The organism is Vibrio sp. YYF0003, assembly GCF_036350715.1.
GTDB lineage: Bacteria > Pseudomonadota > Gammaproteobacteria > Enterobacterales > Vibrionaceae > Vibrio > Vibrio natriegens.
In genome coordinates this window covers 1-57204 of record NZ_JAZDWA010000002.1, presented here as the reverse complement: position 1 = coordinate 57204, position 57204 = coordinate 1, and the positions used below count along the sequence as shown (strand labels likewise).

Below are 57204 nucleotides of genomic sequence, written 5' to 3'. Positions count from 1 at the left end.
AGATGAGGCGATCGAAGCGAGTAAAGCCAAAAGCAGTTTTCTGGCTAATATGTCACACGAAATAAGAACGCCGTTAAATGGTGTCATTGGCATCTCCGAAGTCTTGTCAGATACGCCTCTGACCGCGGTACAACGCGACTACGTCGATACGATAGAAACCTCATCACAACTGTTGCTGGGCCTTATCAATGACGTACTGGATTTTTCTAAAATTGAATCCGGTATGCTTTTAATTAGTCCACATTCAACGTGCATTCGCGAGTCAATCTACGACATCGCCTCCATCATATGCCCTAAAGCGAAAGAGAAAGGCATTGATGTAAAAGTCAATATCAGCCGAAATACGCCATACCATGTGATGGTTGACGATCACCGCTTGCGCCAGGTCATCATGAACTTTATGTCCAACGCCGTAAAGTTTACGGAACAAGGTTATGTACGGCTTTCTGTTACCATTAAAGCGCTCACCGACTCTTGCGCCACCATTGAGTTTGCCGTTGAAGACTCTGGCATTGGGATTGATGAGCAACAGCAACAAATTATTTTTGCTCCCTTCGCTCAAGAAGATAACTCCACAACACGACAATTTGGAGGCACAGGTCTAGGACTCGCCATCAGTACTCAACTTGTCGACTTAATGGGAGGAACGATACAACTGGAATCAGCGAAGGGACGTGGAAGCCGCTTTTTCTTTGAAGTGACCGCCTCGGTGGCTCAGCAACATTTTACGCCTCACCATACGTTAAACCAAAGTCAGATTTGGCTTGTGTGTGATGACGCCGAAATGGAAATGAAACTCCGTGATGAGTTGAGCGTCTATCAGATCGACATTCATCAGTCGGTCAATAAACTCAGCGCCTTACCAACCTGGATTAACGATAACGAAAATATCATCATTGTTTACGCTGAGGGCGCACCCAATGTGGCGATCACAACATCCGATTATATGCGTAGGCTTGAAAATCAAAACATTCGCATCTGTTTAATTAAACATTTGCATAGTGACCAATTTGATTTTGGCAAAGTGGTCAGCGTCATTATCACTCAGCCACTACTCGGCCAACGCCTTCTCGCAGCACTTGAAAGATGTGAAGCAAGTTTCTCAGAACCTAACTCACTTCATTCTGCTCCCCTTCACGTCCCCACACTGCCGAACGTCTTGATTGTGGACGACAACACCGTTAATCAAAAGATAGCAGGCCTGCACCTGACTAAAGCGGGGTTTAACTTTGATATTGCCGAGAATGGTGTGGAAGCCGTCGATATGTTCAGAAAGCACCAATACAGCTTGATACTGATGGATTGTATGATGCCAGTAATGGATGGTTTTGAAGCCACCGAACACATTCGTCAAATTGAAGCCAGTGAACAACGACCTTTTCGTATCCCGATCATCGCGCTCACCGCGAGCGTGGTCGATGATGATATTCAAAAATGCTTAGCTGTTGGAATGGACGACTACATTCCAAAACCCTTTAAAGCCGACATGTTAAAGGAGAAGTTGGATAAAGCATTTGGTCTTCGCTTTAAGAAACCTTTGAGCGCCGAGCATATACCAGAAGTAAAAGACGTAACCGAAACCTCACCTTTGCCTGCTCAACGTGTGGGTGAGCCAACGATTAATGCTTTGTCACTGAAAACAGAACGAGTTTTGCTGGTAGAAGACAACCGAGTCAATCAAAAAGTGGCGTCGTTACTGTTGGATAAGGCAGGCTATCAATATGAAATTGCAGAAAATGGCCAGGTAGCGGTGGAAAAATTCCAGCAAGATTCCGACTTCGCCGTCATATTGATGGACTGCATGATGCCAGTGATGGACGGTTTCGAAGCAACAAGGCAAATTCGTGCTTTTGAAAAGGAAAACGGGCTTAAAAAAACGCCCATCATCGCGTTAACCGCCAGTGTCGTAGATGATGATATCCAGCGTTGCTTTGACTCAGGGATGGATGCCTATGTGCCAAAACCAGTGAGAAAAGAAAAGCTACTGCATCAAATCGAAACGATGATTTAGGTTAACGGCTTATGGTGAGTCTCGGTCCTCGTTATCGCCCTTCCTCTTGGTCGCTTGCGACAAGCACGTTGATACTGGTTTATCTTCTGATCCTGAGTGAGCCCTTGTACGCCGCTGATAACTACGCCATTTTTTCATTTAACTCAAAGTTTGATGCGCTAACAATAAACAAGGCAAGAAAACTCTACAGAGGTAAAACAAGCCTGTTACAAGGAGAGCGAGTTGAGCTTTCTGACTGGCCAGAAACGTCAACCGAACGGACAGAGTTTTACCGCTACCTTCTTAATAAAAACCTTGCCCAAATGAACGCACATTGGGCGAGTTTGTCGTTCTCAGGTAAAGCCCGCCCGCCCAAAGTCATCGAACAGCCAAGTATCGATGCTCTATTGGCATGGATGCAAGAACAACCCAATCGAATTGGCTACGCACCTGTAAACAGTCTGCCATCTAACGTCCACATTCTATATGTTGTAAGCTCGGAGAATTGATATGAAAAAATATCTGACCACAATACTACTTACCAGCATCGCTTTTCCGAGCTTAGCAACCATTGAAATAACAGATAACCTCTCATTGAGTGGGTTTGGTTCAGCCTCTTGGGCGAGATCAGATAACCACACGCCATTACTGATCAACCGATTCATCAAAGACGAAAGCTGCTTTGATTGTGATACAACGTTTGGTGTGCAGCTAGATTATTTCTCCGGTGCATTGCGGTCGTCAGTACAAGTGGTAAAAAGGCCACAAGATCACTGGAGTGACCCGCAGCTCGAATGGGCGTATCTTGCCTATACGTACAAAAACTACGATATTTACGCAGGCCGATTAAGGCTGCCCTTATTTTTAGCGTCCGAGTATTATTACGTCGGGCATGCGCTCACGCCCGCTCGTGCTCCCACAGAAGTGTATGACAGTTTACTCGGTATCACGGCCTATAATGGATTTTCAGTTCGTTGGCTTTATGACCTCAATGACAAAGCGATGATTACTGCTATGCCATTTGTAGGCTTCAAAGACGATAGCAATATCACCATCAATGACAATACAAAACTTAAAGTGGATGTGAATGATGTCGTTGGCATCAATGTGACGCTAAGTGGTGACCGCTATCGCTGGAACTTTGTTTATTTAAACGGAGACTATGACCAAACCACCATTCTTTCGAACGCCGAACAAGACGTTCCAGGCCTTGGCACTATTGTGGTCGACCGTTTAACGCTTACAGAAAATGACTCAAAGATAGACCTGTATTCGTTGGGGGCTAAGTATGAAATAGATCGATTCACTCTAGCGGCAGAAGCCCAAACCAGTGATATCTCAACCACTTGGTACGCCACCGCCAGTTATAATAGGAACAAATTCACACCGTACACTGTCTACGGGCAAATCTTCGATGAACATGAAAATAAAACCGGAGATAGCTACCTGTTGGGATTAAGATATGACATTACATACAACGTATCTCTTAATGCAGAATGGCAATATTTTAAGGCGTTTGGTGATGGGTTAGGTACCTTCTCATCAATGCCGGAAGACGATAATGCCAACATGTATACGTTAATGCTCAACTTTGTTTTCTAGTTTTGCTTCTGTTGATTGGCACTTTTCTGCTTCATTTTGAGTTGCTTATCTTTTCGCCTTAACGCTCTAAAAAATTTCGACTCTTCGTGATACCAACCTAATACGCTAATAGGGAATCCCACCAGCATCATGATAAACAAATCCGCTGGCAACTGTTCAATGATATCCATAAAGGAGTGCAAGTCGCCAAAAATGAATAAACCAATTACTTTACCGACCAGCAACGCACAACAAATCATAAAAAACGACTTTAAGATGTAGTGCCATTTGCCTTTTTTACGTTCCTCTTTCCAGTAACTATATTTGTGCTCGCGGTTATACATCTCCCCTCCATACGTGACATTGTCACTCAGCACATAACCACTTGGTTTCAGTGCGCCACATCACTTTAAGCATAGTGTGAATAACAAGGCATTGCTGTCCAAACCAGCCGATCAGCCTAAATATTTTGGACAGCGTTATGGAGAGCATGAAGCGATGCAGGCTAGTGGCAAAACAAGATATAACCCAAGCCTTTGCTCATGCAGGGTTAACCAGATGAGATGTGATTATTGCTTTCTAAACACCCAGACAGGGCCAATGAGAAGAAATTGTAAGTCTTCGTAAAATGAAGGCTTGGTTCCTTCTATTTTGTGCCCGATGAATTGCAGCATCCAGAGAACACCAAAAATAAGTAAAGAGATATACAGGACCGGAAGTTGGAGCACTTCCAATGACCAGATTAAGCCAATACACGCCAATGTATAGCCCAGCATCATCATGAAGACACTGAGAGACAACCGGTAATAAAATATCCAAACGGGAATCACGGCTAACCATACCCAATTTATTTGATAACCGAGGATAGACAATTGAGGAATCGACCAAATTAACCCAACGACAGAAAGATAAATGCCGGGCACGGCAATCGCGTGAATTTTTCGATTGATTGGGTTTTGATGACTTTCCCCATAGGCTTTAAGCCAGTCAGATAGTGCTCGCATAGCATTTCCCTCTTTGCCCTTATACTTTTTATATAGCCTGTACTTAATAAAGGCGCGAGTTTTTCTGAAACACGAGCTAATAATTCAATTCGGTCATGGTGATAAGAGCTAGATATCCGTCACGTTCTCCTGCCAATACTCTGATTTATCTGTGCTCTAACTACGCGAAACCTAACGAAGCTCGCTGTGCTTTCGTCAACTTAGCAATGACAAGCTCGTATGAACGTTCACATAAATCCTGGATAAGTCCATCCTCGACATCTCCATTGAAATACACCGTGACCCAGTGTTTTTTATTCAAATGGTAACCGGGGGTGATATCAGTGAACTGAGAAGTCAGCACTTCACCATCCTCGGGTTTTACTTTTACACTGACGTAGTCTCGACCCTCTCTTTGGGCAAGTATTGCGAACATTTTCCCTTTGATCTTAAAGACTAAAGCTTCAGGTCCAAACGGAAAGTCGCTTTCCGCGCACATAAACGTATTAAGGTACGTTTCTAACGCTTTGATTTGCATCCCACACCCCGCAATTGATTTTATTCAAACTGTGGCAACAAGTTCTTTAACGCCTCATTAAGCTTTAACTTTTCTTCATCAGACAAGCCATGCATAAAGCCTCGTTGAACCTCAACATGTTCAACAATCAACTTATCGATAAGCATCAAACCCTTAGCCGTCAATTCAACCGTAACACTGCGTCTATCTTCCTTACTATGTTCTCTGACAATTAAACCTTTCGTTTCCAACTTATCTAATCGGTTAGTCATCGCGCCGGAAGTAAGCATCATTGACTCGATCAAGGCTGATGGCGTCAAACAGTATGGCGCTCCTGCTCGACGCAACGTCGCCAGTACATCAAATTCACCCATTTTAAGGTCATACTGCTTATGAAGATCTGCGACTCGAGTCTCCATGTGTTTGGCAATTCTCATTAATCGCCCCATGATGGCCATCGGCTGTGTGTCGAGCTCAGGCTTTTCTTTAGACCACTGCTCTACCAGTCTATCAATTGCGTCCATTTCTTACTTCTCTCCAAAGCAACGCGGCTTGTCTAATTACTTTAACATGAAGATACTTTACAAAAAGTAACCTAAGGCGTATCTTTGCACTTAATTATCTTAACGTAAAGATATTTGACATGAACATTTTACTCGCCATGATCCCGGCGTTTTTCTGGGGCACGACTTACGCGGTTACGCAGTATACGGTGCCAGATTGGCCTCCTATTCTGCTGGGTGTCCTGCGCGCGCTGCCAGCGGGCTTACTGCTGCTCGCGATAAAGCCGACATTGCCGAAAAAGCACGAGTGGAGAGCCCTGCTTGTATTAGGCACGATCAACATCGCGCTGTTCTTCTGCCTTGTCTTTGTCATGGCACTCACACTGCCTGCGGCGATTTCAGGCGTGGGTATGGTTTCATTACCCGTATTTGCGATGCTGTACAGTTGGGTGGTCTATAAACGCCGACCTAACGCGTTACAGGTATGCCGAGGCCTTGCTTTGGTTGCCCTCGCGTGGCTGCTATTTAACCCGGCAAGCATCACACTGAATCCGGTTGGATTGATTGCCATGCTTTCTGCCATTATGTGTATTGTGATCGGCAGCAGCGTTACTAAAGCACTCGGTACAAGAATGCATTGGTGGACGGTCCTGACTTGGCAGTTGATCATTGGTGGCGTAATTCTGACAATTGTTTCCGCCGTGATGGCTAGCCTCGATCCGGAGCCATACTTAAGTGCGGTACGAAATACATCGCTTACTAACATCCTGGGGCTGCTCTGGGTGATTATTCTTAATACCGCATTAAGCTACACCATGTATGTCTGGCTTCTGCAAAGAATGTCTGTGGTTGACTTTACCTTTGGCAACATCATTAATCCGATTGCCGGTATTTTATCTGGCTTGTTACTGCTTGGAGAAAGCTTTACGCCAGTTCAATATAGCTTGATGTTGGGTATGATTCTGGTATCGCTACTACCGCAACTGGTGATGAAATTTTTCAAGTAGGCATGACCAACCTTATTTAGGACGGTACAGATTGATCAAAAAGAGGAAGTCAGCTGACTTCCTCTTTGAATTAAGGCTCGATTTGTTTACTGGGCACTACGCCAGCTCAAGAATGATTTTTTCCAGTTTGTCTAAACCTTCGTTCAGTACTTCTGACTCGATAGTTAGCGGTGGAAGCAGACGAATAACGTTCGCTTTTACCCCACAAGAAAGCAGAATGAGACCGTTCTCTTGCGCTTTAGCAATGACCGCTTTAGTCATATCTTGCAGAGGCTTACCCGTTTCTGGATCAGTAAATTCAATCGCCATCATGGCACCAGTGGTACGGATTTCACCAATCGCAGGTACTGATTTTTGCAGCTCAGTCATACGTGCATTAACCACTTCGCCAATGCCCATCGCTTTCGCACACAAGTCTTCTTCTTCGATGATTTTCAGGACTTCCAGACCAGCAACACAACCTAGTGGAGAGCCAGCATACGTGCCGCCTAAGCCACCTGGAAGTGCAGAGTCCATGACATCTGCTTTACCAACCACAGCTGAGATTGGGAAGCCACCCGCAATGCCTTTCGCCATCGTCATTAGATCTGGTTCAATACCCAGGTATTCGGTCGCAAACATCTTACCCGTACGGGCGAAGCCTGTTTGAATTTCATCGGCAATCAGCATGATACCGTGCTTGTCACACAACTCACGCAAGCCTTGTGCAAACGCTTCAGGTGCTTTGTAGAAACCACCCTCGCCTTGTACAGGTTCAAAAATGATCGCTGCAACGCGTGAAGGCTCGATATCACAAGCAAACAGATCATCGATCGCTTGTAGGCTTTGCTCAACACTGATGCCGTGGAACGCATTCGGGTATGGTGCGTGGTAGATTTCATTTGGGAAAGGACCAAAGCCTGCTTTGTATGGCGCGACTTTACCCGTTAGACCCATTGTCATGTTAGTACGACCGTGGAAGCCACCTTTAAACGCAATCACGCCGCTACGGCCAGTGTGAGCACGTGCTACTTTCACGGCGTTTTCTACCGCTTCTGCACCTGTTGTCAGGAAGATGGCTTTCTTCTTAGTCTCACCCGGAGCAAGTTCAGTTAATTTTTCCGCCAGCTCGACGAATGATGCGTAAGGCGTCACCATTGCACAAGTGTGTGAGAAGTTATCGAGCTGAGCTTTTACCGCTTCGCTGATGCGCTTATGAGAATGACCAGTATTAGTCACCGCAATACCCGCCGCGAAATCGATGTACTTGTTACCTTCAATATCCCAAACATGCGCGTTCTCTGCTTTCTCTACGTAAAGCGGGTATAACGCACCCATGCCTTGAGCAATTACCTGGTTTCTTCTTTCGTGTAGTTGTTGGTTAGTCATTGTTTTTATCCTTAGTTACCGCCAAAGCAGAGATATTTCACGTCCATGTATTCATCGATACCCTGTTTTGCTCCTTCACGTCCGATGCCGGACTGTTTAACACCACCGAAAGGAGCCACTTCAGTAGAGATCATGCCTTCGTTAATACCCACCATGCCGTATTCAAGCGCTTCTGCGATCTTCCAAACACGGTGAATGTTCTGGCTATAGAAGTACGATGCTAAGCCGTAAATCGTATCGTTTGCCATTTCGATAAGCTGTTCATCAGTATCAAAGCGAATCACTGGCGCGACAGGGCCGAAGATTTCTTCAGAGACAATCTTCATGTCGTGAGTCACGTCTTTTAGCACCACTGGCTGCATGAACAAGCCATCAAGCTCTTTAAGCTCAGTGACTGGCTTCGCACCTTGCTCGATAGCACCATCAATTAACGCTTGGATGCCCTGCTTCGCTGACTCGCTGATCACCGGGCCGATATTCACGCCCTCTTCCAGGCCATTGCCAACTTTAAGCTGCTGAACGGCGGCATCAAACTTAGCGACAAACTCGTCATACACTTTGCTGTGTACGTAGAAACGGTTCGCACAAACACACGTTTGGCCAGCATTGCGGAATTTAGACGCCATAGCACCAGTTACTGCGGCATCGATATCTGCATCATCAAATACGATGAATGGTGCATTGCCACCCAGCTCCATGGACGTGCGTTTTACGTCACCCGCACATTGCTGCATCAGCACACTGCCGACTTGAGTAGAACCGGTAAACGAAAGCTTGCGGATCAGTGGGTGTGACGTGAAAATTGCACCAATCTGACGAGAGCTTTCCCCAAGAACAACTTGAAGTACGTCTCTTGGAATACCCGCTTTATAAGCGAGTTCAGCCACTGCAAATGCAGAAAATGGCGTGGCTTCTGACGGTTTCACGATAAAAGTACAACCTGCCGCTAATGCCGGACCCGCTTTACGGGTGATCATTGCGATTGGGAAGTTCCACGGCGTAATGGCACACGCTACACCAATTGGCTGCTTGATGGTCACCAAACGCTTGTCTGCGCTTGGTGCTGGAATCGTGTCACCGTAAGTACGTTTCGCTTCTTCTGCAAACCATTCGATAAAGCTTGCACCGTAAAGAACTTCGCCTTGAGCTTCAGCTAACGGCTTGCCTTGCTCTAGAGTCATCAGTCGGCCAAGATCTTCTTTATTTTCTAGCAGAAGTTGGTACCAACGATGAAGTAAGCCAGAGCGAGTTTTCGCTGGCAGCGCCGCCCATTCTTTTTGTGCAACGCTAGCGCGTTCAATACCGTCCAGAATGTCGGTTTCAGTCGTCACTGGCGCGTAGCCAAGCACTTCGCCCGTGGCTGGGTTGGTTACCGCTGTACCTTGCACCTCACTCGCCACCATGAACGAAAGAAGGCTTTTGTTTTTAATCTGTTCCATGGTTATTCCTTTTAACCGCTTTTCAACAGCGCCACACTAACGAAGCAAGTCGTGGCGATGTATTTCGCTTTTTAAGCTGGGATCTGCTGTGTAATGCAGTGAATATTTCCACCGCCAAGCAGCACTTCTCTTGACGGTATAGCAATGATTTGATGCTCTGGCATCGCGTTTTGCAAAATTTCGATTGCGATCGCATCCGTTTCTTCGTCGAGCATCGGCAAAAATACATGGTCGTTCACAATGAGGAAGTTCGCGTATGACGCACTGAGGCGCTCACCGGCTTGTCGGCTCATTCCTGCACTCGCATCAATGCCATTGGCTTCAGCTTCACTGTAGTGCAGTGGCCCTGGTATTGGTAGACGGACAATCTCGATATCGCGTCCCTTTGCGTCTTGCTGCGACTTCAGCGCTTTTTCAGCTTGTCTGGAAAGCTCGTACTGCGGATCGCTAGGATCGTCAGTCCAACTCAACACGACTTTACCCGGTGCAATCACATGTAACAGGTTATCCACGTGACCATCAGTTTCGTCATTGAATAAACCATTTGGAACCCAAATGACTTTTTCGATGCCTAGGTAAACTTTTAACTGCTCTTCAATTTCCGTTTGGCTCAAGTGAGGGTTACGACCCGGACTAAGCAGGCACTCTTCTGTCGTGTAAAGCGTCCCTTCTCCATCGGTATGAATCGAGCCACCTTCAAGTACAAACGGGGCACGATAGTAATCAATACCGATGATGTCGCACACTGAGCCTGCAACTAAATCATCTTGCTGCCAGTTTTCATACAGGCCGTTGTATTCTCCGCCCCAAGCATTGAACTTCCAGCTAATACCACGGCGATCACCCGTTTGATTCACAACAACCGTTGGGCCAATATCTCGCATCCACGCATCGTTAAATGGAATTTCTACCAAACGAACGTCGGGATGAAGCAACTTTCGCGCGCGGTCAAAGTTGTGAGAACAAACTGCAACACTGACTTTGGTCACGTCGACAATTGCGTTTGCGATTCTGGCAAACGTCTCCTGAGCAGGAACCGCACCGTCACGCCAGTTATCACGTCTTTCGGGCCATGCTAGCCAGACTTCACTTACCGGCTGAAATTCAGCCGGAAAATAGAAGCCATCTTGTGCTGGTGTTGTAGATAACTTCATAGTAACGCCTCTTTAAACAGCCAACTTTCCAACGCTTGTGTATAGCTCTGGACGACGGTCGCGGAACAGACCCCAAGCGTGACGAGCTTTTGCTGTTGCTTCTAGATCGATCTCTGCGTAAATGATCGTCTCGCCTTCACGTGGCGCTTCCGCAATTTTTGCACCCGTGTGGTCAGTAATGAAAGAAGATCCGTAGAACGTGGTTTCAATGCCGTCATCCACTTCTGTACCGACTCGGTTTGAAGCGATTACCGGCACTAAGTTTGCCGCAGAGTGACCTTGCATCGTACGCTGCCAGTGGTCACGAGAATCCAGTGTTGGATCTTGTGGCTCAGAGCCGATTGCCGTTGGGTAGAAAATCGCTTCTGCACCATGCAAAGCCAGACTACGTGCTAGCTCTGGGAACCATTGATCCCAGCAAATGCCCGCACCAAATTTACCAAACTTGGTTTGCCATACTTTGAAGCCAGTGTCACCAGGGCTAAAGTAGTACTTTTCGCTGTAGCCAGGGCCGTCAGGGATGTGAGATTTACGGTAGTTTTCCAGTACCGTGCCGTCAGCATCGATCATCACTAGCGAGTTAAAAAAGGTATTACCCGCTTTTTCAAAATAGCTAACAGGAATAACCACACCCAGCTCTTTAGCCAAAGCACTCATCTCTTTGATAAGACGACAATTCTCTGTTTCTTCCGCTAATTCAAAGTATTTCGCTTCTTGTTTTTTGCAGAAGTAAGGCGCTGCGAATAGTTCCTGAGGAAGAATCACATTCGCACCATTTTGTGCCGCTTCACGAATCGCCTTTTTTGCTTTTTCTAGGTTATCTTCCAGATCCCAGCTCTTAGTCAGTTGAAGAGCTGCAAATTTAACTACTTTGCTCATTGGATATTCCTTATCTCTTAAATCGCTAGTTTGTCACGTAAGTTGTAGTAAGCCGCACCCATTGCTGTAAATGGAATTTGGAAGTGACGGCCACCCGGGAAGGAGTAGTGTTTTAGTGCTGCAAACGCATCAAAGCGTTCCGCGTGTCCGGTTAAAGCTTCAGCTAGAAGCTTACCTGCAAGGTGTGTACACGTAACGCCGTGGCCACTGTAGCCTTGTAGGTAGTAAATGTTGTCTGCAAATGAGCCGAACTGAGGCATACGTGAATAAGTCAGCAAGAAGTTACCTGTCCACGCATAATCAATCTTAATGCCCTTCAACTGTGGGAAGACTTTTTCTAGTTTTGGACGAATCAACGACTCTACGTTTTCTGGGTCACGCGCACCGTAAACTACGCCGCCTCCGAAAAGCATTCGCTTGTCTGCCGTTAAGCGGAAGTAATCCAGCAGGTAGTTACAGTCTTCAACACAGTAGTCACTGGTTAATACTTGCTTTAGCTGCTCTTCATTCAGTGGTTCCGTAGCAATAACCTGTGTTCCACAAGGAATTGCTTTATTACTGATATTCGGTGCCAGGCCACCCAGGTACGCGTTACCTGCAAGCACAACGTATTTGCTCTTAACGCTGCCTTGCGCCGTTTTCACTACTGGATTAATACCTTTATCAATCGATAGCACAGCAGACTGTTCAAAAATTTGGCCTCCCAGAGAAACAAATGCCGCCGCTTCGCCTAACGCCAGTTTAAGCGGGTGGATGTGGCCACCACGCATGTCCAGCAGACCGCCAGTATAAACTTTCGTGCCTACGGCCTTTTCAACTTCACCTGCGTCCAGCAAAGTGAGCTGATCGTTGCCGTAGCGTTCCCAGTTTTTCTTATGCTCTTCAAGACCTTTAAGCTGTTTCTTATTCAGCGCCGTGAACAAGCCACCTTGTTTTAAATCACATTCAATGTCGTATTTATCAACCAGACCACGGATGATGTCGCCACCTTCAAAGATCATGTCGCACAATGCTTTTGCCTGGCGTTGGTCGTAACGGCTTTCAATGACGTCAACATCTCGGCTGTAACTGTTGACGATCTGGCCACCGTTACGACCAGTTGCTCCAAAACCTACTTTTGCACTTTCCAGCACAACTACTTTGAAACCTTTTTCTGCTAGATGCAGTGCAGAAGAAAGACCAGAGAAGCCTGCGCCAACCACACACACATCACACTCAATATTGTCTTGAAGTTGTGGGTAGTCCGGCATGTTTGGCACAGAGTGCGCGTAGAACGAATCCGTATGCTTGTTCATAGTGATATTCCTTTATTAATCGTCAGCTGGGTTAGAACGTGTGCCTTTTTAGGCGTGAAGGCGAATCCAAGTGGTCTTGGTTTCCGTGAATTTCTCAATGGCGTGCAGCGATTTATCTCGCCCATTTCCGCTCATTTTGAATCCACCGAATGGAACCGTCATGTCGCCTTCGTTGTAGTTGTTCACCCATACCGAGCCGGCTTGTAGTCGTTTAGCGACTCGGTGAACACGGTTGATGTTGCTGCTCCAAAGTGCCGCGCCCAGGCCGTACTTAGAGTCGTTGGCAATTTCGATAGCTTGTGCTTCATCCTTGAATGGAATCACACAGAGTACTGGTCCGAAGATTTCCTCTTGAGCAACGCGGTATTGATTATCCACGTTATCCAAAATAGTTGGCTCGACGAACGCACCTTGACCTTCAACATTGCCACCACAGCGCAACACTGCGCCTTCAGACTGGCCTAATGTAATGTATTCCAACACTTTTGATTTGTGGTCTTGGTCGATAAGCGCACCCATAGAAGAACTAGGATCCATTGGATCTTTTGGTGCAAAAGCTTTAGCCGCTTCGATCACTTTTTCAATGAACTGCTCTTTAATGCTTTCATGAATCAGCAGACGCGTTGCTGCCACACACACTTCACCCTGGTTATAGAAGCACCCCGCTGCCGTTTCAGCCGCTGCGCGGTCTAAATCGTCACAATCTTCGAATACGATGTTGGCATTCTTACCACCCGCTTCTGCAAAGACACGTTTCAGGTTGCTTTCGCCAGAACGAACCATCAGCTGGCCAGCGATGCGCGTAGAACCAGTGAAAGCGATACAATCCACGTCTTCGTGTGTTGCCAGCGCGTCACCCGCTTCATGACCAAAACCTGTGATGACCTGGAACACACCCTTTGGCAAACCAGCTTGTTCTGCAAGTTGACCTAAGAAGATAGCAGTGAGTGAGGACTTTTCTGACGGCTTCAGGATCACGCTGTTGCCTGCCGCAAGAGCTGGACCAAGCTTCCAGCAAGCTAGCCAAAGTGGGAAGTTCCATGGAACAACTGCCGCGACAACACCAATCGCTTGGTGAGAAATAAACGCGTGAACATCTTTTTCTGTTGGCGCGACTTCGCCATAGACTTTATCGATCGCTTCTGCGTACCAGCGTAATGATGAAGCTGCGCCAGGGATATCTGTAGAGAAGCTGTGAGAAATAGGTTTACCGGTATCCAGAGTTTCAAGCAGAGCCAACTCTTCACGGTTTTGGTCTATCAGATCAGCGAACTGTTTTAGAATCGCTTTACGATGTGCAGGGCTGCTTTCACTCCACTGACCTGATTGAAATGCTTTACGAGCGTATGACACCGCAAGATCGACATCTTCACTTTCACAACGAGCAATTTCGGTAAATATTTCGTCTGTTGCTGGATTAACGACAGGGATCGTTTTTCCACTTAATGCTGCGCTGTATTCACCGTTGATGTACGCCCTGTTTTCGATGTTTAGATTGTTCTTAAGTTCAATCCATTGTTCTTGAGTTTTCATACGCTCTCCTTGTTATCACACAAGGCAAGCACCACTTAGAATGTGGTTGGCGTATGCGCGCTTATCATTCGACAAGCCTTGTCTGTGTGATTCGTAAATCTGTGTGGCTGGGTCGTATCAATAACGTACGACTCGCCTTCTTTGATGACGAACGAACGGCCTTTGTATTCCAGAGTGATTTCACCCTCTAGTACCGTGCCAATTTCTTCGCCTTCGTGTTTTATTTCAGCTGAACCTGTTGTTCCGTGTGGTGCATATTCTTCGATCAGGAATCCAATCACCTGCTCTTTTGTGCCGTTAGTCACCAGTTTCATCGAAACGGTTTCACTGCCCATTTCGACCAGCTCTTCTGGCGTAACGACAACTTTCACTTCATCATTCTGAGTTTGTTCAAAAATGAAAAACTCCGACAGAGATAAAGAAAATACGTTCACTATTTTTTGCAACGAGCTAACCGAAGGGCTCACTTTGCCATTTTCAATCGATGAAATAGCACTGTGAGTAATGCCCGCTCGCTCGGCTAATTCTCGTTGTGACAATCCATGTTTTTTTCTTAACTGAACAATATTTCTACCAATCTCTTGATTGTCCATTCATGTGGCTCCAAAAATTAAAGAGAAGCCGCCATAATAAATTCTTTGAATAAAATTTGTGAGAAATGATTGGTTTTTGCTTTCCATTCTGGGTGCCACTGCACGCCAACGAAATATTTTTGCCCAGCCAGGCTAAAAGCTTCTATCAAACCATCGGGTGCTTTCGCTTCAACTTTAAGCTGTGGCGCTAGCTGATCAACACCTTGATTGTGCAGCGTATTGACTTCAAAGAAAGTCGTATTTTCCCAATGATTTTCAACTAACCATTGTTCAAATAAGCTCTCCTTTTGAACTAATACTGCATGAGCAGGTGCGTATTTCTGTTCGAAATCATCAACAGGTGCTTCGCGGTGATCATTAAAACCAGAATCGTGAACCGCAGGGTTAAGAGTGCCACCTAATGCAACGTTCATCTCCTGGAAACCGCGACAAATACCAAGACAAGGAATGTCTTTATCTACCGCGTGTCGAATCAGGTTCAGTGCCAATTCATCGCGCGCTTCATCTTTCTTATTCTCAGTATGGCTAGCGTTGTAGCGATGTGGCGCAACATTTGAGTGGCTGCCCGGGAACAAGAAACCGTCACAAAGCTCCAGGATTGAGTCGACTTCATCACTCGACATATCCGGCGCTAACATAACAGGTAGACCACCAAAGTCTTTCACTGCGCGTAGGTAAAAATCATTGACTGCCTGAATTTGGTAACCACCTAACTCCTTGGTGCAGCTAACAACGCCAATGATGGGTTTGCGTGTCGTTGTCATAACATATCCGTGTTCAATTTATTTAACATCAACACTACAAACCGTGTACAAAATTATCAACATCGACGTTCGATATTATCGCCACAATGTGACACAGAGCACTTTTTAGGCCATTAAATTGAATATTTATGCTCATTATATTGAACAAAACAAAAACGACTGTTACAAAATAGTTAACAACAAAGCACAAAAATAACCCATTAAAAAGTCAGAACACAAGATAAGTGGTTGTTTAAATTAAATATAACTGAATTAACACGCACATTAATTAACGCTTTGTAATTTAATTGTTAATTTAGCTATCTCTAATTTCTACTCATCTGGCTATTGGAGAAAAAAATGGAATCGTATCTACAGGAAGTTCAAAATTTTAAACAACAGTGGCCCAACATCGAGTTCGTCGACCTCATCTTTACCGACATCAATGCAACACCAAGAGGCAAACGTATCCCGGTAGAGGCTCTGGAAAAGCTTAACAAAGGTGTCGCATTACCTCTTTCAACCATTACGCTCGATACGAAAGGTAATGTGGTAGAAACGGCAGGACTAGGCGAAGACTTGGGCGAACCGGACAATCTTTGTTTCCCAATCAGCGGTACATTGATGCCAACCGCGAAAGAACAAGTTGGCCAATTGCTACTGAGCATGATGGATGATTCAGGAAAACGACCAAATCCTTTGTTCATTCGCAATATCCTCGCTTCGATGCTTGAGAAGTTAAAAGCTAAAGATCAGTACCCTTGTGTTGCTCTAGAACTGGAATTTTACTTAATTGATAAACAGCGCGGTGAGAATGGCACACCTTTAACCGCCATCAACCCTACTAAGAAAACACGTGAGAAAGATACCGAGGTGTACGACTTAGATGGGCTTGATGACTATGCAGACTTTTTATCTGATCTCAACAAAATCGCATTGGAACAGGGCTTAAATACCTCAGGCGCTCTTTCCGAATCTGCTCCAGGCCAGTTTGAAATCAACTTTAACCATTCAAAAGATGTCCTTCGTGCGTGTGACGAAATCATCATCGCTAAGCGCCTGATCCGTCAGGTGGCCCACCAGCACGGGTTCGACGCAACCTTTATGGCTAAGCCTTTCGGCGAACAAGCTGGTAATGGTATGCACATCCACTTAAGTTTGATGGATAGCGCTGGCAACAACCACTTTAGCCAACAAGATGGCGAAGCGAGTCCCCTCTTTTATCAAACTATGGCGGCGATGCTGGAACAAACATCAGATGCCATGGGATTAATTTGTCCTAATGTTAACTCTTTCCGCCGCTTTGTTCCTGGAGCTTACGTTCCGACAAAAGCGGACTGGGGCGAAAACCATCGTGGTGTCGCATTACGTGTTCCTATCAGCGATAGTAAAAACCGTCGCATCGAACATCGTATCGCGGGAGCTGACGTTAACCCTTACATCCTCGCTGCAGTAGTACTTTCCGCGGTATTAGCGAGCGAAAACTATACCAAAGACCAATGTCCATCAACCTTAAGCGACGACGCGATTGACTTACCTGTGCGTATGTCAGAAGCTCTAGAGCAGTTGGAACACAGTGAGCTGGCTCAATACATTTCAAGGGACTTTATCGATATGTATTTAGCTTGCAAGCGCAGTGAACTCGCTGAATTTGAGCGCGCTATCACGCCACTGGAAATTGACTGGATGTTGCACTCGGCATAAACAAAGGAAATGTAATTTATGACTACGCAAACAAAGGCGATGGATGCGCCGTTAAAATTCAACATGCAACATATGATTATCTCGTTAATTTGTGTTGCGACATTCGTACTATTTACGACGATCGGATTAAATCACGAAGAGGGGCAAACCTACGGATGGATGAGCCTTCTTCCAACCGCATTGGTTTTAGTCTTCGCGTTAACGACGCACCGAACTGTAGAAGCGCTGTTTAGCGGCGCAATTGCCGGGGTTCTATTACTTAACCCAACTGAAGCGGTAGAACAAATCGTTGATATCTCAATGACGGTGATGATGGACGAAACCATTGCTTGGATCATCCTGGTATGTGGCTTGATGGGCGGCCTGATAGCTATCCTTGAGAAAGGTGGCAGCATCCTGAGCTTCTCAGACATGTTGGTGACAAAGGTTAAGAGCCGTAAACAGTCGATGGTAATGACGTTTTTGCTTGGTATTGTCATCTTTATCGACGATTACTTAAACGCGATTGCTATCTCTTCATCAATGAAGAAGGTAACCGACGGCTACCAAATCTCTCGAGAAAAGCTATCGTACCTGGTGGACTCAACTGCAGCACCAATCTGTATTCTTGTACCAATCTCGACTTGGGCTATCTTCTTTAGCTCTCTTCTTGAGTCAAATGGCGTTGCTGAGACAGGTAAAGGTATTCAAACCTATATTGAAGCGATCCCATACATGGCTTATGGCTGGGTAACGTTAGCAATCGTTCTGTTGGTTGCGATGGAAAAGATTCCAGATCTAGGCGCAATGAAAGCAGCAGAACAACGAGCTAAGAATGGTCAAGTTCGTCCTGATGGCGCGACCGATGTAGATTTTGGCTCTGATATTGCGGCTCATACGAATCCAACAATGGGTCTGATTAACTTCCTACTGCCTATGGTTGTTCTGGTTGCAGCAAGCTGGTACTTCGGTATTGACCTATTGGCTGGTGTATTCGTAGCAATTATCTTCACTGTATGCTTCTACGGTCTACAACGACTCATCTCGATGAACGACATGTTTGAAGCTGTTTATGATGGCATTAAAGTCATGTTACTACCGCTTGCGACAGTAATCGGCGGCTTTATGCTGAAAAATGTCAACGACTCGTTAGGTGTAACACAATACGTGATCGAGACAGTTAGCCCATACCTGAGCGCTTCTTACTTCCCTGCAATCATCTTCCTGATTACCGGTGGCCTAGTATTCGCGACAGCATCTTCTTGGGGCACATTCGCAGTAGCAATGCCTATCGTTCTGCCATTGGGTGAGCAACTTGGCGTACCACTGCATCTAACAGTTGCGGCTCTACTTTCTGCATCTGCTGCGGGTAGCCATTCATGTTTCTTCAGTGACTCAACCGTACTTTCTGCACAAGGTTCTGGCTGTACTTCAATGCAACACGCAACAACACAGTTCCCTTATGCATTGATCGGTATTATCGCAACAGCAATTTTCTTCCTTGTTATTGGATAATCACTGACCTTTAATACCAAAAGCCCCGCTGAAAAATAGCGGGGCTTTGTTTTTTCTCCCCACCCCACTAGCCCATCACACAACGGCTAAACAGTATTGAGTTCAGCCACCGCCCTTATGCTCCTGTCAGAGTTCTACCCACTTCAATTATTGGCAATTTGAGCACGTGTTCCCACCACATAGACTCAAACTTGCATGCCTCTGCCTAACGTAGAAAGAGAATTTAGTTTTTGCACAAGCAGTGACAAAATGGGTCAAATCGTTGTAGTTTTATGTTTAGGAAGAATCGTATTAGTGTTACGAGTTGGACAATAGCTCGCCGCAGGGTAAAAGCGAAATCGAGATGTCTTACTAAATCAGTAGCACAGGGACGTAATAGGAGTGCATCATGCAATATAAACTTAAAGTGAGTTCTTTAATTAAACCTATTGTGTTAATTGCTTGCATGTTACTTAGCGCCTGCACTCAGGGTGACTGGCGCACTGCCAGCCGCGAGCCTGCAGGCATTGCTCCTAACCCTACTGATGTTAAACAAGCGGTGATCGAATTCTATGCTGCGGATGCTTTTGGATGGCGTGGCTGGTTTGCAGTACACACCTGGCTAGCGATTAAGCCAGAGAATGCGAATGAATATACCGTCTATGAAGTGGTTGGGTGGCGTGTCGGCCGCGGACAACCCGCACTTTATACCTATCAAACAGCTACACCTGATCGTTACTGGTATGGCGCTCGTCCCGAAAAAGTGCTCTCGATTCAAGGTGAAAAGGCCCGTAATCTCATTCCTAAAATTCAGCGCGTTGTAGAGCACTACCCTTACGCGAACGAATACACGCTATTTCCGGGTCCAAACAGTAATACTTTCCCTGCGTGGGTCGGTCAGCAAGTTCCCGAGCTTGATTTAGACATGCCGTTTCGTGCTATTGGTAGTGGTTACATTAACTGATTGTTCAGTAGTAAAAGCAGACACGGCTGAAGTATGAAAAACATACAAAGAAGGTCAACTCGTCTACACTCAATGAACGATTAGACAAAAAAGAACTCAACGAGTTCTTAATCAAAACGGCGCTAGCTATCTGCGCCGTTTTTCTTTTATCACACCACAAATACAGAACTCACCAAGCATCACTGGATGACTAGTCAACGAAAAATTGAGTGCCGTAAGCAACATGAGTGAGGTCGCACCTCAAATCATGTTCTTAACTTACAAAAATGAATTTTAAATTAAAACACAATCCATACTTGATCACATTAAAAAACCAAACTACGTTTTAATCATACCAAATGGTAATTTAATTACATTGAAGGGAATTATTATGTTGTCAGCTATCAAGGAAATGTTGGTTCATCCCAAAGATTACTCTGGTCACGATGTAGATACGGTGATCTCACAACTCGCCGCTCAAACAAGTACAGAGCCTTATGTCTGGTCTTATATCGAAGAACAATCCGTTTACGAAAACACCTCAAATGGAATGCGCGTCTACCCGCACGAACTTCGACGATATATTTACTAAACCCTTACCAGCTCCACAACATGTGCCCTACGGTGTACTTCGGTTGTAGGGCACATTCTCTTTTTCAAAAGGACTGGCATTAAGAAATGAAGCGTTACGCGGATAACTCACACAACGCTTCAATTGCAGCATCAGCTTTTGATGATTGGACAAAGATATGATCGTGGTAATAGGCCGCGATGACATTAGCACTGATGCCTTTTGAAGCGAGTTTCGTTGCCACCGCAGCGGTTAGTCCGACGGCTTCGAGGCTTGAATGAACCGTCAGTGTAATTTGCTTAAACGAGCCTTCATACGATAAACCAGCTTGCAGCGCAACCGATTTTTCGATCACCAAAGTGAGCCCTTCAGCTTCGGTAAAGGTCGCAACAGGGTTAAGTGACAAATAGGTTTTAAGCTCACCTGAAACGGTACAAAACACAAACTCAGAGTCGACGAGCTTAGGGCGCGGTGATTTAAGCAACTCATCTAATTCGGTTATCCCTGCCATTCAGATATTCTCCATAACGCTTAATAAATGATGAAACTCAAGCTTTCTTGACAAATTTCGCGGTGACCATCATTTCACCAGCGCCATCTACTTTGCAATCCAGTTGATGATCTTTACCTTCGACGATGCGTCTAATCACGGCTTTAGTGCCAATCTTTAAAACAAGAGAACTGCCTTTAACCTTGAGATCTTTCGCCAACGTGACTTTGTCCCCTTCTGCTAGCAATGTGCCATTCGCATCATTGACGCTAAAAGCTTCTTCAACTTCAGACGGATTCCATTCATAAGCACACTCAGGACAAATGAGATGGTTTTGGTCTTGGTAAACGTATTCGGATTGACAGTTTGGACAAGGAGGGAAAGCCATAGTTATCTCTTTTCTATTAAAATCTGGAAGCTATGTTAATACGTCACGCTAAAAATGCACGCAATACCTAGGTGTCTTCCCTCACTAACGTTATCTCTACCCGCTCCTTTCCTTTGCCAACGTTTTTACGCTTTAAAGCGATTTTACCCACTTCCGACGTTCGTTTCAGATGCGTACCACCACAAGGAACTTGAGCGAAACCTTCTACCTTCCAATAACGCCTTTCTTTTGTTTGGTCAGAAAATTCACTTGTAATGATCGAGTCAGAATCAATTAAAGCTTGGGCTTTGGACTGAAGTGCGGGCAAAAGCGGAGCGATGTTTTCCGGCCATTCAAAATCGATGCGACTTTTGTCTTCTGAAATATGCGCGCCAATCTTAGTTATCGAGTTAAAGTTTTGCGTAAACAGCTCAAGCACAACCTCTGCCGCAAAATGTAACTTCATAAGCGCATAGCGTCGAGGCCAATCAATCTCAGTCACAACCTCATCGCCAACGGCAAAAGTTGGTCTGGTTTCAAGAGTATAAATAATACGCGAGCCTGATTTTTCAGCCTTAACCACAGGAATACCAGCGATGGTTCCTTCATCGCTTTCCTGCCCGCCCGACTCTGCGTAAAAAATGGTATGAGAGAGTTCAACGTTATTACCTGTAATTTGCGTAACGACGGAAATAATCACGGTTTGATATGGATTGTTCCAAAACACCTTTTCTGTCATTTGCCTTCCTTTGCGTATCAAGTAAATTTACTCGCTAGCCATACTAAACCTGCACTGATATTAGTCAGCGTAGCTAATCTTATAGGAAAACTGCTAGTAACATCCTAATCGCCAATAAGGTGAGTAACGTTTTGATTATCAGAATGACTTTCTTATTGCCCGCGCTAAATCTCGCCTTTGTACCAATAAACGAGCCGAGAATCGATCCCACTACCATATAAACAATAACATTTAAGTTTGAAACTAGGTCACTTGTAACCGCAGCGTATACTGGGATCTTAGCCAAATGACTGATGGTCAAAAACATAGAGCTTGTTGCGATAACAGCGTCATTCGATTTCAACTGTTTGGTCAGTACGGCGAGTGACAAAGGGCCCACAGCACCAACAATAAGCCCCAATCCCGTTTGTAGAAAACCAATCAAATAGTAGCTTTCGTACCGACGTATAAAGTGCGCAAATCGCTTACTCCAAAGATTCAATAAGATATACGAACCGATTGCGACAGGGACATACTCGAAAGAGAGTTTCGATAGAAAAAAACCAAATACCAGCATACCGATTAAAGAGCCAGCCAAAAACTTGGGAAGTAACGACCACTTTACATGAGCGAGCGAGAAGAACATGCGCGATGAGTTGCTGGCGAGCTGTGTCACCCCATGGATTGGTATGATTAAGCTCGGGCTGAGAAAACTGGGAAGAACGGCGATCAATAGCATCCCTCCACCAAACCCAATAAACCCAGCAATCGCCGAGGTTACCATCGCAATGAACCCTAAAATAAACTCTACAGGCACAATGTTTCCTTCGTGTTAGCGCTCACTGCTTTTTAAGAATCAACGTTTAGTTCACCCAATGCCGCCAACCACTGATTGGGCTCTGCAATAACAAACTCGTAGGCACGTTGATCAGATAACGTAATGCGAATTGCTTCACTGGTAACGGGCATGATACCAGCCCCTTTTCCTATGCACTTTTCTACTGAAACAATTTCATCACGCTTTAAAATGTAGGGGCCAAATGCAAGTTTCTGACTATAGGGTTTAAAAATGACCTCGGTGTCTGTCAAAGACAACTTTCCATCTGCTCTTGCTACACCAACCTGTATCGTAGCAGTAGACGATTTAATAATTTCTCCAGCCATGATATCTCCTTATATTCTGACCGATTTAACTAATGCCTTGTTAAACACTCTCATCTTTATGACTAATCTGATTAGTGGTTTAAAGACAATTCGTCACCAAAATCATCATTAAACGCATTAACTATAGAGTATCAAGAGGTTGCCCGGGACATGTAGTAGAATCTGTCGTCTTCTTTTTCCACCTGAAAACCGCTCCTCTGGTACAAGTGGTAAGCCGGACTAATTTTGAAAACTTTGAGCCGAATAAGAACTCGTTTTGCTTCGTTCGCCAATCTTGCAGTTTCAGCCAGCGCTGCGGCGCCAATTCCCTTGTTTTGAAATGAAGATCGGACTTGAAGGTCACGTAAGTAGCAGTGCCCATCATCATATTCCAGGCGGATTGCGCCAACGACCTCACCATCAAACAAGATATCCCAACTTTCTAGTTTGGCGATGTGTTCCAATATCTGCTGTTGATCCCAGTCAACCGAATAATGCTCATAATAAGAACGCATATTATTAAAAGTGATCTCAGCTGACTCAGAAAAATCAGCCGTTGACCGAAATGAAATGTTCATCATTCTCCTTTCTCCAGCTAAACACTAAAGGTAAAACACGGCTTCGACATTATTGCCATCAGGATCTAACAAAAAGGCGGCATAATAGTTAGGTGCGTACTTTTTTCTCAACCCTGGCTTCCCATTACAACTTGCTCCATGAGTTAAGCCTGCTTGATGAAACTCGATAACTTGTTCTTTATTAAGAGCAGAAAAAGCGATGTGGCTTTTCGCGTTGTTATCACCCTTTTCAATTAGAAACCTGACGTTTGGTTCTGTGGTTAAGCCAAAGCCTGCAGCAAAGTCATCTGCCCACTTTAACTCAATACCAAGTGGAGACAGTACATGTTGGTAGAAGTCGCGGCAATTTTCAAAATCAACGACTTTAATTTCAAAATGATCGATCACTCTAATCCCTTGTGATGTGGTTTTTACGTTTCCTTGTGAATTCTATTAGGCATTAACTCTCTGTGAATTAAAACTTTAGCCCAAGTGATTTCAAGTCTGCCTCACATTGCCCGGCGTTTTCAAACTGAATCGCCGCCATGCCAACCGTTTTAGCGCCTCCGACATTATATGGCATATCATCAATAAACACGGTTTCTGACGCCTTCAATGCGTACTGAGTTAGCAAAGACTGATAAATTTCTGGTTGCGGTTTTAATAACCCTAGCTCAGCCGAGACTGCGGCCCCTTCAAAGAGATTCCAAAACGCATAAGTCTCTTTCAAGTACGAGACAATTTCATGCACATTATCCGTGAGTGCAAACACGCAATAGCCAGCCGCTTTAACTCGCCTGATCAGCTCGACCGAGCCATAAATTAGAATCTGGGTTTGCTTCACGTAATAAAACAATCGCTCGCAATCAAGTTCGGAGAAACCAAGAAGTTGTTGATATTGAAGTTTTGCTTCACTTTCAGAAATAATGCCTTTGTTCAGATCTAACCAAGTGTCTGACTGAAAGATACTTTTCACCTTTTCTTCTGCGGAGTCGATGTTTCCAAACGTTAACCTGACGATTTCTAGCGGCGCCCAGCGAACAACCACATTTCCGATGTCAAAAACGACATTTTTAATAGTGTTCGATTCCATTTTGTACTCCTCTCTTACTGTCTATTTCAGAAGCGGATACACGATGTAACGCTCTTCAAAACGAAATAAGCACCACCATAAAAAACGGAAGTGCCACGAGTGACGAATCTCCATCAATAATCTGTCAAAATTTATCTCTTGGCCATTGGATGGTCAGGGTTCAACTGAAGAAGATCCCAGAGGTTTCCGTACAAATCTTCAAATACGGCAACGGTGCCATAATCTTGTTCTTTAGGTTCACGGACAAAGTTGATTCCTATGGATTTCATTCGTTCGTAATCACGCCAAAAATCGTCAGTATTTAAGAAAAGGAATACTCGCCCACCCGCTTGATTGCCAATAAAATCGAGCTGTTCTGGTTTTGAAGCTCTTGCCAGTAGTAATGCCACGCCATGTGAATTAGGTGGAGCTACGACGACCCAGCGTTTATCTTCTTCCGGCTGGTATGTGTCTTCGAGAAGCTCGAATTGAAGCTTGTTTACGTAAAAATTGATGGCTTCGTCGTAGTCTTTCACTACTAACGCTATATGGACAATATTTTGCTTCATTTCGATTCCTAATGGTCTGATTCGTTACCACACCAAGTGATAGTTTATTGAATGCTTACCGTCTAGCTGCCGCATACCGAATGAACAAAAATGTATTCTTCATGTGAGCATCTAATAATTAGAGCAATGCGAGACGTACAACTCTTACTCAAAAAAACTGCAGCACCAAACAAGTCACAAATGCTGGTAAGCCCGCGATAAACAACACTAGCCCTGATTGATAATTAAGTCGACGTTGTTCCTGCTGTTCTTTGTCAAAATCATGGCCTTTGACCATTTTGTAGACTTTATCAGTTCTGGGATTGGCGAGTCTGAATGCTTTACTGTCTACACCCGGCTCCCACATAAGCTTCGCCAAGATCCAAATCACGATGACCACAAAAAATAAAAAATCGACGAGCTGTGTTGCTGCAAAGAATGGTACAAACTTCGACAGAACAAACACAGTTAATGCGGCAACCATGTTAATGAGCAGTACCTTTTTAATTAAATCAAGCAACCCTTCCTCCTAGCGTTAAATCCGTTTTTAAGTGACATTGAGCTCACGACTAATAACCGTTCCATTAAAAGTATTTAACGACACATCGCTCACTGTTCGATTCCACACCAAGTATCTTTCGAGATTTTGTACAGGCAATGTCTTTCCAGTGGAGACCCTTTTTCAACCTTAGGATGATTGAAGTTTTGCTTTGTATCAACCATACCAATCTTCAGCATAACGCGCCTCGAAGGCTCATTTTGTAAAGCCGTAAACGCATAAACAGAAGGCGCATCCAGTTCTTTGAAAGCAAATTCTAAAGCTTTATTAGCGGCTTCAGGCGCGTAGCCTTGTCCCCAAAACTCAGATGACAACCGCCAACCGATTTCAATAAACGGCGCATTGGGAAAACCACTGTTCTCATCTTGCTGATGCAGCCCAACAAAGCCTATAAACTGGCCTGTTGATTTGAGTTCAACCGCCCAAAATCCCCAGCCATTGTCAGCAATAAGGTTTTGAATTTTTTCCGCTTGTTCAAAGCTTTCCTGCTGGGAAAGTGTTGAGAGAAAATACCTCATCACATGGGGGTCTGAACATAGTTCAGCATAAGGCTGGAAATCTTCACTTTTCCACTGACGCAGAATCAATCTGCTGGTTTCCATCTTCATTTGTTTTTCTCTTAATGGACTTTACGCTTCGATGCACCAAAACTAGTGACACCGTCACTTACAAGCCACCCAATATCTGGCCAAAAGATTGGGAAACACCTTACCCATTACTACATTCTCAAGTTGACCACCGTTGGCTTCGATAACTTTTCGTGACGCGAAATTGTCGTCATCTGCAGTAATTAACGCTTGCTCAATACCCAGCTCTTTGGCTTTACGCAAAGCCAGCCTTAACATGTACTTTCCATGGCCTTGAGACCGATAGGAAGGCGCAATGTCGTAGCCAATATGGCCTGCTTCTAATGTCAGAAAATCGTTGTTGATATTATGACGGACACGAATCGCACCAATAATGGCTTTGTCTGAATTGACGAGCCAAAAATGACTACAGGGTACGTATCCTTCTCTCAGGTTAACCCCATTCGCTTCATCAGTCAGTCGTTGAACGTAATGAACGAAATTGGATTTACCCTCTTGGTAGTACTCTGAGTTTTCAACATCATGTTGAGCAAAGTCATCGTAAAAATGCGCAAAGGAAGACTCTAATTCTACTGATGGTACAACTAACTCCATGAAAAAATCCTTTTAAATGAGAGCTCCTTAAACAGAAGCTCAGACACAAAACGCGCCGCACGTAGCGATTCAACCTTCAATCGTTATGCATTCGTTTTGATGTGATACTGCATTTCGATGAGCTGATGTTCACCAACAATTTCAACTTCTCGAATAAACTCAAAACCAAATTTCTCATAGTAATTGCGTAAATAACCATGAGCGTGAATTTCGATAGAACTTACCCCATCATTTCGAGCGTAATCCATTAGCGCTTGGACAACTTTAGACGCAATTCCCATTCCTCGATAAGGCTCTGTGACCGCAACTCTGGCCATAACGGAAGAGCCGCCCTCTTTTATCGTTAATCGTGCCGTTGCAACTAGAGCGTCCTTGTCCTCTACCAATGCATGAATGGAACCTTCATCTAATCCATCTAGGTCTAACTCTCTCGGTATCTGCTGCTCAACAGTAAACACCTGATAACGAATAGCTTGTGCTTTTTGAATGATCTATGAGCTGTTCCCAGTAATGATTTCCATGCCAACTTCCTTTAAGCATATAACGAGGTATTTAGAGAAACAGGCTAACACGCTAACGGATTCTTAGCCCGCTTCTGGATGTTTACTTTTTACGCTTCAGGGACAGGTATCAAATTGAATGTAGCATCAAAGATTGCTTTATCCTCTTCAGATAGCAGCCCTTGAAATGCAAGCGCTCGTTCATAGCATTCCAGCGCATTGGTTTGTTCACCCGCAATCTGAAATGCATGACTTAAGACGGCATTGGTAAACGCCTGAATCCAATCAGCACCTGTTCCATCAAAATAGTCAAAAGCAATTTTTGCGAACTGAAGGCTTAACTTCGATTCATTCACGCACAGTGCTCGCGCAACGGCTAAATGAGCGAGGTGTTTATTCTCATCGGTGCCTACTTCTGACCAATGATATAGTGATGAAAACGCAACGGTTACTAGTCTCTGTTTCTCTTCTGCATTTGCTGAACTCTCAGACAGAGACCAAAATTCATTGTTACTCTCAATAGCAAAGTATCGGTGTAAACGTGAGATATCTTCATTACTTGGTAGAGCCATAAATTATCCTTATTTTTTAATTACCTAATGCCCATTCAACGCCATGCGCTGCATGAATTTCCGTGGTGTCATACAAAGGGACCGTCGTGTCACTTTGCTTCACTAATAATGCAATTTCAGTACATCCCAGAATCACCGCTTCGGCGCCCTGAGCGTGTAAATTGGCAATGATTTTCAAGTAACGGTCTCGCGACTCGGTTTTTATTTCACCCAGGCAAAGCTCTTGATAAATAATATCGTGAACGACGGTTTGCTCATCGGCAGTAGGGACAACCACGTCTATGCCAAATTTCTCTGAGATTCTGCCCTTGTAGAAATCTTGCTCCATTGTAAAACGCGTTCCCAACAGACCAACTTTGGTAACACCGTCTTGAACCAGGCTTTCTGCGGTCGCATCAGCAATATGTAAAATTGGAATAGATATCTTCGACTCAATTTCTGGTACAACTTTATGCATTGTATTCGTGCATATCATTAAAAAATCTGCGCCACCACGTTCTACTGACTTGGCTGCTTCGGCAAGGATCAAAGCGGTTTCTGACCATTTCCCTTGATGCTGGAGTTTTTCAATTTCGTCAAAGTCGACACTGTATAAGCAAATTTTTGCTGAGTGCAAGCCACCTAACCTTGACTTCACGCCTTCATTCAGTGCTTTGTAATAACTGGCGGTGGATTCCCAACTCATTCCACCTAACATGCCTACTGTCTTCATTTTTCTTCCCTTACTTGAACCATCAATCGCTCAATTATGATCGTTCCTGCCACGTATACTCCATTTGACGCGCGACCAAATCGGCCAGCTCACGACTATGTAGCTGTGAAACCAGATATAAGCTCATATCGATACCGGCAGAGATACCTCCAGAAGTGGTGTATTTTCCTGATGTGACCCAGCGTTGATCGTCAATCACCATTAGGTCTGGAAAGCGACGCGATAAATCAGGTAAGTCTTCCCAGTGTGTTGTAACCGTTAAACCGTTGAGCAGACCAGCGCTGGCTAATAAAAACGCACCGGTACAAACCGACACCACCCGACTTGCACCTTGATCAACCGATTTGATCCAGTTCAATACGGGTAACTTCGTCATTTCCTCAGTGTGTACACCGCCCACTACAACCAACAAATCAATATCGGGATGATCATGAATAGAATAGTCAGGTAAGACGTTGAAGCCACCTCTTGCGGCAACGGTGTTTTTAGTTTCTGCGACGAGAAACACATTCCAATCACTTGTCTCTAATCGCTTTGCTGTACTAAATACTTCGAAAGGCCCGGAAAAATCCAGCACCTCTGCCCCGTCATAGATGTATATTCCTATATTCATAGTGCCTCCATGCACATAAGCTATTGTTAGCACTTTAGCTTTTTACCCATTGCCTGAGCAACCCTTGCATACTCTTTCCGACTAACACAATAAGAACGGCTCCAAGTAAAACAGGAGTAATAAGGAAAGCCCATCCCTGCCCTGACAGCATAATCAACAACGGATTTGCCCCTGCTGGCGGATGCGTGGTTTTCGTCACTAGCATCAGACTCACTGCAATCCCAGTAGCCAGTGCCAGAGTCAGAGGTGAAACACCAATATATTGAGTAAAAAACACCCCTACAAATGCAGTAATTAAATGCCCAAAGATGACATTTTTAGGCTGCGCCAACGGACTCTCGGGTACGCCAAAAACCAGTACAGCCGTCGCTCCAAAAGGTGCCATGAGCAGCGCTACATCGCTCATTGTGGAATCAAAAAATGAAAGCAACCCTATTGCCAGAAATGCCCCAATGCCTGCGATAACAGATAAACCAAAATTCGTCATACTATTCTCCTAATAAAAGTAGACCGAATTGTCTACTAAACTAAAATAGACAAATCGGTCTACTTTTGTCAAACTACTTTTACAGGAGGAGCCTTATGAGTAAAAAACGTCAGTTATTGGTGGATACCGCGTTATCACTTTTTTATGCCAATGGAATTAACACTATTGGCATCAATGAAATTTTGAGTGTCTCTGGCGTGGCTAAGCGCACACTTTACACTCACTTCTCAAGTAAAGAAGCGCTGGTACTGGCCGCTTTGCAGCAAAGGCACGACACGTTTTCTAACTGGCTAGATCAAAAACTAGCAGGATCGAAGTCAGATAAAGAATTGATAAATAGACTATTTTCAGCATTAGCAAGCTGGTTCAACAATCAGGAACAAGATTTAGGGAATTTCAGAGGCTGCTTTTTTATCAACACTTCGGCAGAATTCAGTGATTTGAATAGTGAGATCGCACGTTTCTGTGGGCATCACAAAGAAGAAGTCCGACAAATCATCGCCAGTCATCTAAAAAGTACGGAGAGTACGTTACTAAATGCCATTTGCATTTTAAAAGAAGGCGCAATTGTCACTGCGCATGTAAGTGGAAATAGCCAAGATGTTACCCATCAATGTATTCAAATTCTGAACAAAATGATTGACGATTAACAGCAGTTGGAGAGAGTAAATAAAGTACGCGAGCTTATTGAGTTGTGACGATTCGAACGATGCCCCATCGCAAAAACACGGCATCATCAAGGAGTAACTAACCTATAGAAACTTTACTCTCTCATCAATACACTCATAAGACCCCATTTCGAACTCGCGACATATCCAGGGCCGGTTTTCATATATTGAGCACATGTACGTTTCTCTGTCTAAAGCCGCACACCAACCATCATCCAGTCTCATCATGGTTTCACCACCATACTGGTCGCGGGAAATGAATTGTTCTGGAACACCTGTATCTGAAATGATCATGACTTCGAGGCGGCAGCAACACGCTTTGCAGTTTGAGCAAGACGGTGCTTCTGGAGAGGTATTTTTAATCGGTATATTCATGGGTAACTACAATTTCGTCAATTGTGCATGATACCTTAAATCTAATATGACTTTCGGAACTTTATAAGAAATATTTACGCTAGCATTGATTAAGGATGGCTAATTTATAAATAAACTGCACAGCAAACACGCTTTTAGGCTCGCTCTACCTTAGTGACAACAATTCTTTACTTGGTTTGTCAGAACTTACCTGAGACAATGGTCACAACTTACTACAGGCGAAACAATATGAAACTTTTAGTCCGCAATCTTGCGCGAACCACGACCGAACATGAAATTCGTGTTCTTTTTTCAGCCTACGGCACCGTCACTGAGTGCAACCTAGTATTAGACCAAGAAACTGGGCAATCTAAAGGCTTCGCATTCGTTGAAATGCCAGATAAAGATGAAGCGAAAAATGCACTTGAAAACCTTCATCACACTAGCGTAGCCAAGAGCAAAATCCGAGTTAAATTCGCTCAAAACTAAGCAGCCTTCGGAGCCTGGTTAACCACGCGTTATACAGGTTCCTTTGTTTAACTTCACCAGCGTTAACCCTTGTTCCCTGTCTGATATCTTCGCCAGACAAAAAAAACGCAACGTACACCTAAACGCTACACGTTGCGAATATCAATTTAAGTACTAACTTTTACGTGATATTACCTAAGCCATGATATGGGTAGCGCAAAGCTTATTACCCGCAGGATCACGTAGATAGGCAAGGTACATTTCGCGTGGACCAACCGCTCTTACACCTGGTGGATCTTCACAGTCAACACCACCACTCTCCAAGCCGGCTTTATGCCACAACTCGACTAATTCTGGGCTTTCCACTTTGAAGCCAATAGTCATACCATTTCCTGAAGTTGCAGCTTCACCATTGATTGGCGCGGTGATAGCAAAAGTCCCCTCAGGATGAAAATAGAAACAGCGTCCATGTGGATCCAAGACACCTTCTTGGTAGCCCAGAACGGCTAAGATGGCGTCATAAAATTGCTTGGATTTATCGATATCATTCGAGCCAACCATAACGTGACTAAACATTTATATGTCCTTTTTAGAGTGTTGTTGAACTAACCTACTCTGCTATATCAACTTTCTTATGTCTATTGATGCTTTGTTAAGGTGTGAAGCACGTAATATGGTATTTTATATTTTGCTAATATAACCAAAATTCAAAGGGTGAATGCGGAGCAAGCACCGAATCGGCTTCCTCCGATTGAGTGTCGTATTAACCACCGATGTGGCAGGCAAATCCCATGGATTCAACTTTGCGTTTTAATTGCTCGATTTTTTCATCCGGGTTTGATGCCGTATTTTCCATTGGTTAGATACGCCCCATAAGCAATCACACACTATGTTGGTATCTTAAGTTTACACTTCGTCTGACCATGTAAAGATAGCGTATTAATACATATTCAAAACTTACATGCCTGAACCCATCAGCTTTTCTGGGTAAAATGAATAAGACAAAGATGCGTTCCAAAAAGCATGAAGTAAAATAGTAACCAATGTGGCCCAACAATGTCCATATTTAACTCGAAAGTATTCGTAAGTCACTGCAAACGCCACTCCCAGACCTAACGCATTTACCGCGTTTGCAATATTATTAGTCAGGTGAGTTAGAGAAAATAAAAAGCTCGCAATGAGTACAGATAAAAATATACTGCGTGTAATTTTACGAAAAACATTTTGAATAATGACCTGAAAAATAATTGTCTCAATAACAGGAGCTAATACAACCAATGAAAAATAATCAATGCCACCCCACACTTCGGCGTATGAATAAATAGAACTTAAATCGATATCAAAATAATGGTCGATTGCAGTAGAAATAGATAGCAGCGTATTATGCGTCAAACTAGACCAAGTACACATTAGCGCGTATACAATAAAGATAAACTTAGCATTGGAGAAGTCATAAATTTTCATCAACTTCTCATCATAAAACAGAAAGTACTTCATAACTCTCCAGATAAAGTATCAATATACCAATTAAAAACATAAACTTGAGTTAACATCAACTACGACTCACTTTTTGTTTTTTCTTTTTCATATCGTGCCTCTTGAATGCCCCATGAGCACCAAAATGAAAAGGGTAAAACTAAAAGAATGACTACCATCTCGAGTGATTGTTCGAAAATAAAGTCTATCATTGACACTTCATCGCTATTTATAGAATGCACGATAAAACGAATAGCGAAGACGACGAATAAAATAGAGATGCTATTAAATAATACATATTGGAGGAACCCTTTGGTCCGCGTTCTTGACCAATGCTCAAACTGTGATTTATTCATTTCTAACCATCTTTAGCAACCTGAAATCACATGCTAGTAAGTTGTTAGAAAATCACTACTACAAAATTCCAAATATTCGACCGGATTAAAAAAGTGATAGCTCCAAACAACAACAGATGATTTAAATCATAAAACCAAATGTTTATTTTTAATTACTTAATCACTTAGTAATTGGAAACATTTGAAGTCCGTCGCATTCCCCACTGCCTGTGATAAATCATCCATAAAGGACGGACTTTTTGACATTCCCACCACCTTGATCACCTTAGTCTTATATTCCGGTGAGCACGTATGTGCTGATAACATCGACTGAACATTTGTTGTATCAGGCGATGGAATTTAAAAGGATGCGATCAGGTTATGGGTCGCTAAGAAACTATGCTCTTGTTTGCCCTTACTTTTTATATGACCATACAAGCATATTGTTTATCAATATCTAAAGAATGGTATAGAGCAAGCGGATGGTTTTTGAACGCGCGAATAGTGACTCCGATTTGGTGGTTTTTAAATAATAAGGTTATACGACGTTTAAGGTATTCCACATGAATGTAAATATTAGTGCCGTTGCGACTGCAATTTCACTGTCTCTTTTGGCAGGTAATGCTTATTCTTCAGAACAAAATCAACAAAAGACAGAAGTAATACAATCGGTAGTCGATACTGTCGCCTCTTCGCTTGAAGTTCACATCGCATCAATTGAGCATCAGCCAGCTGATACCAAGGCGAAATGTCCCGGAGGATATTGCTATCGCGCTGAGATCACCCTGACAAATAAAGGCAAAAAAGAGATTGTTGGAGACTGGGAAATCTACTTCTCCAACCTTCGCCGTATTTTGGATACAAAATCAGATTTATTCGAAATTACACACGTGAATGGCGATCTTCATCGAATCGTCCCAACCAGCAAATTTAAAGGCTTGAAACCAGGTGATTCCGTAGCAATTCAGTTTGACGCCGAGCACTGGAAAATCGTCGATTCTGACTACATGCCTCGCTACTACGTGGCAGCACAAGGAGCCGAAGCTCGAGTTATTCCAAATACTATTCCGCAGGAAGGAGATGGCCTAGCCGACTTGTCCGGTTACCTGGATTTGATCAGTACCGCACCGGAAGACGCCAATATGTGGCAACGTTACCCAGAAGACAGCAGCATCATGGCAACCGCTGGAACACGATATGAAAGAAACCTTGCAGTAAAAGATCTCGGCTTATCATCTGTCTCTGCCAAAATCATCCCTTCCCCTATCGATATAAAGGTGCATAACAGCAGTGTTAACATCAGCTCCGGGCTAAATTTGAAAATAGAAGAAGATAGCCTGACGGCAGACCAGCTAGACGCGCTCGAACACCGCTTCAACCAGCTTGGCGTCACACCGAATAAAGGGATCCCCGTTGTAATTTCTGTCGACCCTAAACACAAGGCATTTAAAGGAAAGACTAAGCAGGAAGCTTATACCCTGAAGGTGACACCAAAAGAAGTCCGGGTCGTTGGGGCTGACCCAGCAGGTGCATTTTATGGTGTACAGTCATTAGCGGCGCTCGTCACAGTCGGCAGCCAGACTATTCCTGAAGTCACTATTGATTACGATGCACCACGATTTGAACATCGAGGTATGCATTTGGACGTAGCTCGCAATTTCAAATCAAAGGCTGAGATCAAGAAAGTACTCGATCAAATGGCCGCATACAAAATGAATAAGTTTCACTTCCATCTCGCAGACGATGAAGGTTGGCGTTTGGAGATTCCCGGCTTGCCAGAGCTCACCGAGGTTGGCGCACAACGTTGTCATGATTTGAGCGAACGTCAGTGCCTGTTACCACAAGTTGGCTCAGGTCCGGATGACACCACATCTGGCTCTGGCTACTACAGTGTTGACGATTATGCGGAGATCTTAGCCTTCGCTTCAGCACGTAATATTCAGGTTATCCCGTCTATGGATATGCCCGGCCATGCGCGAGCAGCCGTAAAATCAATGGAAGCGCGCTATCACAAATATGCGGAACTTGGAGATATGGCTGCGGCTGAAATGTACCTACTTACTGACAGGCATGACGGCTCGGAGTATTTCTCGGTTCAAAACTACACTGACAACACGATTAACCCTTGTATGGAATCGAGCTTTGTCTTCATGGACAAAGTCATTTCAGAGATTGCTAAACAACATAAAAACGCGGGGCAACCTCTGGTGGACTATCATATCGGCGCTGATGAAACCCACGGAGCTTGGGTTGATTCCCCGGTGTGTCGAGCACTGTTTGTCGATCCGACCAATAATATCGATAACGTGGCCGACCTTGGTGGATATTTCATTGAACGAATCAGCCATATCCTGGAAGCCAGACAACTAAACCTCGCCGCATGGAATGACGGATTAAAACATGGCAGTTATATGGACCCAACCAAGCTTGCTGGTGACGCTTCAGCCTATACCTGGTCAGCCCTATTCTGGGGTGGTGCGAATGAAGCCCACTCCCTAGCCAATGCAGGTTATAACGTTATTTTGTCATTGCCTGAGGTCACCTACTTTGACCACCCATACGAAGCCGATCCAAGAGAACCGGGGAACTATTGGGCAGGACGTTATACCGATACGCAAAAAGTCTTTAATTTTATGCCGGAGAACTTACCAGCCAATGCTGAGACCATGACGGACAGAGACAATAACCCATTCGAAATCCCTGCCAGCACAGTAGCCCTTCAGGATGGTAAGCGCTTTAAAGGTATGCAAGGCCACGTATGGACAGAAATGGTTCGTACTGATGAACAGTTGGATCACCGTGTTTTCCCTCGCATTTTAGGCATTGCAGAGCGAGCATGGTCAAAAGCGGACTGGGAACTAGAGTACGATGCTGAAAAAGCGTATCGAACCAATACCTCAGGATATAAAGGCACTGACCATATGGGTAAACGAATAGTAAACCGTGATAACGACTGGACCGAATTTGCCAATACTCTGGGTTATAAAGAGTTTGCGAAGTTGGATGCCGCAGGTGTGGCCTACCGCCTTCCAGTTCCCGGAGCGAAAATCGACAAAAGCGGAAAGCTGTCCATTAATAGTGCATTCCCTGGTGTTACCGTTCAATACTCGGTCAATGGCACAAACTGGCAAAACTACGATCATTCAAACAAGCCAACAGTGAAAGCTGGCGTGAAGATACGTTCGATAGCCAGCACAGGTCGTGCTGGTCGGGAGATTGTCGTTAACTAACCTATAGTTGGCTAACTGTGGCTATCTGATGGTTAACCCCTCAGGTAGCCTTTTTCCATGCACATCATTTGATTTTCGGAGGAGATGGATGCGTGTATTGATCGTCGAAGACAGTATTCAAATCGCGGCGAATATTGGTGAATACCTTGAAATAATGGGTCACTCGGTAGATTTTTCTTACACAGGACAAGCAGCTCTCGAGTTATTATCCGAGAACCAATTCGACGTGATGATCTTGGATATTATGATGCCTGGCTTAGATGGGCTGTCTACGTGCAGGAAAATACGGGAGCAAGGTCGTGAACACCTGCCTATTTTGTTTCTCACCGCTTGCGATACGTTGGAAGATAAACTGGCTGGTTTCGCTGCAGGTGGCGATGATTACTTAGTCAAACCATTTGCTATGCAGGAGTTACTAGCAAGGCTCGAGGCGCTCACATTAAGAGCCAAAGGCGGCAGAAGTCATGAGATCACTTTTTCCGGTTTGACCCTTTCCACCGAAACAGAACAAGCTTTCTTTCAAAACAACCGATTAAAGCTGGACCCACTGTTGTTCAAGCTATTAAAAACCTTACTGCTGTCCGCTCCCCGTATCGTACATAAACAAGATCTTGAATACGAACTTTGGCATGGAGAGACCATCGATAGTAGTGTTCTGAGAACACATATTTATCGGCTGAGAAAGGTACTGCCTGAAGGATTACTGGAAACCGTACGAGGAAAGGGTTATCGCCTCAATGAGATTAACTAGTCAATATTTTCAAAATCGGCTTTATAACCGAGTTTTCGCTTTGATTATGGGGCTGGTCTTATTATTAGCCCTTAGCCTTTTACTAATGGCTTGGATTAACGCGCAACTGCACACAGACAGCCTGGTCAATCAAAAGTTGAATCAGCAAATGCGCTTCTTACTAGATGATTCCATCAAAAAAGGTCGCCTGGTCAAAGTCAATTCTCCGATGTTTTCCAGCTTTGTGGGGTCGGATAAAGGCTTACCACTTTATTTGTCAGGCTTAACAGAACAAGGGGTATTCGAAATTGAACACCCGAAAGTGCACGTGCAAGTAGTCAGTTCTCCATTTTCCGATGGCTTGCTTTATCTGCTCTATTTCCCTGAGAAAGATCTAGAGAGAAGCCTTTATCAGAATAGGCTCAAATACTATGTTGTTATCGGTGTAATGGCGTTAATGGGCATAGGACTCATTGCCAGTCTTTACATCACCCGGATTATTGTTAAGCCCATCACCACTCTGCAGAAAAATATTGAATGTGCCAGCCCTGATTCACCTCCTGCCGTATTGGACAGGCAAGATGAGCTAGGTCAGTTGAGTCGGAGTTTTACTAACGCATTTCAGCGAATACGAGCATTTGTCGAGCGAGAGCACAACTTTACCCGGTTTGCCAGCCATGAGCTCAGAACGCCAGTCACTATTATACAGGGGGCATTGGAAGTCATCGCCTACTCACCGGATCTTGCTAAAGCGCAGCCAGCGTTGAGTAGAATTGAAAGTGCAAATAAAGATATGCAGGCCTTAATTCACACTTTTCTTTCTATTAGCCGAGAGTCCAAAACCGAGCAGGTAGAATTGTTGTCGTTACAAGAAAGTCTGGACTACTGCTTACAACAGTTAAGAACAGACAAGGCTGACATACTGTCGGTTCAATACAGTCTCAATTCAAAATCGGTGAATAAAATACTGGCCCATGTCGTGATACAAAATGTGTTAAGAAATGCCTTTAGTTATAGCGCCAATAGTGTGGCAATAGAATTAAAGTACGATCGACTGGTGGTTTCGAATGACATCGACCCCGACTGCCACTCTGGCTATGGCCACGGCATCGATATTATCAATGCTATATGCGAAAAAGCCGATTGGTTGGCTTTCTATCGGTGTCATAACAATAGGTTTAGTTGGCTCATCTATTTTTGATAGTGGTGAAGTAGCATACCACCTAACCCATTAAACCGTAGATAGGAATGCTATGTTAAACCCATGCCTTGGGCGCCACTTTCACACGCGTGTTATATCCAAAGCGATTTGTTTAGCACCCATTTTTCGAGCTCTTCGTTATCATCATCAACCACCATGCCTGTAAACACGAAATTATTAGCATTGACAACATTCCGTGAAGCCAGATTCGTTGACGAAATCAAAGCAACTACGTTTTCAACGGCACCAGAGCCGAACGCTAAATTGCAAAGTTGGTTAACGGCAGACTTTGCCAACCCACGACCTTGTTGTTGAGGCGCAACATTGTACCCAATTTCCACCTCACCAGCTTTAGGGGCATCTTTAAAGCCGCAAAAACCAACGACATGATCTTGGGATAACATCATGTAAGGTAATGACCATATATCAGCCATCGCGTTTTGAGCGTGTTGAATTGAACGAGTGAGAACATGCTTTGGTGGGATAGAACCGTTACAAAACTCAATGTCTATACCCGATGTATCCGCGATCAATTGATGAAGTTGTTTTTTATTTATCTGCTGAAGTTCCATTATCTACTCTTGAGAAAATGCCTCTGATGTATCTAAAAATGAACGCTGCCAGAAACCACCTCAAATCGACGCTATTCATAGCGAGGAGAATAAATAAGCTCCCACACCGAGTGGAATAAGCGTAATTACGCACAAAACAGCACTTCCGATTTTATCAAAAAGTGAAGTAAGACTCTGAACTTTAATCGCCTTACGCAGCCTGATTAAAGATATCACTGAACCACAAAACCATACTGCAGTGAACATTATGATGTGACGATCGCTACCTTGGAGCCATACATTCTTTAGCGCAATGAAAAACACACCATGCATCAGCAAGGTGATTACAATAACAATTCTTGCCACTTTCATATCCCCAGCCAAAGCTTAACCCCACATTAAGAAAGGATTTGCAGCAGCAAAATATCCGCAAATCACGTTATTATAATCAATTGAATCTGGCACATCGGATAGAATAGACAACTGACACACAGTGTGAACCCATCCTATGTCAAAGTATTGTTACTTTTAACATTAATAGCAGAACTTATCATGTATTGGGAAGCCCAAGCGGCCATATAAGCAAATAAAATCAAGCTGCGTCGATACCTTGCTCATTCCAAGGTTGGACAATAGAGTATGCGGTCATAGCGGGATGAGATACAAAATGGCTTAGTTCAACAACAGGCATAGGTTTGGATTTGGGTTTGGATTAGGGCAACGGCAGATTAACCAGCCTTTATAGTGAATCTATAAACCCTGGAAATATCTTAATGGCATAAAAAAGCTGGCTATTCGCCAGCAAAAAGAAAAAAAGGTAGCGCGCTCTGCCACGCGCTAACCCATCCGGGCCCCTACCATGCCCTACCAAAACGGATAAAAGGTTTGATTAGCCTAATGTTGGCATATTAAATGAGCTTGAGTGTTGCTCTAGGCGAACATCACTTGCAGGCCAGCGGCTAGATACTGTTTTCATTCTTGTGTAGAAACGAACACCGTCATTACCGTGCACATTTAATGGACCAAAAACAGAACGTTTCCAACCACCAAAGCTGTGGAATGCCATTGGTACTGGGATTGGGATATTGATACCTACCATGCCAGCTTGGACATTTTCACTAAACTGACGAGCCGTTTCACCATCACGAGTGAAGATAGCCGTACCATTGCCATATTCATGACGGTTAACCAGTTGGATAGCCGTTTCAAAGTCCGGAACACGAACAATCGCAAGCACAGGGCCAAAGATCTCTTCTTTATAGATAGTCATCTCTGGTGACACATTGTCGAACAATGTTGGACCCACAAAGTATCCATTTTCAAAACCATCAACACTCAAAGAGCGACCATCGATAAGCAGATCAGCCCCCTGCTCTACACCTGAGTCGATGTAACCAATGATTTTCTCTTTGTGAATTTGAGAAATCACCGGCCCCATATCATTCTCTTTACCTTCGACAATGCCAGGGCCAATGGTCATTTTATCAACGCCGGTACGCAGTTTATCGATAAGGTGATCCGCTGTTTCGTCACCAACGACTACTGCCACAGAAAGAGCCATACAACGCTCGCCAGCCGCACCAAATGCTGCACCGATAATCGCGTTCGTTGCCATATCCAAATCTGCATCTGGCATTAAGATACAGTGGTTTTTAGCGCCGCCCAAAGCCTGACAACGTTTACCATGTGCTGATGCCGTTGAGTAAATGTACTCAGCAATTGGTGTTGAGCCAACAAAGCTAACCGCTTGAACACGTGGATCCGTTAGTAGTACATCTACAGACTCTTTATCGCCATTCACTACATTAAACACGCCGTCAGGAAGACCTGCTTCAGAAAGTAGCTCAGCCAGAATCAAAGAAGTTGTTGGATCCTTTTCTGACGGTTTTAGAACGAATGTGTTACCAGTCGCAAGTGCAATAGGGAACATCCACATTGAAACCATCGCAGGAAAGTTAAAAGGAGTAATGCCCGCACAAACGCCTAGTGGTTGCATCAGTGAATGGCTATCAACACCAGTACCCACGTTAGCTGAATGCTCACCTTTTTGAAGATGAGGAATGCCGCAAGCAAACTCAACCACTTCCAGGCCTCGAGTTAGCTCGCCCATTGCATCTGAGTAAACCTTTCCGTGCTCAGTAGAAATCGTTTTGGCAAGCTTGTCCATATTAGCTTCCATTAACTCTTTGAACTTAAATAGGATTCGAGCACGTTTTAATGGCGACATTTTCGACCATGCAGGAAATGCCTTAGCAGCAGATTCAATTGCCAGTTCCGTTTCACTCTTTGAGCTAAGAACGACTTGGCAAATTTGTTCACCAGTAGCTGGATTAAAAACTGGAGCAAATTTGCCGCTTTGGCTTTCCTGAATGCTTCCACCGATATAGTTATGAATAGTCTCCATGACCAACTCCTATTTTAGACTGACTGAGCGACTTGTTTCGCGTTGTACTTATGGCTATTTCTGTTTTAAAAAGCGGTTTCTAACGTCAAATTGAGCTTCGTTTATTGATGTCAGGTTTGCTTTTCCTTATCGAACGAAACCATTCTATGAAATTAATTTTTCATTTTCAATATATATGAAAAATTTAATTTACACTTTTGAAACGCCAGATCACAAAAAGAAACATACGTCAGATAGAAACAGAGTAAGTCCTTTACAACTAGGTTGGTTTCTCTAAGGGAGTGAAGGGTAATATTTAAGGACCACGGAAAGTATTTTGAAATAAGGACACTTTTTAGGTGTGGGTTCGCAAACGACTGAAACGCTGTACTCGTCGAATCTGTACACTGAAGTCAGAGCGTTTAATTCAATGTGAGTGGTTGGTGTTCGCTACAATGACTGACAGCAGGAACGTCCTTGATTAAATTGGAAATGAACAGACTCTGGCGAGTCATGTTTTTGGGTGAGATACGTTATGATTCTTCTCGAAGTACATCCAGTATTTCATAGTGGACTGTGCCACTATTCTGCCCTGCTGCTTCTATCTGGTGGTAATTTAAGTTCATCATCAACACTAACATTGGCGTTTTAGTTCACTGACTGTTGTGCTGTCCTTTGGTCATAGTGCCACCAGCTTTGAGACTCGCCTTAACACCCTAGTCGGGTAGACTACTCAACTTTCCACTATTCCCGCGAAGTATTACTGCCTATTTATCTATTAAACTACTGACAGCATACGAGGTAAGCTCTTTATATACCTCTAAATTAAAAAATCATTTAATCAGCTGTTTTTATTAACTTTTATCCATGTAACACTGTAAATGATGTCACCAGAAGTAGCAGAAAATACAACTCACTACCGTTACTCTTAGTCAACATCGGCATGTTGTTTTGTACAAATTCATTAAAAAGAAACGCTAAAGGCTTTTGGTCCGCTTTCATCTTAATGCTATTGGTTTCTGGGTTTTCTTCCGCGTCTTTTACCATGTAGTACGCGTTGTAAGCGACTGCTCCGTACATATCATTCTCCTCATAAAATTTGGGTTGCTTGTGGTTCAGGTACCGCTTTTTTGAAAAAAGCCATAAATGAAAAACGCTTTCTCTCTGTCTTTACCGCTTCGGCTTCTGAGACAGTTTGATTCTCGCGCGCGTCTTTAACCATGTAGTAAGTGTTGTATGCGATTGCTCCGTACATATCGTTATTCCTTATACAGTTTGAGTTGTTTGTGGTTCTAGTACTGCTTTGTTGAAAAGTGCTTTAAATGAAAAACGCTTTTTCTCTTTCTTCACGGCTTCGACTTCTGAAGCGACTTGATTCTCGCGAGCGTCTTTAACCATGTGGTAAGTGTTATATGCGATAGCTGCGTACATAATTTATTCTCCAAATGTTTGTAAGTTTCCTACATCAACGGGAGTAAATATAGATCCAGCTCACACAAAATGCAATAGATATTTTAAATTTACACACAAATAAAATAAACATTTCCACACCAGAACATAATCAATTGAATTTATTGGACAATTCAATTTAAAGCCTGCCGAAGCTATGTTTCATGGCGTTCAGGACAACGAAAACAAAGCACTTTTTCAGCTAAAGAATGCCAGGCCGTGTAAGCGCGCAGCAAAAAATTAAGTCGGAATGCCTTCTTGTAAGAAAAATACATTACGTAATTGAGCGAACTTGAAACGAAAAGTTTGTTTATAAGTGGGCAAAATTGCAGGAAAGAACCGTCTCTCAACGAGTAAAGAGAAGTAATACTGAGTGGCAAAGCAGTGAGTGTAAGTTAGGCAAGAGTAAGCAGGCTTAGGGTGATAGACGCGCTCTTCAGCTGCTGGAAAGCAATTTGGAAGAGCGCGCTACATGATTTGAAATCGTGTGGCTTAGTCGGCAATCGATTGTCGACTTCGGACTATTCTATTCGCCTTCATTCCAAACCGTTTTGTAAAGCTCGATGGTTTCTTCTAAAGAAGGAACGCGAGGGTTATTACCTGGTGACCCAGAATCCAGTGCTTGTTGCGCCATGGTCGATAGAAGCTCAAAGAAACGCTCTTTATCAATACCATATTGAGACGGCGTAGGAACGGATAGCTCTGTATTTAGTGCACGCAGTTCATTGACTAACTTCTTACATGCAATTGCATTGGTGTCAGACATAGAAGCAACACCAATAGCGCGAGCACACTCTGCGTAACGTTGCTCAGCGCTTGGAATGGAAAACTCGGTGATAGCAGGTAGCAACATTGCGTTTGATAAGCCGTGAGGAACATGAAAAAACGCACCAATCGGTCGGCTCATGCCATGCACTAATGCCACTGATGCATTAGAGAATGCCACTCCAGCCAACGTCGCACCAAACATCATATCAGAGCGAGCGGCCTCATCTTTTGGATTGTGATAAGCCTGACGAATACTCTTACCAATTTTTTCCATCGCGATCAGAGCTTGAGTATCTGAGAATTGGTTCGCTTTTTGACTAACATACGCTTCAATAGCATGAGTGAGCGCATCCAGGCCACAGTCAGCAGTGACGCGTGGAGGAAGTGACATAGTTAGTTCGTAGTCCACCAGCGCAGCGATAGGCATAAATCCAAGGCCAGAGCACAACATTTTTTCGTCATGTAGATCGTCTGTAATCACCGTGAAGCGCGTGACCTCAGAGCCGGTTCCAGCAGTGGTAGGAATGGCAATGATCGGAAGCCCGGCTTCGCTAACATCACGAGGGAATTTGTAATCTCTTACTTGCCCACCAAATTTACCAACAATTGAGATGGCTTTGGCACTGTCGATTGGACTTCCTCCACCAATAGCAATAATGGAGTCAAATCCTCCTTCACGCACCATTTGTACACCTGCCTCGATTGAGCTTACTGTCGGCTCTGGAATCGTATCAGAAAATACGGAAGCCTCGATGCCCTGTGCAATTAGCGCCTCTTGAACTTTTGCTACATAACCTAGTTGAACCATCATCTTATCGGTGACAATTAACGGTCGAGATGCACCTACGCTTGCCATTACATCCGCAGCCTGAAGTGATGCCCCTTTGCCTACATGCATAATCCTTGGTAATACGATTCTTGCGCTCATTCTATTTCCTTAATCATTACATTGGTCGTGAATTCTAAGAGTAGATGAAATACTTGCTCTTAAACGTACCATTCGAAACAAACTTATTGAAATGAATTTTTCATTTTATGTGAAGAATGAACAGTCCAAATACGCCTTATCTAGTGTTTTACTGTCTTTGATCAATATATCGGATGATTTACCTACATGAACTCAATCTTTCACTTTATTTAAAATAAAATGAATGTTTCAATTTATACATATTTTGGAAATAACATTTGATTACATATTGGAGATTACCGTGGACGTTGGAATATTGGGCATATTGCTGTCGTTAGTTTTGTTGATGTACCTCGCGTACCGAGGCATGTCAGTCATTTGGTTAGCACCTATTTTGGCATTAGTTGCTGCTCTGTTTTCTGCCGGAACGTACATGATGGCCAGTTATACAGAAGTCTTCATGTTAAGCGCAGCAAACTATGTAAAACTCTATTTTCCGGCCTTTTTGCTTGGTGCGATTTTTGGCAAAGTGATGGATGACTCTGGCGCTGCAAAGTCAATCGCTAAAGTCATTGTGAATAAGGTTGGGAGTAATAATGCGATCTTAGCCGTGGTGCTCGCCGTATCGGTGTTGACTTACGGCGGTGTATCGATGTTTGTGGTGGTATTTGCAGTCTACCCTATTGCCGCTCAAATATTTAAAGACAGCAATGTGCCTAAACGTCTGATTCCAGGAACGATTGCGCTAGGCTCCTTCACATTTACCATGACCGCTTTACCAGGGTCACCACAAATCCAAAATACCATCGCGATGCCTTTTTTCGGTACCACGGCATACGCTGCGCCAGCGCTTGGATTAGTTGGTGCCGGTGCCATGTTTGGCTTGGGCATGCTTTGGCTTAAACGCCGTGAAGCGATTGCTCGAACAAACGGAGAAGGTTACGGCATTCACGATGAGTCGGAAAGTGACGATAGCGAAGAGAATAACAACATTCCTTCAGCGACCATTGCCTTTATCCCGATCGTTATCGTGCTGGTTTTAAACTTTCTGATCGTGACTTTCTATTTCCCAAGTGTCGATACCAGTTACCTTGCCAACTACGATACTACGCTGCAAAAAGTAAATGGCATGTGGAGCCTTATCATCGCGCTAACCACCGCCATTATCGTCGCACTCTTATTGTTTAAGAAATACATGAAGGACATACGCTTTTCTCTTAACGAAGGCGGTGAAAGCTCCATCATGCCGATCATGAATACCGCCGCCGCCGTTGGCTTTGGTAACGTGATCAAATCGCTCTCCTCCTTTGAATTAGTCAAAGAAGGGATACTTTCGATACCAGGAACCCCACTTTTATCCTTTGCGATGTCGACCAGTTTACTTGCAGGCATCACAGGCTCAGCCTCCGGAGGCCTGAGTATAGCGTTGGATGCGCTTGGTCAGGTTTATATTCAAAAAGCTCTGGAGTTAGGGATTAGTCTTGAGTCTTTACACCGTATTGCAGCGATAGCTTGCGGCGGATTAGATTCACTCCCTCATAATGGCGCGGTGATTACACTGCTTGGGATCTGTGGCATGACTCACCGCGATTCGTACAAAGATATTTTTGTCTGTACGCTGGCGATTCCTGTCGTTGCGACTGGTGTTGTTTTAATTTTCGCGTCCATGGGCGTGGTGTAAATCTACTCTCACTATCAGTATCGATAGAATTCTTGAGTCCTTCATATAGCTAAAAGCAGAGTATTCTTACTCTGCTTTTTTGTTTCCATTTCATTCATTTCCTATAACCGATTTTCTTATTCAGAATCTGAGGAAAAGGCTAGGTCCGGTTACTCAAATATTTTTCATAATCAGGAATTTCGATTTCCACCTCTCCCGAAATACACTCAGATGCAAACAAAAAATCCGCCGTCGCTTGATTTGTGGCAACAGGAATATTCCACACACTGGCAATACGAAGTAACGCCTTAACATCAGGGTCATGTGGCACCGAGTTTAGCGGGTCCCAAAAGAAGATCAGCATATCCAGACTCCCTTGAGATATGAGACTTCCAATTTGCTGATCGCCGCCCATTGGACCGCTAATCATGCTAATAATGGTTAAATCGGTATTCTTCTGGATCATATGCCCCGTAGTACCAGTGGCATAAAGTGTGTGAGGTTTCAGTTGCTCTTGTTTTGCACCAACCCACTTCAGGAGTTGAGCCTTACAGTTATCATGCGCAACTAACGCGATATGTTTACTCGCAGGTATGATTCGAGTTGTCGTATCCATAACAGTCTTCTTCTAAAAGTAAAAGGGAGTACTGAGCAGGTGTTCACTCAGCCATCGTTGGTGGGTATTTTCATTATCGATAAGAGCAAAGAAGCCATGAAAATCATGGCTTCTGGGGCGGATTTATTCTTCGTGATTCAGTTGGAGCCGAGACAAAATCGCCCTGCTCTATCGCAGATTAATCATGTTTTGCCGCATACTCTGGGCCATTAACCCAGTTATGGTCTTCTTCCCAAGTAAATAACCACTTACGTGAAGGGCCGGCCATAACATTGAGGTAATAGCTATCGTATCCCGCAATCGTCGCAACAGGGTGATACCCTTTCGGTGCCTTCACAACATCTTTGTTATAAGCAGCCATACACTCGTCTAATGAGCGGTCATCGGTATAAACACGTTGTAGAACGAAGCCTTGCTCTGGGTTTAGTCGGTGATAATACGTCTCTTCAAGATAAGTCTCATTTGGCTCGTTTGCCGTGTCGTGTTTGTGGCTCGGGAAGGAACTTGTGCAGCCTTCATCAGTGTAAACTTCCACAACCAGCAATGTGTCTGCTTCGGCATAATCAGGAAGAATGTTGTGAACATAGCGTTTGTTGTTACCAACGCCTCTCGCTTCAGCATCGATATTTTCTGGTGCAATCAAACGAGTAGGATAAGTGCCTTTACTTGGCGAGGTACATACTGCCAGCTCAATATCTGTCAATGCCTTCACTTCACAGTTATCACTTGGTGTCACATAAACTGCATAAGGTTTTTTGCGCTCGAATGGACACATGCGATCACCAATATTCTCGTATGTTGCCGAGTCCGTCACCACAGTTGCCTTACCAGCAACCAATACCAGGCAAGTCTCTACTTCTGAAGCTGGCAGAGAAAGGCTTTCACCTGCTTTTAACTCATAAGCTTTAAATCCAACATATCCCCAATCAGCATTTTCTGGGGTAATGTTTTGAGTACAACCGTCAGATGGAGACGCTTGATATTTCGATAGTAGATTAGACATTCAACTGTTCCTTATGCGTATTAATGTGCACTTCCCAAATGGGCTTTACATTTCAATTTTACCCATAATATGAAATGAAGATTTCAAAAACAATGATAAAGATCGGCTAATACCCTTATGTAGAGTCTTCTTTAAGATTTTTCCCTTCACAACTGAACATAGATCACAAAATGATGCCCAGCCTCTATTAACACATTTTATGAAATAAAATTTTCACATCGAAAGATAACTTGAAGGCAACCAGGTGACTGATAACACTTAGCTTCTGGTCGTCGTCTGAACCATCGTACCTGTATAATGTAGGCCAGCCATGGGTAGGTATAGATAAATAGCGTCCAATATACGCCGTATTTAGAATCAATAGCAATATTCTCGCTGCTATCAATTCACTGTGAAAACCCGTCATGTCCAGAAAACAAGCCTTATTGCGCAACTGAGTGACTATTTGTGAGGCCACACAATCAGAATTTTCTTACTCTCCTTTCAGCTTAAGATCACATTTTGAACAAGCGGTTTATTGAAGAGAATACCCTTACCCCATTACTCTGTTTAGGTGCGGCAGACACCGTTATATCTAGCGATACGCTCTACTTTTAAGTCAGCGATTTAATGAAATAGAACATTCACTTTAAATAAAAAGCAAAATAAATATTCCATTTTAAGTTCTACTTCACATTTGCTTGGCAACGCGAATGCTATATTAGCCTCCAGATTATCGGTAAATGAGTAAGTTACTTACTAATTCAATAATCAAAGTCTGAATGGTGAAACAAAAAAATCACTATCCGCACAAAAACATAATTAAGGATGAATATCATGTCTTTAAACATTACTGATCTAAAAGTAGGTGTAATTGGTGTTGGTGCTATCGGTAAAGAGCACATCAAACGTGTGAACTATCTCACGGGTGCTCATGTGACCGCAGTATTTGACGTGAACAATGACCAAGTACGCTCATGGCTGACTCAAGAAAATATTGAAGCGGAAGTTTTTGATAATGGTGTTGACCTAATCAATTCCGATATGGTCGATGCAATTGTTGTCGCATCTTGGGGCCCAACGCACGAAGAGTTCGTACTAGCAGCAATCGAAGCTGGTAAATACGTAATGTGTGAAAAGCCATTAGCAGTAACGGAAGAAGGCTGTCGCCGTATCATTGATGCTGAAATGGCTTGCGGTAAGCGCCTTGTTCAGGTTGGCTTCATGCGTCGTTACGACAAATCATACCGCCAGCTCAAATCCGTACTTGATCAAAAGATCATTGGTGAGCCATTAACGCTAAATGCCTGGCACCATGCACCAGAAGCACCAGGGTTTAGTGGTGACATGGCGATTACTGACTCATTCGTTCATGAAGCAGACGTTCTGCGCTGGCTATTGGATGAAGACTACGCGACTGCACAGGTTATCCTTCCTCGTAAAACTCAAATCTCTTCTGAGCCAGAGTTACAAGATCCACACATCATGATTCTAAGTACTAAATCTGGTGTTCATATCTCGGTTCAGAGCTTCGTATTCTGTCAGTATGGCTACGATATTCAATGTCAGATTACCGGTGAGAAAGGTGTTGCTGCCCTTCCTGATCCTGCGACAACTGTGATTCGTACCAACGCGACACTACAACAAGAAATTTTTGTAGATTGGAAAGACCGCTTCTTTGACGCCTTCGACGTTGAATTCCAAGAATGGATTGATGGCGCTCGTGCAGGCCAATTAACAGGCCCAACGTCATGGGACGGCTACTGCGTATCAGTAACGATCGATGCTTGTGTGAAAGCAAAATACTCTGGTGGCATCGAGAAAATCGAACTTCCAGAAAAACCTGAATTCTACAATTAATCAATGATTTATAAATCATTAGGTTACAAATTCAAAATCTAAACAATTTATATCGAGTAATACCTACAGTGTATACGGGTGCAGGGATTTGCACCCGGTTGCAACAAAGCAGTTCTGTTGCCCTACACAGAAAAATAAAATTCATTTAGGAGGATTCATGTCCACTAATAATCAAACTGTAGATACAAGTTATAATTTACGTTATATCCTCGTCATCTGTGCTGTTGCAGCGCTTGGTGGCCTGCTACTAGGTTATGACACCGCAGTAATCTCGGGAGCAATTACCCCTATTGCCACCTACTTTGAACTAAGTTCTATCGGCGTCGGTTGGGCTGTATCAAACGTTGCCATTGGTTGTATTATCGGTGCGTTCCTATCCGGTAAGGTCGCTGATAAATACGGCCGTAAAAAGGCCCTCATTTTATCCGCCATTTTATTTACTATTTCAGCGATTGGTGCAGCCCTTGTTGACACGTTCTTCTGGTTTATCGTTTATCGCATGATTGGCGGATTAGCGGTTGGTATTGCCTCTTCCGTATCACCGATGTACATGTCAGAAGTCTCACCGAAGAAAATCCGTGGTCGTGCGTTAAGTTCGCAAAACTTTGCCATCGTATTCGGTCAAGTGGTTATCTTCGTTGTTAACTTCTTAATTGCTCAAGGTATGACTCACGAATGGCTGGTTGATGTAGGCTGGCGTATCATGATTGGTTCTGAAGCTATCCCATGTGCGTTGTTTGTTCTTGCATCATTCTTCATCCCTGAGTCGCCTCGTTGGTTAGTGCTTGTAGGACGCGAAAAAGAAGCGCTTGAAGTCACTGGTAAAATCTTCAACCCTGCTTATGCGCCTACGGTTATTAACGCGATTCATAACTCTATCCACGAAGAAGCAGAAAACAAAGCGCAAGTTGAAAAGCTTCAAGTTCACAAACAACGCCGCTTTTGGGTTTTCGTTTTCATCGCAACCATGATTGTTATCTTCCAACAGGCAAGTGGTGTAAACGTAATGATGTACTTCGCACCAGTTGTACTTGAAAAAGTAACAGGTAACAGCCAGGTCGCGCTCTTCTTGACTATTTGGGTCGGTGTGATTCAGCTAGTGGGTACCTTAATCGGTTCTCTGCTCATGGACAAAGTTGGTCGCAAACCACTGCTAAAAATTGGTTCATTGGGTGCCACGTTCGGCCTGCTGTTGACGTCTTACTTCATTTACCAATCTGCAGGTTTGCAAGGTGAAGCCGCTATCCAAATGGGTTACTGGACACTGTTTGGCATGATGGTATTCATGATTTGCTTTGCGTTTTCATGGAGCTTAGGTGCATGGATTGTCGTATCTGAAATCTTCCCTAACCGCTACCGTGGTTTAGGTATGTCATTTGCTATCGGTGGCCTTTGGGTAACTAACTTCCTGATCGGTCTAATCTTCCCGGTAATGAATGACAGCCCGCTTCTCAATGAGATGTTCCGTGGCGCATTCCCGATGTGGGTATTTGCTTTCTTCATGATTGTTTCTTATTTCTTCGTAAATCGCTACCTACCAGAAACCAATGGTGTAGCACTAGAGAGAATGGAAGAGCATGTTATGACTAACTGGAACGGCCAACAGACCAAAAAAGTAGACGTACCTGCTTAATAGGTCCAATAAACCCACTGGCAATTTGTCGCTCATACTTAGGAATGTATCGATGAGAGACAAATTGCCAGACTAACTAATAACGACTTAATAATTACACGTGAAATCAATAATAGGTTGATTGATATACACTTTATTTGGAGGTTTTTATGAAAATCGCATTCGACGTTGATGTACTAGCAAAACAAATGAGTATCCCGGATATGGTGCACAAAGTTGCTGACTGGGGTTACAAGTATATCGAGCAATCGCCTCATCCACGTATCAACCCGTTCTACAAGCACCCACTATTTTCTCGTGAGTGTGAAAGAGAATACAAAACTGCCCTACGTCAGGCTGGCGTTGAACTTTCTTCTTTTATCGTTGTTTATCGTTGGTCAGGCCCAACTGAAGAACAACGTAAACATGCAGTAGCAAACTGGAAAAAAATCGTAGAAATCGCTGTTAACATGGGTGTAGAAGTAATCAACACAGAACTTTCGGGCGATCCAAACCAACAAGAAATCTGTAACGGAATGTGGTTCCGCTCTATGGATGAATTACTACCTCTATTCGAAAGAGAAGGCATTCGTGTCGAAGTGCAATCGCATCCATGGGATTTCTGTGAACTGAATAATGAAACGTGTGACCTAGTTAAATCCTACCGTTCGGACAATCTAAAGTACGTATACTCTGCGCCTCACGGTTTCTTCTATGATCAAGGCAAAGGTGACGTTCGCTCAATGTTAGAGTATGCAGGTGACGATCTTTCTCATGTATTGTTTGCGGATACCTTCAACCAAACATTGGATTGTCGTTATATCGCTAACCCACCTTGGTTAAACAATCAAGGTCGCAGTGATGTAGCTATCCACCAGCACTTAGCGATGGGTGAAGGCGATGTAGATTTCGATACTATGTTCTCAACACTAAGAGATATGGATTTTGCGAACAAGAAATTCGCAGTTGGTGGTGATTCAATTGCTTGTGTTTCTTATTTTGGATTCCCAGAAAAGATGGACGTGCAAGCACCAGCGGCAAGAGAGCGTTTAGAAAGAGAATTCTTACTTCGATAATATAATAGTTCTAACTATTATCCAGGTACGGGGCAATATTATCTGTCCCGTACCATTAAAACATTATTATTGTCGATTTATTAAATGTGATTGACGTGTAATTAACGTTCCAGGCATAAGTATTTTGTTATTACTATTAATATCAGAATTAAGTAGTTCAACAGATTTACTAACCAAAGGGATGAGCTCCTGCCTGAATGTTGTGAGTCTATATTTAGGGGATGACGCAAGATCTATATCGTCAAATCCTACAATTGCAATAGTGTTATCAATTTTGTGGTGATGTAATGCATCCAAAGCACCTATGGCTAAAATATCATTCTCACAAAAAATAGCGTCAACTCTCTGATTAACATCGGTTGTTTTTATGTAGTCAGAAAGGCAATTAAATGCGAGGTCTCTGGCATAGTGTTTGATATTAAATCTGTGCTCGAGTGGTATATCACACTCAGAAAGTCGACTGTTAAAACCTTGAAAGCGTCGCAGCCCTGTTGATTTTTGTTCCGGGCCAGACATGTAAGCCATTCTTTTATAACCTAATTGCATGAAAAGATTGGCCACTTGCTGACCCGCCGTTATGCCATCAGTGCTGACAGAGTGAACGTTTGGCGTATCACAATGACGATACAGAGAAATGAGAGGAATATGCTCAATGTTTTTTTCAACGATTTCTTGAGGTAAGTCGGTACCAAGAAATATGATGCCGTCGACTTGCAACTGACCTGCTAACGTAAGGGCATTCTTATAGTCTTTTTTAGAATGAATATTGAGAACTATTGGAATTAACCCTTTATTTTGTAGTTTTGATGTGAGTTCATCAAAAACAGTCAATACAACCGGAGATCCTAACTCTGAAATAAGTATAGCGACCATATTTGTTTTATTTTTTGCTAGGCTTCTTGCAAGTAAGTTAGGCTTATAGCCAAGTTCTTCAGCGGCTTTTAGCACTTTATTTAAACTAGACTCAGAAATTGAAGAACCCTGAGTAAATGCTCGGGAAACAGTCCATTTTGATACACCTGCAAGTTTTGCCACATCACGAGCAGTGATATTTTTTGTGACTTTGTCTTTATTTTCTTTCATTGGCTCAACAATTATATTGACAGTTTATTTTTATAGGATTTAAATTGATTTTAAAATAATCATGACTCTGTGACTATATAAAATCACGAAATAATACAAAGTGTCATTAATCGCACCGTTGATCAATCTTTTTGGTCAACAAATGCGAAACTAACCAACTTTGCACCCGGTTGCAAAAAGGTGCTAAGAGATTTATCCAGTTTTTGAATCAAAAGTGAACAATTTAGAATATCGAGGTTAATACTATGCAACTAGCAATTTGTACTGATGTATACGCAGATCTTTCATTCACAGACATGTTAGATAAAGTAAAGTCAATGGGTATTGACGCTGTAGAAATGACAGCTGGTGGCTGGGGTGCGCGTAAGCATGTGAACACTCAAGAGCTTCTGGGCGATGAAACCAAACTTCAGGAGTTCCAAGCTGAGCTAGAAAAACGTGGTATGCGTATTTCTGCTTTGAATACATCTTGTAACCCGCTTTGGCCATCAGAAACGGGCGAGCAATACGCGAAGAGCATGTACGAGTGTGCAACATTAGCTGGCAAACTTGGCGTGAAAAAAATTGTTGCTATGGCTGGTTTGCCTGCTGGTTCTCCTGAAGACAGAACACCAAACTGGATCACATCGACAGTATCTTGGCCTGATTTCATGGCACCAGCTTACGAGTACCAATGGGAAGTCACTATCAAGTTTTGGTCTGAATATGTCGATCACTGCAAGAAGTGCGGCGTAGAACAAATCGCGATCGAAGAGTTTCCTGGCACTATGGTTTGGAGTGCGTCAACGCTGCTTAAACTGCGTAATGCGGTTGACCCAATGATCGGCATCAACCTTGACCCATCTCACATGATCATTCTTGGTGCGGACCCGATTGCCGCTGCTCGCGCATTAAAAGGCTGTATCTACCACGTGCACGGCAAAGATGCTCGTATCGAACGTGGTCTAGCTGACATTGATGGCCTGCTAGAGCCACGTCCAGTTGAAGACAGTGCAGACCGTACCTGGAACTACGTTGCAGTAGGTTGTGGTCAAGATCTTCAGTGGTGGAAAGAGTTTTTCTCTGTATGTCATATGATGGGCTACAACGGTGATGTGTCACTAGAGATGGAAGACCTGACCATGACAGTGGATGCAGGTGTTGAAACCTCTATCGACGCTTTGAAAGCAACAATCAGCCAGTAATTGCTATTCTCTGTTGTTTAGGTGCTAAGATATCGAAGCCCAAGAAACACGCTGAATGAAATTACATCGAATGGAGTAGCTCATACGAGTTGCTCCATTTTTGCGTAAGAGGGTTTCCAGCGCTCATTTGGTCCCCTTCCCTAGCTGGCAGAAAGTAGTGAACCAATCTCTACTCCAACCTATTTGTACGATATGGAATAAAAATTTCATCATATAATTTGTGAATTCAACACCCATCACACAACAGGAGTTTAATTTTACTTACAATTAGTAATGAAATAAAAATTCCACAAATTTAAAGCAGTTCGCTTGTTAACGCGATACCGTGAGAGGCTCAAAGTGAAAACTGAAAAGAAATTAGACCTGATTTGTATGGGACGAATCGCTGTTGACCTTTACGGCCAACAAGTCGGCTCTCGCTTAGAAGATATGGGTACTTTCGCCAAGTATCTCGGTGGGTCTTCAGGTAACGTTGCTTATGGAACTGCCGTTCAAGGCCTTAAATCTTCAATGCTTGCCCGCGTTGGCGATGAACATATGGGACGTTTCTTACGTGAAGAACTGGAAAAAGTGGGTTGCGACACCAGCCACCTTGTTACCGATAAAGAACGTCTTACTGGCCTAGTCATTTTAGGCATCAAAGACGAAGACACCTTTCCACTTATCTTTTACCGTGAAAACTGCGCTGACATGGCAATCAGCAAAGAGGATTTTACAGAAGAGTACATCGCATCAGCGCGCTGTCTCGCTATCACTGGTACGCACTTGTCAAACCCAAAAACTCGCGACGCCGTCTTGACTGCCCTTGAATATGCCCGCCGTAACGGAGTTAAAACCGCGCTTGATATTGATTATCGTCCTGTGCTGTGGGGCCTAACGTCACTGGGTGACGGTGAAACCCGTTTTATCGCATCAGATAAAGTGACCGAAGAACTGCAAGACGTTTTGGGGTTATTCGATGTAATTGTCGGAACAGAAGAAGAGTTCCACATTTGTGGCGGCTCTACAGATACCGTTGAAGCACTCAAAGCCGTACGTAAGGTTTCTGGCGCAGAATTGGTTTGTAAACGCGGTGCTCTTGGTTGTTCTGTCTACACGGATTCAATCCCAGAAACTCTGGATGAAGGCATTACTGTACACGGTGTGCGTGTGGATGTGTTGAACGTGCTTGGCGCTGGTGACGCATTCATGTCTGGTCTTCTTCGTGGCTACCTCAACGGTGAAGGATGGGAAAAAGCGTGCACTTATGCCAACGCTTGTGGCGCACTGGTGGTATCTCGTCATGGCTGTGCTCCCGCAATGCCAACCAAAGTCGAGTTAGACAACTATTTAACTCGCGCTAACGATGTTAAGCGCCCTGATTTAGATCCTCAGCTTAACCACTTGCACCGAGTAACGACACGTAAAACAGGAGCATGGGACGAATTATGTATATTAGCGTTCGATCATCGCAGCCAATTGGTCGATATGGCGAAAGAAGTCGGTGCAGATGTTGGAAAAATTCCAGCGCTGAAAAAGCTCATTCTCGAAGCGAGTCGTCAGGTAAGTAGAGAAGCCGGTTTAAAAGGTCAGTCAGGACTCCTTTGTGATAGCACCTTCGGTCAGGATGTGCTTAATGACGTAACGGGTGACAATTGGTGGATCGGTCGTCCAATCGAAATGCCTGGATCTCGCCCTCTAGAGTTCGAACACGGCAACATTGGATCGCAACTGATCGACTGGCCTTTAGAGCATGTGGTGAAATGCCTGGTGTTCTACAGCCCGGAAGACGATGAAAGCATGCGCACTCTGCAAGAGAAGAAAATAGTAGAAGCGTACCACGCCTGTCTTAAGTCTGGGCATGAACTGCTACTCGAAGTCATCCTGCCAGACGGTGTAGTGAAAGAAGATCGCTTATACATTGAAGCTGTAAGCCGCTTCTACTCTTTGGGAATCAAACCAGATTGGTGGAAGTTACCAGCGCTTGAAAGCGATTCATGGAATACGATGAACAGCTTAATCATCGAACAAGACCCATATTGTCGTGGTGTGGTGATTCTCGGTCTGGATGCCCCTGTAGAAGAGCTTAAAAAAGGCTTTGACCAAACAACTGGCCACGACTTAGTTAAAGGTTTTATGGTTGGCCGAACTATATTTGGTGAACCATCTAAAGAATGGTTGTCTGGGAATATTAATGACCAAGCGTTTATTAACAAAATAAAATCAAATTACCTAGAAATAATCCACCTTTGGAAAAATAGAGGATAATATTCCTGAATATGATGTGCCCTAATATTGCACATCATCTTCTCCAAACAGCTAGAGCGAAAAAGAATTGAACAAGTAAGTGGGAAAACAGGTGTGCAACTCAGACTACTCAGCACGAGTCGCGCCTGAACTTTTATAACCTTAAGTCATTGTTATCATGGGATTTGATGTATAAAACCCTACCCTTCAGCACATTTAAAGGATAAGGCTTCATAAGCTTAGTAAAATTGTACATTCGTTTTCCTGTAAACCGTGAATATTGATCACCCCATAACCTCTGTGAAAACAAGGCAAATTCCGTATGGGTCAAATAATTAAACAGATAGAAACTTTCTTATTTTAATTATTTAATTTTCTGAATTAAACGATGAATTAACGAGGTCTGAATGTTTAAGTTCGGGCCAGTAACATGATTTTTAGAAATGAAACCTTAAATTATTGGAGTAATCTATGCCAGTCACTAATATTAAAGAACTAGATGCCCTCGTCACTCGCGTTAAGAAAGCGCAAGAAGAGTTCTCTACTTACTCTCAAGAGCAAGTAGACAAAATCTTCCGTGCCGCTTCTCT

At 43.7% G+C, this 57204-nt stretch carries 60 protein-coding genes (1 of these 60 only partly in view); 19 read left to right on the top strand and 41 right to left on the bottom strand.

Annotated features, from left to right (window positions below; genetic code table 11):
* The 3 genes in view from V1U08_RS06805 to V1U08_RS06795 are tightly spaced (at most 11 nt apart) and all read left to right on the top strand, a layout consistent with a single transcriptional unit that may run on beyond the window.
* Positions 1-2011: the 3' portion of a response regulator gene (locus tag V1U08_RS06805; RefSeq protein WP_330470267.1), read on the top strand. 1154 nt of this gene lie to the left of the window's left edge; the window shows 2011 of its 3165 coding nt (coding positions 1155-3165); its start codon lies beyond the left edge, outside the window; it ends in the stop codon at positions 2009-2011.
* 11 nt (positions 2012-2022) lie between these two features.
* Complete coding sequence (locus V1U08_RS06800) at positions 2023-2499, top strand: hypothetical protein (protein ID WP_020336387.1); 477 nt, start codon at positions 2023-2025, stop codon at positions 2497-2499.
* Position 2500: 1 nt separating this feature from the next.
* On the top strand, positions 2501-3592 hold the full coding sequence (locus V1U08_RS06795) for a sulfate ABC transporter permease (RefSeq protein WP_330470266.1): 1092 nt from the start codon (positions 2501-2503) through the stop codon (positions 3590-3592).
* Here the strand turns inward: V1U08_RS06795 and V1U08_RS06790 are convergent.
* From V1U08_RS06790 to V1U08_RS06775, 4 genes are all read right to left on the bottom strand, one after another.
* Entirely contained in the window at positions 3589-3915 is a 327-nt protein-coding gene (locus tag V1U08_RS06790; protein WP_020336389.1) for a hypothetical protein, read from the bottom strand. The genes V1U08_RS06795 and V1U08_RS06790 overlap by 4 nt on opposite strands.
* 225 nt (positions 3916-4140) lie before the next feature.
* Positions 4141-4575 (bottom strand): Mpo1 family 2-hydroxy fatty acid dioxygenase, encoded by a 435-nt coding sequence (locus tag V1U08_RS06785; protein WP_020336390.1) that lies wholly within the window; start codon positions 4573-4575, stop codon positions 4141-4143.
* Positions 4576-4735: 160 nt separating this feature from the next.
* The gene (locus V1U08_RS06780; RefSeq protein WP_329351560.1) at positions 4736-5092 is read right to left on the bottom strand and encodes an MmcQ/YjbR family DNA-binding protein; all 357 of its coding nucleotides are present in this window, start codon (positions 5090-5092) and stop codon (positions 4736-4738) included.
* 20 nt (positions 5093-5112) lie between these two features.
* Entirely contained in the window at positions 5113-5595 is a 483-nt protein-coding gene (locus V1U08_RS06775; protein WP_330470265.1) for a MarR family winged helix-turn-helix transcriptional regulator, read from the bottom strand.
* Between the two features lie 119 nt (positions 5596-5714).
* On the opposite strand from V1U08_RS06775, the gene V1U08_RS06770 reads away from it, so the two are divergent.
* Positions 5715-6581 (top strand): DMT family transporter, encoded by an 867-nt coding sequence (locus V1U08_RS06770; protein WP_330470264.1) that lies wholly within the window; start codon positions 5715-5717, stop codon positions 6579-6581.
* 96 nt (positions 6582-6677) lie between these two features.
* Here V1U08_RS06770 and gabT read toward each other — a convergent pair whose 3' ends face one another.
* The 8 genes from gabT to V1U08_RS06730 form a co-directional block, all read right to left on the bottom strand.
* Positions 6678-7949 carry a 4-aminobutyrate--2-oxoglutarate transaminase gene (gene gabT / locus V1U08_RS06765; RefSeq protein WP_065296923.1) on the bottom strand — a complete coding sequence of 424 codons (1272 nt, stop codon included), beginning with the start codon at positions 7947-7949 and terminating at the stop codon, positions 6678-6680.
* 11 nt (positions 7950-7960) lie between these two features.
* Positions 7961-9388, bottom strand: a complete 1428-nt coding sequence (locus tag V1U08_RS06760) for an NAD-dependent succinate-semialdehyde dehydrogenase (protein ID WP_330470263.1) — start codon at positions 9386-9388, stop codon at positions 7961-7963.
* Between the two features lie 71 nt (positions 9389-9459).
* Positions 9460-10542 carry an agmatine deiminase gene (gene aguA, locus V1U08_RS06755; RefSeq protein WP_330470262.1) on the bottom strand — a complete coding sequence of 361 codons (1083 nt, stop codon included), beginning with the start codon at positions 10540-10542 and terminating at the stop codon, positions 9460-9462.
* A gap of 12 nt (positions 10543-10554) precedes the next feature.
* The gene (gene aguB, locus V1U08_RS06750; RefSeq protein ID WP_014232021.1) at positions 10555-11421 is read right to left on the bottom strand and encodes an N-carbamoylputrescine amidase; all 867 of its coding nucleotides are present in this window, start codon (positions 11419-11421) and stop codon (positions 10555-10557) included.
* Between the two features lie 17 nt (positions 11422-11438).
* Positions 11439-12716: an NAD(P)/FAD-dependent oxidoreductase gene (locus V1U08_RS06745; protein WP_014232022.1), complete on the bottom strand. Its 1278-nt coding sequence runs from the start codon at positions 12714-12716 to the stop codon at positions 11439-11441.
* Positions 12717-12764: 48 nt separating this feature from the next.
* Positions 12765-14249 (bottom strand): aldehyde dehydrogenase, encoded by a 1485-nt coding sequence (locus V1U08_RS06740; RefSeq protein WP_330470261.1) that lies wholly within the window; start codon positions 14247-14249, stop codon positions 12765-12767.
* Positions 14250-14284: 35 nt separating this feature from the next.
* Positions 14285-14842: an HTH-type transcriptional regulator PuuR gene (puuR, locus tag V1U08_RS06735; RefSeq protein ID WP_014232024.1), complete on the bottom strand. Its 558-nt coding sequence runs from the start codon at positions 14840-14842 to the stop codon at positions 14285-14287.
* Between the two features lie 17 nt (positions 14843-14859).
* Positions 14860-15606, bottom strand: a complete 747-nt coding sequence (locus tag V1U08_RS06730; RefSeq protein WP_014232025.1) for a gamma-glutamyl-gamma-aminobutyrate hydrolase family protein — start codon at positions 15604-15606, stop codon at positions 14860-14862.
* Between the two features lie 339 nt (positions 15607-15945).
* On the opposite strand from V1U08_RS06730, the gene V1U08_RS06725 reads away from it, so the two are divergent.
* The 4 genes from V1U08_RS06725 to V1U08_RS06710 all read left to right on the top strand — a co-directional run bounded on the left by V1U08_RS06725 (position 15946) and on the right by V1U08_RS06710 (position 20297).
* On the top strand, positions 15946-17289 hold the full coding sequence (locus V1U08_RS06725) for a glutamine synthetase family protein (RefSeq protein ID WP_014232026.1): 1344 nt from the start codon (positions 15946-15948) through the stop codon (positions 17287-17289).
* Between the two features lie 18 nt (positions 17290-17307).
* On the top strand, positions 17308-18783 hold the full coding sequence (locus V1U08_RS06720; protein WP_014232027.1) for a Na+/H+ antiporter NhaC family protein: 1476 nt from the start codon (positions 17308-17310) through the stop codon (positions 18781-18783).
* 388 nt (positions 18784-19171) lie between these two features.
* Positions 19172-19726 carry a DUF3750 domain-containing protein gene (locus V1U08_RS06715; protein ID WP_014232028.1) on the top strand — a complete coding sequence of 185 codons (555 nt, stop codon included), beginning with the start codon at positions 19172-19174 and terminating at the stop codon, positions 19724-19726.
* Between the two features lie 370 nt (positions 19727-20096).
* Positions 20097-20297, top strand: a complete 201-nt coding sequence (locus tag V1U08_RS06710; RefSeq protein WP_065302397.1) for a hypothetical protein — start codon at positions 20097-20099, stop codon at positions 20295-20297.
* 94 nt (positions 20298-20391) lie between these two features.
* On the opposite strand, the gene V1U08_RS06705 is transcribed toward V1U08_RS06710, so the two are convergent.
* The 17 genes from V1U08_RS06705 to V1U08_RS06625 form a co-directional block, all read right to left on the bottom strand.
* On the bottom strand, positions 20392-20787 hold the full coding sequence (locus V1U08_RS06705; protein WP_330470260.1) for an ACT domain-containing protein: 396 nt from the start codon (positions 20785-20787) through the stop codon (positions 20392-20394).
* A 37-nt stretch (positions 20788-20824) separates the two neighbouring features.
* Entirely contained in the window at positions 20825-21154 is a 330-nt protein-coding gene (locus V1U08_RS06700) for a zinc ribbon domain-containing protein YjdM (RefSeq protein WP_020336411.1), read from the bottom strand.
* A gap of 67 nt (positions 21155-21221) precedes the next feature.
* A complete protein-coding gene (locus tag V1U08_RS06695; protein WP_330470259.1) occupies positions 21222-21872 on the bottom strand; it encodes an alanyl-tRNA editing protein in 651 nt (216 codons plus the stop codon).
* A 79-nt stretch (positions 21873-21951) separates the two neighbouring features.
* Positions 21952-22668, bottom strand: a complete 717-nt coding sequence (locus V1U08_RS06690; protein ID WP_330470258.1) for a TSUP family transporter — start codon at positions 22666-22668, stop codon at positions 21952-21954.
* 32 nt (positions 22669-22700) lie between these two features.
* Entirely contained in the window at positions 22701-23015 is a 315-nt protein-coding gene (locus V1U08_RS06685) for a hypothetical protein (protein ID WP_330470257.1), read from the bottom strand.
* Between the two features lie 131 nt (positions 23016-23146).
* Positions 23147-23575: a GNAT family N-acetyltransferase gene (locus V1U08_RS06680; protein ID WP_330470256.1), complete on the bottom strand. Its 429-nt coding sequence runs from the start codon at positions 23573-23575 to the stop codon at positions 23147-23149.
* Between the two features lie 21 nt (positions 23576-23596).
* Positions 23597-23959, bottom strand: a complete 363-nt coding sequence (locus V1U08_RS06675) for a VOC family protein (RefSeq protein ID WP_330470255.1) — start codon at positions 23957-23959, stop codon at positions 23597-23599.
* A gap of 67 nt (positions 23960-24026) precedes the next feature.
* Positions 24027-24644, bottom strand: coding sequence for an HAD family hydrolase (locus V1U08_RS06670; RefSeq protein ID WP_330470254.1), 618 nt, complete (start codon positions 24642-24644; stop codon positions 24027-24029).
* 131 nt (positions 24645-24775) lie between these two features.
* The gene (locus tag V1U08_RS06665) at positions 24776-25192 is read right to left on the bottom strand and encodes a VOC family protein (RefSeq protein WP_065299810.1); all 417 of its coding nucleotides are present in this window, start codon (positions 25190-25192) and stop codon (positions 24776-24778) included.
* Positions 25193-25340: 148 nt separating this feature from the next.
* Positions 25341-25691, bottom strand: a complete 351-nt coding sequence (locus tag V1U08_RS06660) for a hypothetical protein (protein WP_330470253.1) — start codon at positions 25689-25691, stop codon at positions 25341-25343.
* Between the two features lie 89 nt (positions 25692-25780).
* The gene (locus V1U08_RS06655) at positions 25781-26338 is read right to left on the bottom strand and encodes a GNAT family N-acetyltransferase (RefSeq protein WP_330470252.1); all 558 of its coding nucleotides are present in this window, start codon (positions 26336-26338) and stop codon (positions 25781-25783) included.
* Positions 26339-26392: 54 nt separating this feature from the next.
* Positions 26393-26911 carry a GNAT family N-acetyltransferase gene (locus V1U08_RS06650; protein ID WP_330470251.1) on the bottom strand — a complete coding sequence of 173 codons (519 nt, stop codon included), beginning with the start codon at positions 26909-26911 and terminating at the stop codon, positions 26393-26395.
* A gap of 83 nt (positions 26912-26994) precedes the next feature.
* On the bottom strand, positions 26995-27402 hold the full coding sequence (locus V1U08_RS06645; RefSeq protein ID WP_330470549.1) for a GNAT family N-acetyltransferase: 408 nt from the start codon (positions 27400-27402) through the stop codon (positions 26995-26997).
* 119 nt (positions 27403-27521) lie between these two features.
* The gene (locus tag V1U08_RS06640; protein WP_330470250.1) at positions 27522-27983 is read right to left on the bottom strand and encodes a hypothetical protein; all 462 of its coding nucleotides are present in this window, start codon (positions 27981-27983) and stop codon (positions 27522-27524) included.
* A 16-nt stretch (positions 27984-27999) separates the two neighbouring features.
* Entirely contained in the window at positions 28000-28695 is a 696-nt protein-coding gene (locus V1U08_RS06635; protein ID WP_330470249.1) for an aspartate/glutamate racemase family protein, read from the bottom strand.
* Between the two features lie 34 nt (positions 28696-28729).
* On the bottom strand, positions 28730-29308 hold the full coding sequence (locus V1U08_RS06630) for a DJ-1/PfpI family protein (RefSeq protein ID WP_330470248.1): 579 nt from the start codon (positions 29306-29308) through the stop codon (positions 28730-28732).
* 34 nt (positions 29309-29342) lie between these two features.
* Positions 29343-29795: an HPP family protein gene (locus V1U08_RS06625; protein WP_330470247.1), complete on the bottom strand. Its 453-nt coding sequence runs from the start codon at positions 29793-29795 to the stop codon at positions 29343-29345.
* A 95-nt stretch (positions 29796-29890) separates the two neighbouring features.
* Between V1U08_RS06625 and V1U08_RS06620 the strand changes: the two genes are divergently transcribed.
* Entirely contained in the window at positions 29891-30445 is a 555-nt protein-coding gene (locus V1U08_RS06620; protein WP_065296940.1) for a TetR/AcrR family transcriptional regulator, read from the top strand.
* A gap of 102 nt (positions 30446-30547) precedes the next feature.
* Here the strand turns inward: V1U08_RS06620 and V1U08_RS06615 are convergent, their stop codons facing one another.
* Positions 30548-30838: a YkgJ family cysteine cluster protein gene (locus V1U08_RS06615; RefSeq protein WP_014232048.1), complete on the bottom strand. Its 291-nt coding sequence runs from the start codon at positions 30836-30838 to the stop codon at positions 30548-30550.
* A gap of 228 nt (positions 30839-31066) precedes the next feature.
* Here V1U08_RS06615 and V1U08_RS06610 point away from each other — a divergent pair, with 228 nt between their 5' ends.
* Positions 31067-31306, top strand: a complete 240-nt coding sequence (locus tag V1U08_RS06610) for an RNA recognition motif domain-containing protein (RefSeq protein WP_014232049.1) — start codon at positions 31067-31069, stop codon at positions 31304-31306.
* Between the two features lie 174 nt (positions 31307-31480).
* Here the strand turns inward: V1U08_RS06610 and V1U08_RS06605 are convergent, their stop codons facing one another.
* A complete protein-coding gene (locus tag V1U08_RS06605) occupies positions 31481-31861 on the bottom strand; it encodes a VOC family protein (RefSeq protein ID WP_014232050.1) in 381 nt (126 codons plus the stop codon).
* 381 nt (positions 31862-32242) lie between these two features.
* On the bottom strand, positions 32243-32782 hold the full coding sequence (locus V1U08_RS06600; protein WP_330470246.1) for a CPBP family intramembrane glutamic endopeptidase: 540 nt from the start codon (positions 32780-32782) through the stop codon (positions 32243-32245).
* A gap of 877 nt (positions 32783-33659) precedes the next feature.
* On the opposite strand from V1U08_RS06600, the gene V1U08_RS06595 reads away from it, so the two are divergent.
* The 3 genes from V1U08_RS06595 to V1U08_RS06585 all read left to right on the top strand — a co-directional run bounded on the left by V1U08_RS06595 (position 33660) and on the right by V1U08_RS06585 (position 38257).
* Positions 33660-36326, top strand: coding sequence for a beta-N-acetylhexosaminidase (locus tag V1U08_RS06595; protein ID WP_330470245.1), 2667 nt, complete (start codon positions 33660-33662; stop codon positions 36324-36326).
* 88 nt (positions 36327-36414) lie between these two features.
* Complete coding sequence (locus V1U08_RS06590) at positions 36415-37077, top strand: response regulator transcription factor (RefSeq protein WP_330470244.1); 663 nt, start codon at positions 36415-36417, stop codon at positions 37075-37077.
* The gene (locus V1U08_RS06585) at positions 37064-38257 is read left to right on the top strand and encodes a HAMP domain-containing sensor histidine kinase (RefSeq protein WP_330470243.1); all 1194 of its coding nucleotides are present in this window, start codon (positions 37064-37066) and stop codon (positions 38255-38257) included. The genes V1U08_RS06590 and V1U08_RS06585 overlap by 14 nt, the downstream gene beginning before the upstream one ends.
* Before the next feature lie 92 nt (positions 38258-38349).
* Here the strand turns inward: V1U08_RS06585 and V1U08_RS06580 are convergent, their stop codons facing one another.
* From V1U08_RS06580 to V1U08_RS06555, 6 genes are all read right to left on the bottom strand, one after another.
* Complete coding sequence (locus V1U08_RS06580; protein ID WP_330470242.1) at positions 38350-38829, bottom strand: GNAT family N-acetyltransferase; 480 nt, start codon at positions 38827-38829, stop codon at positions 38350-38352.
* 868 nt (positions 38830-39697) lie between these two features.
* Positions 39698-41212 (bottom strand): CoA-acylating methylmalonate-semialdehyde dehydrogenase, encoded by a 1515-nt coding sequence (locus V1U08_RS06575; protein WP_330470241.1) that lies wholly within the window; start codon positions 41210-41212, stop codon positions 39698-39700.
* 840 nt (positions 41213-42052) lie between these two features.
* Positions 42053-42271: a hypothetical protein gene (locus tag V1U08_RS06570; RefSeq protein WP_065296962.1), complete on the bottom strand. Its 219-nt coding sequence runs from the start codon at positions 42269-42271 to the stop codon at positions 42053-42055.
* A gap of 10 nt (positions 42272-42281) precedes the next feature.
* Complete coding sequence (locus tag V1U08_RS06565) at positions 42282-42446, bottom strand: hypothetical protein (protein ID WP_196769638.1); 165 nt, start codon at positions 42444-42446, stop codon at positions 42282-42284.
* A gap of 11 nt (positions 42447-42457) precedes the next feature.
* A complete protein-coding gene (locus V1U08_RS06560) occupies positions 42458-42622 on the bottom strand; it encodes a hypothetical protein (RefSeq protein WP_162889686.1) in 165 nt (54 codons plus the stop codon).
* 544 nt (positions 42623-43166) lie between these two features.
* Positions 43167-44336 (bottom strand): iron-containing alcohol dehydrogenase, encoded by a 1170-nt coding sequence (locus V1U08_RS06555; RefSeq protein ID WP_014232080.1) that lies wholly within the window; start codon positions 44334-44336, stop codon positions 43167-43169.
* A gap of 280 nt (positions 44337-44616) precedes the next feature.
* Between V1U08_RS06555 and V1U08_RS06550 the strand changes: the two genes are divergently transcribed.
* The gene (locus V1U08_RS06550) at positions 44617-45996 is read left to right on the top strand and encodes a GntP family permease (protein WP_024373073.1); all 1380 of its coding nucleotides are present in this window, start codon (positions 44617-44619) and stop codon (positions 45994-45996) included.
* 139 nt (positions 45997-46135) lie between these two features.
* On the opposite strand, the gene V1U08_RS06545 is transcribed toward V1U08_RS06550, so the two are convergent.
* Positions 46136-46591 carry a methylglyoxal synthase gene (locus tag V1U08_RS06545; protein WP_014232082.1) on the bottom strand — a complete coding sequence of 152 codons (456 nt, stop codon included), beginning with the start codon at positions 46589-46591 and terminating at the stop codon, positions 46136-46138.
* Positions 46592-46769: 178 nt separating this feature from the next.
* Complete coding sequence (gene iolB / locus V1U08_RS06540) at positions 46770-47594, bottom strand: 5-deoxy-glucuronate isomerase (protein ID WP_014232083.1); 825 nt, start codon at positions 47592-47594, stop codon at positions 46770-46772.
* A gap of 816 nt (positions 47595-48410) precedes the next feature.
* On the opposite strand from iolB, the gene V1U08_RS06535 reads away from it, so the two are divergent.
* From V1U08_RS06535 to V1U08_RS06525, 3 genes are all read left to right on the top strand, one after another.
* Entirely contained in the window at positions 48411-49433 is a 1023-nt protein-coding gene (locus V1U08_RS06535; RefSeq protein WP_014232084.1) for a Gfo/Idh/MocA family protein, read from the top strand.
* Between the two features lie 157 nt (positions 49434-49590).
* A complete protein-coding gene (locus V1U08_RS06530; RefSeq protein WP_020336445.1) occupies positions 49591-51066 on the top strand; it encodes a sugar porter family MFS transporter in 1476 nt (491 codons plus the stop codon).
* 149 nt (positions 51067-51215) lie between these two features.
* Entirely contained in the window at positions 51216-52121 is a 906-nt protein-coding gene (locus V1U08_RS06525) for a sugar phosphate isomerase/epimerase family protein (RefSeq protein WP_020336446.1), read from the top strand.
* 66 nt (positions 52122-52187) lie between these two features.
* Here V1U08_RS06525 and V1U08_RS06520 read toward each other — a convergent pair whose 3' ends face one another.
* Positions 52188-53204, bottom strand: a complete 1017-nt coding sequence (locus V1U08_RS06520) for a LacI family DNA-binding transcriptional regulator (RefSeq protein ID WP_330470240.1) — start codon at positions 53202-53204, stop codon at positions 52188-52190.
* Positions 53205-53449: 245 nt separating this feature from the next.
* Between V1U08_RS06520 and V1U08_RS06515 the strand changes: the two genes are divergently transcribed.
* Positions 53450-54388, top strand: coding sequence for a sugar phosphate isomerase/epimerase family protein (locus tag V1U08_RS06515; protein ID WP_118118740.1), 939 nt, complete (start codon positions 53450-53452; stop codon positions 54386-54388).
* Between the two features lie 339 nt (positions 54389-54727).
* Positions 54728-56635: a bifunctional 5-dehydro-2-deoxygluconokinase/5-dehydro-2-deoxyphosphogluconate aldolase gene (locus V1U08_RS06510; RefSeq protein ID WP_330470239.1), complete on the top strand. Its 1908-nt coding sequence runs from the start codon at positions 54728-54730 to the stop codon at positions 56633-56635.
* Positions 56636-57204 lie beyond the last annotated feature (569 nt).

What these genes read in the sequence shown, in the direction of transcription:
- V1U08_RS06800 (WP_020336387.1), top strand. Translation starts at nt 2,023, where the DNA reads ATGGTGAGTCTCGGTCCTCGTTATCGCCCTTCCTCTTGGTCGCTTGCG.
- V1U08_RS06795 (WP_330470266.1), top strand. Translation starts at nt 2,501, where the DNA reads ATGAAAAAATATCTGACCACAATACTACTTACCAGCATCGCTTTTCCG.
- V1U08_RS06790 (WP_020336389.1), bottom strand. Translation starts at nt 3,915, where the DNA reads ATGTATAACCGCGAGCACAAATATAGTTACTGGAAAGAGGAACGTAAA.
- V1U08_RS06785 (WP_020336390.1), bottom strand. Translation starts at nt 4,575, where the DNA reads ATGCGAGCACTATCTGACTGGCTTAAAGCCTATGGGGAAAGTCATCAA.
- V1U08_RS06780 (WP_329351560.1), bottom strand. Translation starts at nt 5,092, where the DNA reads ATGCAAATCAAAGCGTTAGAAACGTACCTTAATACGTTTATGTGCGCG.
- V1U08_RS06775 (WP_330470265.1), bottom strand. Translation starts at nt 5,595, where the DNA reads ATGGACGCAATTGATAGACTGGTAGAGCAGTGGTCTAAAGAAAAGCCT.
- V1U08_RS06770 (WP_330470264.1), top strand. Translation starts at nt 5,715, where the DNA reads ATGAACATTTTACTCGCCATGATCCCGGCGTTTTTCTGGGGCACGACT.
- gabT (WP_065296923.1), bottom strand. Translation starts at nt 7,949, where the DNA reads ATGACTAACCAACAACTACACGAAAGAAGAAACCAGGTAATTGCTCAA.
- V1U08_RS06760 (WP_330470263.1), bottom strand. Translation starts at nt 9,388, where the DNA reads ATGGAACAGATTAAAAACAAAAGCCTTCTTTCGTTCATGGTGGCGAGT.
- aguA (WP_330470262.1), bottom strand. Translation starts at nt 10,542, where the DNA reads ATGAAGTTATCTACAACACCAGCACAAGATGGCTTCTATTTTCCGGCT.
- aguB (WP_014232021.1), bottom strand. Translation starts at nt 11,421, where the DNA reads ATGAGCAAAGTAGTTAAATTTGCAGCTCTTCAACTGACTAAGAGCTGG.
- V1U08_RS06745 (WP_014232022.1), bottom strand. Translation starts at nt 12,716, where the DNA reads ATGAACAAGCATACGGATTCGTTCTACGCGCACTCTGTGCCAAACATG.
- V1U08_RS06740 (WP_330470261.1), bottom strand. Translation starts at nt 14,249, where the DNA reads ATGAAAACTCAAGAACAATGGATTGAACTTAAGAACAATCTAAACATC.
- puuR (WP_014232024.1), bottom strand. Translation starts at nt 14,842, where the DNA reads ATGGACAATCAAGAGATTGGTAGAAATATTGTTCAGTTAAGAAAAAAA.
- V1U08_RS06730 (WP_014232025.1), bottom strand. Translation starts at nt 15,606, where the DNA reads ATGACAACGACACGCAAACCCATCATTGGCGTTGTTAGCTGCACCAAG.
- V1U08_RS06725 (WP_014232026.1), top strand. Translation starts at nt 15,946, where the DNA reads ATGGAATCGTATCTACAGGAAGTTCAAAATTTTAAACAACAGTGGCCC.
- V1U08_RS06720 (WP_014232027.1), top strand. Translation starts at nt 17,308, where the DNA reads ATGACTACGCAAACAAAGGCGATGGATGCGCCGTTAAAATTCAACATG.
- V1U08_RS06715 (WP_014232028.1), top strand. Translation starts at nt 19,172, where the DNA reads ATGCAATATAAACTTAAAGTGAGTTCTTTAATTAAACCTATTGTGTTA.
- V1U08_RS06710 (WP_065302397.1), top strand. Translation starts at nt 20,097, where the DNA reads ATGTTGTCAGCTATCAAGGAAATGTTGGTTCATCCCAAAGATTACTCT.
- V1U08_RS06705 (WP_330470260.1), bottom strand. Translation starts at nt 20,787, where the DNA reads ATGGCAGGGATAACCGAATTAGATGAGTTGCTTAAATCACCGCGCCCT.
- V1U08_RS06700 (WP_020336411.1), bottom strand. Translation starts at nt 21,154, where the DNA reads ATGGCTTTCCCTCCTTGTCCAAACTGTCAATCCGAATACGTTTACCAA.
- V1U08_RS06695 (WP_330470259.1), bottom strand. Translation starts at nt 21,872, where the DNA reads ATGACAGAAAAGGTGTTTTGGAACAATCCATATCAAACCGTGATTATT.
- V1U08_RS06685 (WP_330470257.1), bottom strand. Translation starts at nt 23,015, where the DNA reads ATGGCTGGAGAAATTATTAAATCGTCTACTGCTACGATACAGGTTGGT.
- V1U08_RS06680 (WP_330470256.1), bottom strand. Translation starts at nt 23,575, where the DNA reads ATGATGAACATTTCATTTCGGTCAACGGCTGATTTTTCTGAGTCAGCT.
- V1U08_RS06670 (WP_330470254.1), bottom strand. Translation starts at nt 24,644, where the DNA reads ATGGAATCGAACACTATTAAAAATGTCGTTTTTGACATCGGAAATGTG.
- V1U08_RS06665 (WP_065299810.1), bottom strand. Translation starts at nt 25,192, where the DNA reads ATGAAGCAAAATATTGTCCATATAGCGTTAGTAGTGAAAGACTACGAC.
- V1U08_RS06655 (WP_330470252.1), bottom strand. Translation starts at nt 26,338, where the DNA reads ATGAAGATGGAAACCAGCAGATTGATTCTGCGTCAGTGGAAAAGTGAA.
- V1U08_RS06650 (WP_330470251.1), bottom strand. Translation starts at nt 26,911, where the DNA reads ATGGAGTTAGTTGTACCATCAGTAGAATTAGAGTCTTCCTTTGCGCAT.
- V1U08_RS06640 (WP_330470250.1), bottom strand. Translation starts at nt 27,983, where the DNA reads ATGGCTCTACCAAGTAATGAAGATATCTCACGTTTACACCGATACTTT.
- V1U08_RS06635 (WP_330470249.1), bottom strand. Translation starts at nt 28,695, where the DNA reads ATGAAGACAGTAGGCATGTTAGGTGGAATGAGTTGGGAATCCACCGCC.
- V1U08_RS06630 (WP_330470248.1), bottom strand. Translation starts at nt 29,308, where the DNA reads ATGAATATAGGAATATACATCTATGACGGGGCAGAGGTGCTGGATTTT.
- V1U08_RS06625 (WP_330470247.1), bottom strand. Translation starts at nt 29,795, where the DNA reads ATGACGAATTTTGGTTTATCTGTTATCGCAGGCATTGGGGCATTTCTG.
- V1U08_RS06620 (WP_065296940.1), top strand. Translation starts at nt 29,891, where the DNA reads ATGAGTAAAAAACGTCAGTTATTGGTGGATACCGCGTTATCACTTTTT.
- V1U08_RS06615 (WP_014232048.1), bottom strand. Translation starts at nt 30,838, where the DNA reads ATGAATATACCGATTAAAAATACCTCTCCAGAAGCACCGTCTTGCTCA.
- V1U08_RS06610 (WP_014232049.1), top strand. Translation starts at nt 31,067, where the DNA reads ATGAAACTTTTAGTCCGCAATCTTGCGCGAACCACGACCGAACATGAA.
- V1U08_RS06605 (WP_014232050.1), bottom strand. Translation starts at nt 31,861, where the DNA reads ATGTTTAGTCACGTTATGGTTGGCTCGAATGATATCGATAAATCCAAG.
- V1U08_RS06600 (WP_330470246.1), bottom strand. Translation starts at nt 32,782, where the DNA reads ATGAAGTACTTTCTGTTTTATGATGAGAAGTTGATGAAAATTTATGAC.
- V1U08_RS06595 (WP_330470245.1), top strand. Translation starts at nt 33,660, where the DNA reads ATGAATGTAAATATTAGTGCCGTTGCGACTGCAATTTCACTGTCTCTT.
- V1U08_RS06590 (WP_330470244.1), top strand. Translation starts at nt 36,415, where the DNA reads ATGCGTGTATTGATCGTCGAAGACAGTATTCAAATCGCGGCGAATATT.
- V1U08_RS06585 (WP_330470243.1), top strand. Translation starts at nt 37,064, where the DNA reads ATGAGATTAACTAGTCAATATTTTCAAAATCGGCTTTATAACCGAGTT.
- V1U08_RS06580 (WP_330470242.1), bottom strand. Translation starts at nt 38,829, where the DNA reads ATGGAACTTCAGCAGATAAATAAAAAACAACTTCATCAATTGATCGCG.
- V1U08_RS06575 (WP_330470241.1), bottom strand. Translation starts at nt 41,212, where the DNA reads ATGGAGACTATTCATAACTATATCGGTGGAAGCATTCAGGAAAGCCAA.
- V1U08_RS06570 (WP_065296962.1), bottom strand. Translation starts at nt 42,271, where the DNA reads ATGTACGGAGCAGTCGCTTACAACGCGTACTACATGGTAAAAGACGCG.
- V1U08_RS06565 (WP_196769638.1), bottom strand. Translation starts at nt 42,446, where the DNA reads ATGTACGGAGCAATCGCATACAACACTTACTACATGGTTAAAGACGCG.
- V1U08_RS06560 (WP_162889686.1), bottom strand. Translation starts at nt 42,622, where the DNA reads ATGTACGCAGCTATCGCATATAACACTTACCACATGGTTAAAGACGCT.
- V1U08_RS06555 (WP_014232080.1), bottom strand. Translation starts at nt 44,336, where the DNA reads ATGAGCGCAAGAATCGTATTACCAAGGATTATGCATGTAGGCAAAGGG.
- V1U08_RS06545 (WP_014232082.1), bottom strand. Translation starts at nt 46,591, where the DNA reads ATGGATACGACAACTCGAATCATACCTGCGAGTAAACATATCGCGTTA.
- iolB (WP_014232083.1), bottom strand. Translation starts at nt 47,594, where the DNA reads ATGTCTAATCTACTATCGAAATATCAAGCGTCTCCATCTGACGGTTGT.
- V1U08_RS06535 (WP_014232084.1), top strand. Translation starts at nt 48,411, where the DNA reads ATGTCTTTAAACATTACTGATCTAAAAGTAGGTGTAATTGGTGTTGGT.
- V1U08_RS06530 (WP_020336445.1), top strand. Translation starts at nt 49,591, where the DNA reads ATGTCCACTAATAATCAAACTGTAGATACAAGTTATAATTTACGTTAT.
- V1U08_RS06525 (WP_020336446.1), top strand. Translation starts at nt 51,216, where the DNA reads ATGAAAATCGCATTCGACGTTGATGTACTAGCAAAACAAATGAGTATC.
- V1U08_RS06520 (WP_330470240.1), bottom strand. Translation starts at nt 53,204, where the DNA reads ATGAAAGAAAATAAAGACAAAGTCACAAAAAATATCACTGCTCGTGAT.
- V1U08_RS06515 (WP_118118740.1), top strand. Translation starts at nt 53,450, where the DNA reads ATGCAACTAGCAATTTGTACTGATGTATACGCAGATCTTTCATTCACA.